The sequence below is a fragment of the Streptomyces sp. SDr-06 genome, from assembly GCF_003324565.1.
Classification (GTDB): Bacteria; Actinomycetota; Actinomycetes; order Streptomycetales; family Streptomycetaceae; genus Streptomyces.
In genome coordinates this window covers 1-57,671 of sequence record NZ_QOLA01000003.1, presented here as the reverse complement: position 1 = coordinate 57,671, position 57,671 = coordinate 1, and the positions used below count along the sequence as shown (strand labels likewise).

52 protein-coding genes, 3 tRNA genes and 1 pseudogene (1 of these 56 running past the window's edge) are annotated in these 57,671 nt (G+C 67.4%); 18 read left to right on the top strand and 38 right to left on the bottom strand.

Annotation, left to right across the window (positions count from 1 at the left end; all coding sequences use genetic code 11):
* From DT019_RS08620 to DT019_RS08530, 19 genes are all read right to left on the bottom strand, one after another.
* Positions 1–21, bottom strand: partial view of a hypothetical protein gene (locus DT019_RS08620; RefSeq protein ID WP_147267288.1) — the 5' end (the start) only. It extends 1,272 nt beyond the left edge of the window; only the first 21 of its 1,293 coding nucleotides appear in the window; the start codon lies at positions 19–21; its stop codon lies off the left edge, out of view.
* A gap of 127 nt (positions 22–148) precedes the next feature.
* Positions 149–589 (bottom strand): hypothetical protein, encoded by a 441-nt coding sequence (locus tag DT019_RS08615; protein ID WP_147267287.1) that lies wholly within the window; start codon positions 587–589, stop codon positions 149–151.
* 418 nt (positions 590–1,007) lie between these two features.
* Positions 1,008–1,238: a holin gene (locus DT019_RS08610; RefSeq protein ID WP_114036116.1), complete on the bottom strand. Its 231-nt coding sequence runs from the start codon at positions 1,236–1,238 to the stop codon at positions 1,008–1,010.
* A gap of 13 nt (positions 1,239–1,251) precedes the next feature.
* A complete protein-coding gene (locus DT019_RS08605) occupies positions 1,252–2,082 on the bottom strand; it encodes a CHAP domain-containing protein (protein WP_114036115.1) in 831 nt (276 codons plus the stop codon).
* A 264-nt stretch (positions 2,083–2,346) separates the two neighbouring features.
* Complete coding sequence (locus DT019_RS39110) at positions 2,347–2,874, bottom strand: hypothetical protein (protein WP_147267286.1); 528 nt, start codon at positions 2,872–2,874, stop codon at positions 2,347–2,349.
* An 8-nt stretch (positions 2,875–2,882) separates the two neighbouring features.
* Entirely contained in the window at positions 2,883–5,735 is a 2,853-nt protein-coding gene (locus tag DT019_RS39105; RefSeq protein WP_147267285.1) for a hypothetical protein, read from the bottom strand.
* Positions 5,736–5,788: 53 nt separating this feature from the next.
* Entirely contained in the window at positions 5,789–8,362 is a 2,574-nt protein-coding gene (locus DT019_RS08595; RefSeq protein ID WP_411292693.1) for a phage tail tape measure protein, read from the bottom strand.
* Between the two features lie 726 nt (positions 8,363–9,088).
* Complete coding sequence (locus tag DT019_RS08585) at positions 9,089–9,379, bottom strand: hypothetical protein (protein WP_114036111.1); 291 nt, start codon at positions 9,377–9,379, stop codon at positions 9,089–9,091.
* 147 nt (positions 9,380–9,526) lie between these two features.
* The gene (locus DT019_RS08580; protein ID WP_114036110.1) at positions 9,527–10,492 is read right to left on the bottom strand and encodes a phage tail tube protein; all 966 of its coding nucleotides are present in this window, start codon (positions 10,490–10,492) and stop codon (positions 9,527–9,529) included.
* Positions 10,493–10,760: 268 nt separating this feature from the next.
* The gene (locus DT019_RS08575; protein WP_223279358.1) at positions 10,761–11,198 is read right to left on the bottom strand and encodes a hypothetical protein; all 438 of its coding nucleotides are present in this window, start codon (positions 11,196–11,198) and stop codon (positions 10,761–10,763) included.
* Between the two features lie 29 nt (positions 11,199–11,227).
* Positions 11,228–11,938: a hypothetical protein gene (locus DT019_RS08570; RefSeq protein WP_223279357.1), complete on the bottom strand. Its 711-nt coding sequence runs from the start codon at positions 11,936–11,938 to the stop codon at positions 11,228–11,230.
* Between the two features lie 584 nt (positions 11,939–12,522).
* The gene (locus DT019_RS08565) at positions 12,523–13,878 is read right to left on the bottom strand and encodes a phage major capsid protein (RefSeq protein ID WP_114036107.1); all 1,356 of its coding nucleotides are present in this window, start codon (positions 13,876–13,878) and stop codon (positions 12,523–12,525) included.
* An 8-nt stretch (positions 13,879–13,886) separates the two neighbouring features.
* Positions 13,887–14,567, bottom strand: coding sequence for an HK97 family phage prohead protease (locus tag DT019_RS08560; protein WP_189389304.1), 681 nt, complete (start codon positions 14,565–14,567; stop codon positions 13,887–13,889).
* A gap of 35 nt (positions 14,568–14,602) precedes the next feature.
* On the bottom strand, positions 14,603–15,826 hold the full coding sequence (locus DT019_RS08555) for a phage portal protein (protein ID WP_114036105.1): 1,224 nt from the start codon (positions 15,824–15,826) through the stop codon (positions 14,603–14,605).
* Between the two features lie 212 nt (positions 15,827–16,038).
* On the bottom strand, positions 16,039–17,508 hold the full coding sequence (locus tag DT019_RS08545; protein WP_114036103.1) for a terminase large subunit domain-containing protein: 1,470 nt from the start codon (positions 17,506–17,508) through the stop codon (positions 16,039–16,041).
* A gap of 38 nt (positions 17,509–17,546) precedes the next feature.
* Positions 17,547–17,771 (bottom strand): hypothetical protein, encoded by a 225-nt coding sequence (locus DT019_RS39100; protein ID WP_147267284.1) that lies wholly within the window; start codon positions 17,769–17,771, stop codon positions 17,547–17,549.
* Positions 17,772–17,773: 2 nt separating this feature from the next.
* Complete coding sequence (locus tag DT019_RS08540; protein ID WP_189389301.1) at positions 17,774–18,121, bottom strand: phage terminase small subunit P27 family; 348 nt, start codon at positions 18,119–18,121, stop codon at positions 17,774–17,776.
* A 340-nt stretch (positions 18,122–18,461) separates the two neighbouring features.
* Positions 18,462–18,644: an HNH endonuclease gene (locus DT019_RS40705; protein ID WP_262985317.1), complete on the bottom strand. Its 183-nt coding sequence runs from the start codon at positions 18,642–18,644 to the stop codon at positions 18,462–18,464.
* A gap of 204 nt (positions 18,645–18,848) precedes the next feature.
* Positions 18,849–19,328 (bottom strand): hypothetical protein, encoded by a 480-nt coding sequence (locus tag DT019_RS08530; protein ID WP_223279356.1) that lies wholly within the window; start codon positions 19,326–19,328, stop codon positions 18,849–18,851.
* 89 nt (positions 19,329–19,417) lie between these two features.
* Here DT019_RS08530 and DT019_RS08525 point away from each other — a divergent pair, with 89 nt between their 5' ends.
* On the top strand, positions 19,418–19,798 hold the full coding sequence (locus tag DT019_RS08525) for a hypothetical protein (RefSeq protein WP_114036100.1): 381 nt from the start codon (positions 19,418–19,420) through the stop codon (positions 19,796–19,798).
* 82 nt (positions 19,799–19,880) lie between these two features.
* Here DT019_RS08525 and DT019_RS08520 read toward each other — a convergent pair.
* The 9 genes and pseudogenes from DT019_RS08520 to DT019_RS08480 form a co-directional block, all read right to left on the bottom strand.
* Positions 19,881–19,958, bottom strand: a tRNA-Leu gene (locus tag DT019_RS08520).
* 137 nt (positions 19,959–20,095) lie between these two features.
* Positions 20,096–20,167, bottom strand: a tRNA-Arg gene (locus DT019_RS08515).
* 90 nt (positions 20,168–20,257) lie between these two features.
* Positions 20,258–20,331, bottom strand: a tRNA-Asp gene (locus DT019_RS08510).
* A gap of 373 nt (positions 20,332–20,704) precedes the next feature.
* Positions 20,705–22,249, bottom strand: a complete 1,545-nt coding sequence (locus DT019_RS08505) for a recombinase family protein (RefSeq protein ID WP_114036099.1) — start codon at positions 22,247–22,249, stop codon at positions 20,705–20,707.
* A gap of 62 nt (positions 22,250–22,311) precedes the next feature.
* Positions 22,312–23,016, bottom strand: a pseudogene (locus tag DT019_RS08500) (AMP-binding protein); the annotation flags it as partial.
* 183 nt (positions 23,017–23,199) lie between these two features.
* On the bottom strand, positions 23,200–24,483 hold the full coding sequence (locus DT019_RS08495) for an MFS transporter (protein WP_114036097.1): 1,284 nt from the start codon (positions 24,481–24,483) through the stop codon (positions 23,200–23,202).
* A gap of 103 nt (positions 24,484–24,586) precedes the next feature.
* Positions 24,587–25,357 (bottom strand): glucose 1-dehydrogenase, encoded by a 771-nt coding sequence (locus DT019_RS08490; RefSeq protein WP_317617748.1) that lies wholly within the window; start codon positions 25,355–25,357, stop codon positions 24,587–24,589.
* A 297-nt stretch (positions 25,358–25,654) separates the two neighbouring features.
* Positions 25,655–26,560 (bottom strand): NAD(P)H-binding protein, encoded by a 906-nt coding sequence (locus DT019_RS08485; protein ID WP_317617747.1) that lies wholly within the window; start codon positions 26,558–26,560, stop codon positions 25,655–25,657.
* Positions 26,557–27,180, bottom strand: a complete 624-nt coding sequence (locus DT019_RS08480) for a ScbR family autoregulator-binding transcription factor (RefSeq protein ID WP_114036094.1) — start codon at positions 27,178–27,180, stop codon at positions 26,557–26,559. Before DT019_RS08480 ends, DT019_RS08485 begins: the two co-directional genes overlap by 4 nt.
* A 350-nt stretch (positions 27,181–27,530) precedes the next feature.
* Here DT019_RS08480 and DT019_RS08475 point away from each other — a divergent pair, with 350 nt between their 5' ends.
* On the top strand, positions 27,531–28,472 hold the full coding sequence (locus DT019_RS08475) for a ScbA/BarX family gamma-butyrolactone biosynthesis protein (RefSeq protein WP_114036093.1): 942 nt from the start codon (positions 27,531–27,533) through the stop codon (positions 28,470–28,472).
* A 110-nt stretch (positions 28,473–28,582) separates the two neighbouring features.
* On the opposite strand, the gene DT019_RS08470 is transcribed toward DT019_RS08475, so the two are convergent.
* Both DT019_RS08470 and DT019_RS08465 read right to left on the bottom strand, forming a co-directional pair.
* On the bottom strand, positions 28,583–30,124 hold the full coding sequence (locus DT019_RS08470) for an AMP-binding protein (protein ID WP_114036092.1): 1,542 nt from the start codon (positions 30,122–30,124) through the stop codon (positions 28,583–28,585).
* Between the two features lie 125 nt (positions 30,125–30,249).
* Positions 30,250–31,065, bottom strand: coding sequence for a helix-turn-helix domain-containing protein (locus DT019_RS08465; protein ID WP_189389299.1), 816 nt, complete (start codon positions 31,063–31,065; stop codon positions 30,250–30,252).
* 63 nt (positions 31,066–31,128) lie between these two features.
* On the opposite strand from DT019_RS08465, the gene DT019_RS08460 reads away from it, so the two are divergent.
* Positions 31,129–32,352 (top strand): MFS transporter, encoded by a 1,224-nt coding sequence (locus tag DT019_RS08460; RefSeq protein ID WP_114036090.1) that lies wholly within the window; start codon positions 31,129–31,131, stop codon positions 32,350–32,352.
* Positions 32,353–32,368: 16 nt separating this feature from the next.
* Here DT019_RS08460 and dmpI read toward each other — a convergent pair whose 3' ends face one another.
* Together dmpI and DT019_RS08450 are read right to left on the bottom strand one after the other, a co-directional pair.
* Complete coding sequence (dmpI, locus tag DT019_RS08455) at positions 32,369–32,551, bottom strand: 4-oxalocrotonate tautomerase DmpI (RefSeq protein WP_114036089.1); 183 nt, start codon at positions 32,549–32,551, stop codon at positions 32,369–32,371.
* 148 nt (positions 32,552–32,699) lie between these two features.
* Positions 32,700–33,584, bottom strand: a complete 885-nt coding sequence (locus DT019_RS08450) for a LysR family transcriptional regulator (protein ID WP_114036088.1) — start codon at positions 33,582–33,584, stop codon at positions 32,700–32,702.
* Between the two features lie 270 nt (positions 33,585–33,854).
* Here DT019_RS08450 and DT019_RS08445 point away from each other — a divergent pair, with 270 nt between their 5' ends.
* Positions 33,855–34,514: a LysE family translocator gene (locus DT019_RS08445; RefSeq protein ID WP_114036508.1), complete on the top strand. Its 660-nt coding sequence runs from the start codon at positions 33,855–33,857 to the stop codon at positions 34,512–34,514.
* A 245-nt stretch (positions 34,515–34,759) separates the two neighbouring features.
* Positions 34,760–35,110 (top strand): SAV_915 family protein, encoded by a 351-nt coding sequence (locus DT019_RS08440; RefSeq protein ID WP_114036087.1) that lies wholly within the window; start codon positions 34,760–34,762, stop codon positions 35,108–35,110.
* Between the two features lie 52 nt (positions 35,111–35,162).
* On the opposite strand, the gene DT019_RS08435 is transcribed toward DT019_RS08440, so the two are convergent.
* The gene (locus tag DT019_RS08435) at positions 35,163–36,296 is read right to left on the bottom strand and encodes a winged helix DNA-binding domain-containing protein (RefSeq protein WP_114036086.1); all 1,134 of its coding nucleotides are present in this window, start codon (positions 36,294–36,296) and stop codon (positions 35,163–35,165) included.
* A 200-nt stretch (positions 36,297–36,496) separates the two neighbouring features.
* Between DT019_RS08435 and DT019_RS08430 the strand changes: the two genes are divergently transcribed.
* The 12 genes from DT019_RS08430 (at position 36,497) to DT019_RS08375 (ending at position 50,412) form a co-directional block, all read left to right on the top strand.
* Positions 36,497–37,378, top strand: coding sequence for a uracil-DNA glycosylase (locus DT019_RS08430; protein WP_114036085.1), 882 nt, complete (start codon positions 36,497–36,499; stop codon positions 37,376–37,378).
* 282 nt (positions 37,379–37,660) lie between these two features.
* Positions 37,661–38,806 carry a hypothetical protein gene (locus tag DT019_RS08425; protein WP_114036084.1) on the top strand — a complete coding sequence of 382 codons (1,146 nt, stop codon included), beginning with the start codon at positions 37,661–37,663 and terminating at the stop codon, positions 38,804–38,806.
* An 84-nt stretch (positions 38,807–38,890) separates the two neighbouring features.
* Positions 38,891–41,563: an aconitate hydratase AcnA gene (gene acnA, locus DT019_RS08420; protein ID WP_114036083.1), complete on the top strand. Its 2,673-nt coding sequence runs from the start codon at positions 38,891–38,893 to the stop codon at positions 41,561–41,563.
* Positions 41,560–42,135 carry an NADPH-dependent FMN reductase gene (locus tag DT019_RS08415; protein WP_114036082.1) on the top strand — a complete coding sequence of 192 codons (576 nt, stop codon included), beginning with the start codon at positions 41,560–41,562 and terminating at the stop codon, positions 42,133–42,135. The genes acnA and DT019_RS08415 overlap by 4 nt, the downstream gene beginning before the upstream one ends.
* A gap of 9 nt (positions 42,136–42,144) precedes the next feature.
* The gene (locus tag DT019_RS08410) at positions 42,145–42,978 is read left to right on the top strand and encodes an isocitrate lyase/phosphoenolpyruvate mutase family protein (protein ID WP_114036081.1); all 834 of its coding nucleotides are present in this window, start codon (positions 42,145–42,147) and stop codon (positions 42,976–42,978) included.
* A gap of 32 nt (positions 42,979–43,010) precedes the next feature.
* Positions 43,011–44,393, top strand: coding sequence for an LLM class flavin-dependent oxidoreductase (locus tag DT019_RS08405; protein WP_114036080.1), 1,383 nt, complete (start codon positions 43,011–43,013; stop codon positions 44,391–44,393).
* Between the two features lie 6 nt (positions 44,394–44,399).
* A complete protein-coding gene (locus DT019_RS08400; protein ID WP_114036079.1) occupies positions 44,400–45,191 on the top strand; it encodes a class I SAM-dependent methyltransferase in 792 nt (263 codons plus the stop codon).
* Positions 45,184–45,672, top strand: coding sequence for a GNAT family N-acetyltransferase (locus tag DT019_RS08395; RefSeq protein WP_189389296.1), 489 nt, complete (start codon positions 45,184–45,186; stop codon positions 45,670–45,672). Before DT019_RS08400 ends, DT019_RS08395 begins: the two co-directional genes overlap by 8 nt.
* Positions 45,660–46,826, top strand: coding sequence for an acetyl-CoA carboxylase biotin carboxylase subunit family protein (locus tag DT019_RS08390; RefSeq protein ID WP_114036077.1), 1,167 nt, complete (start codon positions 45,660–45,662; stop codon positions 46,824–46,826). The genes DT019_RS08395 and DT019_RS08390 overlap by 13 nt, the downstream gene beginning before the upstream one ends.
* A complete protein-coding gene (locus DT019_RS08385) occupies positions 46,819–47,979 on the top strand; it encodes an acetyl-CoA carboxylase biotin carboxylase subunit family protein (RefSeq protein ID WP_114036076.1) in 1,161 nt (386 codons plus the stop codon). The genes DT019_RS08390 and DT019_RS08385 overlap by 8 nt, the downstream gene beginning before the upstream one ends.
* Positions 47,980–48,032: 53 nt before the next feature.
* Complete coding sequence (locus DT019_RS08380) at positions 48,033–49,319, top strand: MFS transporter (RefSeq protein ID WP_114036075.1); 1,287 nt, start codon at positions 48,033–48,035, stop codon at positions 49,317–49,319.
* Positions 49,320–49,356: 37 nt separating this feature from the next.
* Positions 49,357–50,412 carry a hypothetical protein gene (locus DT019_RS08375; RefSeq protein ID WP_114036074.1) on the top strand — a complete coding sequence of 352 codons (1,056 nt, stop codon included), beginning with the start codon at positions 49,357–49,359 and terminating at the stop codon, positions 50,410–50,412.
* Positions 50,413–50,512: 100 nt separating this feature from the next.
* Here DT019_RS08375 and DT019_RS40155 read toward each other — a convergent pair whose 3' ends face one another.
* On the bottom strand, positions 50,513–51,091 hold the full coding sequence (locus DT019_RS40155) for a helix-turn-helix transcriptional regulator (RefSeq protein WP_223279355.1): 579 nt from the start codon (positions 51,089–51,091) through the stop codon (positions 50,513–50,515).
* A gap of 274 nt (positions 51,092–51,365) precedes the next feature.
* Between DT019_RS40155 and DT019_RS08365 the strand changes: the two genes are divergently transcribed.
* A complete protein-coding gene (locus DT019_RS08365; protein ID WP_114036073.1) occupies positions 51,366–54,575 on the top strand; it encodes an ATP-binding protein in 3,210 nt (1,069 codons plus the stop codon).
* A gap of 32 nt (positions 54,576–54,607) precedes the next feature.
* Here the strand turns inward: DT019_RS08365 and DT019_RS39445 are convergent, their stop codons facing one another.
* From DT019_RS39445 to DT019_RS08350, 4 genes are all read right to left on the bottom strand, one after another.
* Positions 54,608–55,162 carry an NUDIX hydrolase gene (locus DT019_RS39445; protein WP_189389293.1) on the bottom strand — a complete coding sequence of 185 codons (555 nt, stop codon included), beginning with the start codon at positions 55,160–55,162 and terminating at the stop codon, positions 54,608–54,610.
* Positions 55,162–56,439, bottom strand: coding sequence for a hypothetical protein (locus tag DT019_RS39440; RefSeq protein WP_189389290.1), 1,278 nt, complete (start codon positions 56,437–56,439; stop codon positions 55,162–55,164). Before DT019_RS39440 ends, DT019_RS39445 begins: the two co-directional genes overlap by 1 nt.
* Before the next feature lie 331 nt (positions 56,440–56,770).
* A complete protein-coding gene (locus DT019_RS08355) occupies positions 56,771–57,454 on the bottom strand; it encodes a response regulator (RefSeq protein WP_114036072.1) in 684 nt (227 codons plus the stop codon).
* Positions 57,455–57,546: 92 nt separating this feature from the next.
* Positions 57,547–57,671 (bottom strand): potassium-transporting ATPase subunit C (locus DT019_RS08350; RefSeq protein WP_114036071.1); only part of this gene is annotated, 125 nt, incomplete at its 5' end.

Genomic DNA, 57,671 nt, shown 5'->3' with positions numbered 1-57,671 from the left:
GTTGTAGCTGACCACGTTCACTGATTCCGCCCCTTCGTTGCTGCGCTGACGCGTTACACACTACTGGAGCGCCAGAGGTGCTGTCCACATACAGTTTCCTGTAGGTGCCGAGAGTCCATTCTCGGCACCTACAGGACGACTGAGGATACTAGCTGTTGCGCTTGGCCATGAATTCTTCAACCGCCTTGCGTCCCCGCTCCTTGGCGGTTTCGCTGTTCATTTCGCTCCACCACCAGTGGGTGATCCGCTTCATGTCACGATCGGTCAGACCGTGTGTTTCACGGACCCAGTTCAGCAGCGGACGCAGCTTGCGAAACTTTTCTTGGTTTTCGCGCTGTCGGTCAAGGCGCATCACAACGGCGTACTCAAGGGCAATCTTCTGTACGTCATCACGCGGAAGCTCAACTTCATGTCCGCCCTCAATGGGCACCCACATCATTTCCACATCCTCATGGAAGGCCACCCAGCACTTAGCGGCAGCTAGCGCCATGTCCTCCATGTAGAAGGCAGGGGTTCGATGCGCAACGCGGTCGCCAGCGCTTACTGTGGCGTAGTACTTGCCGTCAATTTCCGTGGTCTTCGTGTTCATCGTCCCCACCCCTTCGCTGACGTGCTGACGTGCTGACGTGCTCCAAGCTAGCGCAGGATCATGGTCTCTGTCCACATGCAGTTTCCTGTATGTGCCCAGAAACGACGAAAGCCCCCGGCACTCCGCTCAGGGAGTAACCGGAGGCTAAGCTCAGATACCTGCGCTAACCAGCGCGTCTAGCGCGTCAGGAAGGGCACAGCAACTCCTACCAGGGCTCCCAGGGTTGCGGCCACGCCAGATGCCCGCCATATGCGCTGCTCTACGGCGCTCAGGCGGACGTCAAGGCGCTCTAGCTCTGCTTGCGTGTCATCGTGCGCTAGGCGCTCTTCTAGGCGTACTACAGCGTCAGACAGGCGCCGCAGCTCTGCATAGATCTCAGTCGCTGAGACCCACGCCCCGCCCTCTTCCGGCGGAGCCATTAACCAGCGACCACCTTCGGAGCCTCCGGCGCAGCACTGGCGCTAGAACCGGTGAAGCTCGCAAGAGCCGTCAGCGCGGAAAGCACCGCAGCCGAACCAGCAACCGCCAGCGCCTGAGGCCAGCCCTGGTGAATGACGTTGGCGCCATCTAGGCCCAGCGCACCGACCAGGGTCTGAACGAACGTACGGGTAACCCGGACGCCAGCGTCACGAACGAAAGACTTGTTCATGGAGTTCCTCTCCTTAGGCCTTGACGGAAAAGCCGTGCGAAGCGCCCAGCTTGCTCAGCGAAGTCATGCCGGGAATACCGTCTGCGTCGCTGCCGCTGTACCCGAGCTTCCGCTGCCACTCGGCGTAGGCCGTAATGGTGGAAGAGCCGTAAGAGCCGTCAGAAGCGTAGGTGGCCGACAGAAGGCCTTCGGCGTGTAGCGCAGCCTCTACCAGGCGAACATCCGCCGCATGCGTCTGGTGCCCCTGAGAGGCGCCCGGATCGGTCTCAGCCGCAGCCACCACGTTCGACAGAGACACAACCGGCTTAGGCGCTGGCGTAGGTGTAGATCCGCCCGAAGACTTGCCACCATAAGCAGGGTCGGCGGAAACGATGCCCTCAGCGAAGCGCGGGTAACCGTAGCCGTACACGTAGTCATCGCGCCGCCTACGCGTCTGCCGATAAACTCCGTCGCCCTGAGCCGATCCGTTGTCGTTGGTGTTGCCTTCGACCGTGTAAATGTGCGTGTCGTCGAATCGGACCACGAGACCAGTATGCGAACCTCCGCCGGGCCCATAGAAAGCCTGAGCACCTACCGCAGGATATTCGCTGAATCGACCGATGGAGCGGAACCAGTCGACGCCCTCCGCGCAAGACGCGGTACGCGGATACAGCGCCGCATTGCCGGACACCATGGCTAGCCAAGACATGAACGTCGCGCACCAGGCTTCGCCATCCGACCAGGCTAGGCCGGGAACCTGCTCGGAATACTTCTGAATGTTGTTCCAGTTACCGTCAGAGTCACGGCCTTCGTGGTAGCCGACTTCGGCTTCAGCGGAATTGATGATTGCGGATGCACCCGACATATGGATTTCCTTTCGTTAGAGTTGCTTGACGCTGAGATTTACGATGACGCCAACCTGAAACGGCGTGCAGTCGCACTTGGGAAGCTCCGCCAGATTTGGAGCCGTACACGTGGCCTGGTGCCTCAGCGCCGCAAGGTCCATGGAGATCTCATGGGACGTGCAGGCGTAGACAGGTACCGTGCTGGATGCGTCGGCTGGATCAACCCGGGTCCATTGCAGATAGGCGACTTCGGGGCAGATTGCGCACTTAGGCACAGCGGTTCCTTACGGGTGAATGAACTTCACTGAAAGACTGCACCAGGGTCCACCATTGGCCGTTGAGGCAGCGGAGCTACACAGCACGTAGGTTTCTACGTAGTCCCCTACATTGAGCTGGACCATGGCAGGGGGCGACGAAATACCGTTGAAATGAGTCGACATGGGAGGCGTTTCTACCTCGCTACCTGGAATGATCGTGCCGTTTTTACCCACGTACACGGCCAACAGGGTGCCGCTGGTCGATTGCAGTGAGCCCGCGCCAATGACCTCGTACACGCCAGCCACCTGAGCCACATATCGGCTAGTGTTGGTGACTGTAGAATGTCCGCCGTAGCTGTCGAACACTTCGGTATCAAGGCCAATCGCTGTGAAGACACCAGCGGCTAGGGATACGGTGCTAGTTGAATACCCGAAGAAAATCGGCGGGTTTAGCACGAAGTTGATCGCATCCCGCACCTGTGCATTCCACAGCGCAGATGTCAGAAAATTGCCGGGCGCCGCAGTGCTCATTACAGGGATGGGCAGGTTGGTCAAAATGTCTCCTAGTACGAGAACGCCACGCTGTCGAATTTCGCAAGGCTGTCGAAGGCCGTTGGGCTGGAAGTCCCCGCCGGAAGAACCTCGTTGATGAGGTCACCCGCTGTGTGAGACTTCGTGGTTGCAGCGCTGAGGGTGATAACGGCGCTTGTCCAGCCCGGCGACGTCGCCCCGACCGATAGCACAGTGACCGTTTCGGTGTTCACGCTGCCCTGCCCTAGCGTCAGGGACGTACCCGCAGGAAGCTGCATAGCAAGGGGGTTGGTAGTGTCTTGCGAAGCGTTGACCGTGATCGAAGTGACGCCGGATGCGACCGTTGTTTTCAGCGTGGTGTGCCAGGCTGCGAATTCGCCGTACGGCTGAGGATCAATGGGCGAGCATTGCAGGGTGACGAAAGCTTCACCCTTGTCGTCTACACTCCATTCGATCTTTTCCACGAAGGCATCTATCTGAATGGTGGCTGCGCCAAGGGGTCGCCGCATAATGCGCACACGGGTGCCTAGTTCGAGGCTGAGGCACATGGGCCAGAGTGTCGGATTCGCCGAAGGATGGAGCCTCAGCGCTGACACACGAGCTAGCGGATTTCTGTACCGGCTTACGAGGTAGTTCGCCGCATCCTGGCATTCCAGCGCACTGGTGCTGTTCACATCACGCTGCATGGTGCGCGGAAAATAGTTGGTCTGCGATGTCGCGTCAGCACCAGTAAATATCTGATTTGTTGACGACTGCGTTACCTGCACGAGGTTAGCAAGGTGCGTCGGGTCAAAATCTAGCTCAACTTCTTCGTACGGGAACTCCCCCGCTGCCTCATTCTCGCCGAACGTATACACAGCACTAGTCGCGTTATAGCGCGCAGCACGAGACCGGAAAGTGAGTATGCCCTGTCGGTCTACGAAATGCTCGCCGTTCTCTGTGATGACGATATCGGCGAGAGCACTTAGCGCATCCTGCCCGCCAGTCACCATGGGGCCCATTCTGCGGGTGACACCAGTCTGAATACTGGAAGGCCCGCCATACCCCGCGTACGTCAGAATGCGCGCGTACCGCTGATCGGTCGAGTCGCCAGAGAAGGAGCTTTTCCATGCGTTGTAGATGGACCCGAAATCAGTAGGCCCCAGCGCAGTAGGAAACTCGATTGCGTAGGAAATATCGCCCTGGAAATTCCACACGGACCCGTTACCAGTCGTGTCGTCAATCCAGTTGCCCAGCGCGTCACTCTGACACCCAGTGGGATTGCTGGCGCTTGCACTTCCCCAGTGGGTTTGCACGTTGTCAATGGTGACCCATACGTCGCCAGTGGTTGCATTCATCGAAATACCGGCAAGGTGCCAGTTTCCGTCATTCACGCTTACCGACACACCTGCGACGCTCGGATAGAAGGCGGCGGTATTGTTACTGGGGCCACCCATCGCTATGTAGAACTTTCCCGCATTGTCGATGGCGAACCAAATTTGAGACCCTGAGGGCAGACCTCCAGACCGCTGCTTATCCATTGTGGACCAAATGACAGCACGGTCAGTAGGAGTCGGCCCCGCATAGCGGAACGCAACCATACGCGTCCATGTGGCCGTCCCACCCTTTGGCCCCTTGATGCCGACCTTCGACAGCGAGATATACGAAGCGGGGCCCGGAATCGGCGTTCCAGGGTTCGTGTTGGCGATCGTCACGACCGATGAAGCTGCGCCCGTGTAGGCACCCGAAGGGCTGGCCGATGTGATCTGATTTCCGGAGGTAAGCGTGCCCGGCCCATACTTGCTGGAAGAAATCGGCGCTGCCGAATAATTTCCTGTGGCGTCAGCGAAAGACTCGACCTGTGAAGGGTCCCCAAGCGTGTAAAGGAAAGTCGGGTTGCGCCGATAGATTTCCTCGGTCAGCGGGTCGCGAAGTAGTCGCTGAGATAGCAGCGCGAAAGTATCAACTCCGGTCGCCTCAACCAGCCCGAAGGTGTTATCCAGCGCCCATTTCTGGGGCCAACGCTCGACATACCCGGAGTACATTGGGTACCACGTGCCCGGCGACACAAAGGCGCTAGGTGTGGCCGACTTCTCTAGCTGCCAGGCATCTACCTGCACGTTGCACGTGGAACCTGGCGACGTTGCCACAGCAAGCCCAACATCCATGCCGTACGGATTGGCGGGCGCCGTTGCCGTGAGCGTAAGCGTGGCCCATCCGGTTGCCGTCGAAGACCCAGTGAGCGTGACCGGTGATCCATAGACGTTGGTGGTCGGAGCAACCGAGGGTGGCGGTCCGTACCAGGAAATGAACGGTTTCACATCGAGAGTCGTGGAGTCCGTGACGTTCCGCACGTGGATGGTAAGGCTGTAAGTGACGCCCGGAGTGACAGCGGGCTGAGGCGTGTGGCAAATCCGGTTACCGACAGGCTGAGACGCCGGTACGGCAAACTGAAAGACATTCGCCCCGCTGAAAGCGCTGGCGCTGGCAACAATACTGCCGCCCGTACTATCGGTTACCGAGTAGACATCCTGCCCAACGGCTCCGCCGCTAATAGTGCCAAGCGCCGAACCGTCGCCACCGTTGGCGATCCATGGATCAAGGATGTTTGCCGTAGGTGGCCACTGAGCGCGCACACGCAGCGGCTGGTACGGCCAGATATTGCCAGCCCATGGACCCGATTGATTGTTGGGATCTAGGGAACCGTCCTTGTTCGTCAGCGAGGCACGCAGCGTGCCCGACTGCACTAGGTCTAGCTCATACTGACGACCACGCTGAGTGCCCACCGTTCCGTACGTACGGCCGGTAATATCAACGTACCGATCAATCGGCGATGCGCCAGCGTTGCAGTTCCAGAGCGCGCCCCATCCGTACTCCATCTGCGGAAAGTTCGGATTGATCGTCATGCCACCCCTTCGCAAGGGTGACCACATACAGTTTCCTGTATGTGGTCACCCTCTTAGATGCGGAACTTCTGCCACGTCTGACTGTTGCGAGAGCCTAGGCGGAGCATCTCCCGCTGTAGCGTGTCGCGTAGATCCTGCTCGGCCATCACGGAGCCCTCGACGTGAACGTTTACGATGGTTGTAGAACCAAAGCCACCCGACGTGCCCATGCCGAGACTCACAGACCCTCCACTGATGGCAACTCCCCCAAGGGAGGAACCAGTTGCAGCGCTCACAGCCTGACTCACCACGTGAGCCGACCCCTTGATGCCCTCAGCGATGCCGTGTGGAATCCAGTGGCCCACTTCCTGGGCGAAAACGCGCGACGGAGAGTTGATACCTAGGAAGCTCTTGGCCTCGCTCAGAGCGTTACTCGCCAGGTTCTTCAGTGAGCTGAAAAGCCATCCTGCGCCGTTCTCGACTCCGTGAACGATTCCCTCAACGATCGAAGAGCCGATACTGGCGAACCAACTGCCTACACCCTTCACGGATTCCCAAGCTGAATGCAGACCGCCGGAAATTGTGTCGCGTATGGACCCTATGACGCGAGAAATCGCGTGCCAGGCATTTTCCAGGGGCTGAACCATGTAATCTCGTATGAGCCCCCAGATAAATTGCGCGGCCGCAGAAATCCCGCTCCAGGCAGAGGAAAGCCAGCCAGAGAGTACGCGCCACCCGGACCTAATAATCGCCCAGGAATCCTCAGCAGGTTGAACGATGGCGACCTTGATAGCCAACCACGCGGCAGCGCCGATATCCCGGATTACCCCCCAGGTCGCCGACAAGAACGTCTTTATGTAGCCCCAGACGGTCTGGGCGGACTTTACAATTGTGTCGTGCGAGGAATTCCATATGTGAACCAAAAGCGCGACGAATGGCATGAAAATGACGAGCAGAAGCGGCCACCATTTGCGAAAAAACCCGCTTATGGAATTCCACACAGCGGATGTGATATGCGCCAGAAACTGCCATCCGGCGGCTATGGGGTCGGCTACTGCGTGCCAGGCTGAGGAAAAGAACGATGCAATTGCGCGCCATCCGGACGTTGCTGCGCCAGAAATGGCCCGCCAGGCATCCTCGGTTACGCCAACCAGCCAATGCCAGGCAGCACCGAGCCCGTCCACTACGGTGTGCCAGGCACCGCCTAGCCAGTCCGCTACCGACTTCCAGTGAATGACCAACTCGACCAGGGCCACTACCAGGGCGACAATACCCACTACGATCCACGTAATTGGGTCGGCTAGCAGAGAATCGGTGAATGACCATGAGCTAACAGCCGCTGCCGCCATTCCTATAGCTACAGCGCCGAGCGCTCCCGCGAAAATCATCAGGGTAGTGTGATGCTTTGCGGCTAGTGCGGCAACAGTGGCAAAAGCGCCCATCAGCTTCGTTGCGGCGGGTAGCAGCGTCAGGCCGATTTCGATTCCCAAGGCTTGCATGGAACCCTTGGCCTCAGCCATTTTCTGGTTGAAGGTTTTCTGAACGTCGGCCCAGCCTTCGACTTCCTTACCGCCCTTTTTGACGTGCTCGGCGATTCCCTTGACGTTGTTCTGGAACGTCTGCATGTGGGTGCCAGTAAGCTCTAGCGCACCCATCATGGATTTGGTGCCGCCTACCATCGTCGCCAAAGCGCCAATATATGTTTTCTGTGAGCCCGTGAGCTTGTTGAGCTGCCCGTTGAAATCCTTCGAGTTCGAAGCGGCCTTTTGCAGCGTCTGAATCAGCACCGTGCCGCTTGGCCCCATGTGCTGGGAAATCGCCGTAGTCAGCTCATTCAGCGTGTAGGCAAGACCATGAGTCCCAAGATCCTTAGCTACCTGAGTGGCATCAAGACCTAGCCCGCGCATAGTCGCTGCGGCCTTCGCCGTGGGATTGGAAAGCTGGCCGATCGTCTGCCGAAGATATGTGGCAGCGACGTCAGCACTTGTGCCCTGGGCGGTCATGGTCGCCATTGCGCCCAGAACCTCATTCAGACCTACGTGTGCAGCCGCAGCAACAGGCAGAATGGACGCCATGCTGCCCGCTAGGGCTTCCATGTTGGTCTTGCCCTCGGCCTCAGTGGCTACCAGGGCGTTCATGACCGGAACGGAATCCGCAGCGCTCAGCTTGTAGGCGTTCAGCGCGGTAGTAACTGCGTCGGTCACAGTGCCAAGTTCGGCCGCACCCACCTTCGCACCCATGGCGGAAGTCTTGAGCACCGCCAGCGCATCGGCCCCGTGATATCCGGCTGACTCAACGGTATAGAGTCCGGTCGTTAGCTGCTGAGTGGACTGGCCGACTTCGCCAGCCATAGCCAGCACACCGTCAGAAACGAGCTTCATGTTGGCCGCTGATTCACCCGCGCCAGTGCGCACGCGGGTCATGGCAGTTTGAAAGTCACCTGCCATATGAATGGTTTTGACAGCCGCAACTCCTGCGGCTACACCGATACCTAGAAGCGCTCCCTTTGCGACCGCACCAAGACGGCCCATACTTACGGCGCCTTCGGTTTCGACTGCGGCTAGCTCAGTCTTGACGACCGCGACGCTTCGGGTAAATCCCGTGGTACTACCTAGAAACTCAATGAAAACGGGGGGTAGTGTGCCCACAGGTCCACCCTCTTATTCAGTCGCCCCTCTAACGGGCGCGTTCAGCATTGCCTGAGTGGCCAAAGCCCATTCCTTCTCCCAAATGGCGGGCATTTTCGGCTCGGCCTTTTTCACTCCGGGAGCGACGTACGGAAACTTTCCCTCAATCGTTTTTCGGTACCGATTCGTGTAGCTCTTCAGGCCACCAGTGCCGACACCACCCCGAAAAAGGTCACCAACCTTTTTGGGACGCTTCACAACACCGACTGACGCCCGTAGGTGCCCGGACAGACTTCCTGGACCCCCAGACTTGTGCACGACATGCGGGGTGAGATTCAGGTTTATGCCCGCCGACTGATACGGGCGTCTACCTCTGCGATCCCACCTGGGGCGGCCACGCATGCCGGATCTGATAGACGACTTTGCTACCGTCTGTGTCCGCTTCAGCGCCCGCAGCGATGCGAGGTCAACCCGCCGCAGCATGCTGCCTAGGGCGCCTTCAATTTCAGGCATGCCCTTAATCCGGACAACCATTGGCTCATCAGCCATTAGCATCCCTTTCCTCGGCATTTCGCCGGGCACGCGCTACGGCGTCATCTACGGCTAGTAGCCAGTCGAGTTCAACCGCCGATTCCTCATCCAGCTCGGACGGACGACAGCGCATGAGGGTGCACAGTCGCCACGTCCGATATTCCTCAAGAGGCAGCGCGTCGGGCGGGAATTCGAATGCCCCCTCTAGTGCCTGGCTTAGGCGCCAGAGGGAGCGATAGGGGAATCGGACTCCGCCGAAACATCAAAGTCAGGGAGGAGCTTTGCGAGATAAGGTGAACATTCCTTGCGGAGCGCATCGAGATCCTCCCCGGGAACGTCCTGCACGCTGTCTAGGGTCACCGCGAAGCCGTACGACCACCCGGCAACCAGGGCGACCACAAGAGCGTCATTCAGCTCCTCAAGCAGGTCGAAAGCGTCGCCCATACCGGCTGCAACACGCAGCTCAGCCTCAGGGCTCAGCTCGGCACCATCAGCCTTCGCAGCCACCTGAGCTTCCTTGACTGCGGCTGCGAATGCGGGACGTGCGGCTAGCTGTGCCCGAATGCGCTTGATGGGGCGGCGCTGCCGTTCAGTGACGTCAGGCACAGCGCGAAGATCGGCAGAAGCGCCCGAAGGCAAATTAACGTGAATCATTTAGGCGTACGTCCCCGATGCAATAGCGTTCTGAATGGTGGCCTTGATGGGCGAGTAACCGCCGGAAGTTCCAATGTCAGTACTGTTGGCACGCGCAGTGAAAGACACGGACAGTTCCACATAGTCTTTGCCACGCCCAATGTCAGCGGCGCTGTAGGTCACGTTCGTCATGTGCAGCTTGACCTGAATGGCGTTCGCCCCAGCACCAGCAGCAAAGTTGATGTCCAAAGCTGGCTGCACAACAGTCAGGTAGTTCGTTAGCTGCGTGTCGTCTTCCATTACTAGCGTCATCTTGCCGTCGACCGACACAGGGCCCGACCAAATGTTGCCCGGATTTTGAGAGCCAGCAACGGGCTGGACGACAGTTACGGGGCGCTTGATGGAAACTTCACCATCAAGAACAGTCGTAACGGGTGTGCCGCCGATAGAAACAGCGCCAGCCCACGCAGCAAGGGGCGGAAGACTGGTGAATGATGGGGTTGGTGCAGTGGTTGTCACGGACGGAAACGCAGTTGCCTTAGCACTATAGGTGAGCATGCTGTCGCCGTTGAACTTGAAAGACAGCTCGCTGAACTTGGCGCCCGGGTACTGTCGCGTACCGGTTGCGTAGTAGTCAGTGAGCGTGTAGCTCTTCGGCTGACCATCGGAACTGTTCAGTACAGCCATGGCGTGCGTGAACGGGGCGCTTGCGCCAGTGGTCGACACATCACCCAGCACGCCAGCGAGAAGCCAGCCGATAGTGTCAGGGAAGACGTCGCCACCGAAATCAAAGGTCGAGTGCTTCGGCCCCGCGATTTCGTTGTAAACCGACACCATCGAACCGCGCAGTCCCTTGTCCTGAAGCAGGGTTAGCGATTCTTTAGGGGTGGGCTTATCGACAGGTATAAACGCGGCAGCGGCTACCGGCATACCGATGGATACTTCCTTGGAAATACCTAGGAAGCTGAGATTAGAAGAGTGCGGCATGGGCAGCCCTTAGAGATTCGTCGGTTCAGGGTCATTGGCGGGCGCCTCTGGTACAGGCTCGGGATTCTCCAGAGGTAGCGGCGCAGCACCCTGGGGCGTGGCGACCGAAGCCCAGCGACCATCGGCGGGAGCTTCCGCGAGAGCTAGCACAACGCCCGGGGCGGCCATAATGCCCAGCGTCGGGTAATAGCGTTCATCAGTGCCGGTATAGGCAAACAGAGGCATAGGGGTCCCTCGGGGTTGGGCACATACAGTTTCCTGTATGTGCTTAGATGCGCGTGTAACACTCGACTTCGATAGCCACCGTGCCGTGCCGTCCCATGTGCTTGTCGTCCCACGTGACCTCATGGGCCGCTGTCTGCGGGCGGGACGTCAGCACTAGGCCACCTAGCGACGGATCGGATCGGACAACCGCTATGGTCGCGTCAGCCAGATCGGATGCACGCTGGTACACGTACTGGGGATCGTCGTTGCCGCGAAATACGTCAATCTCGATTTCCACCGTGTAACGCTCTTCGAGCCATCCGGCGCCACCCCCGCCAACCATGGAATTCACACTGACCGTGCGGTGCACCTTGCCAACCGAGACAATGTCGTCCGGCTGATCGGGTCCCGGTTCGTCGTAACACACCAAAAGGCGGGCAGTCATTACGTTCGGGTCCGGTGCGAGATTCGCAGTTAGCTGATCAAAGAGGTACTTCCGCACAGCGGGTGATGTTGAACCAGGTATAGGCATTAGGCGATTCCCGGGGGTCGGCGCTTCGGACCCCAAAGCTCAATCACGCGGTCCGGCAGCGCAAAGCCCATGGGTACACCTAGGCTTTCGCCATCCATTCCGGCGCTACCGAATTTGGGTCTGCCGCCATTCTGGGTTTGCTGCCAAAGATGCCGAATCAGTTCAAGGGCGCCGAGGCGGATAGTGAACGGAATCTGACCGCCCGTTCCAGCGGTATACACGAGCTTGATGTTCTTGTTGCCAGCGGCAAAAAGTGCAGCTTCCCCGCCGAAGGTGCGCCGCGTAATCTGGCCTGAGGCGTAATCCACGGTGTACGCGAAAGCGTTGCTCTGCCCGCCTAGGGGCTGTTCGGTCAGCGTGAAGCCCGAAAGCCCGTAGTACTCGGTCACGGACTGCACTGAAGCAAGCGGCAGCCAATCCGGCTGAATAGTGGACCGTCCGCCGCTGAAATATTGGGTGTGCTGCTCCGGCAGGAAGGGGCCGCAGACATCTCGCGCCTGATCAGCAGCGGTGAGGATGAAACCCTGTAGTTCCTCATCCTGCCGAACGTCGTTCAGCGGAATATTGAGGTGCTTTTTCACCGAGATCAGGTCGACCAGTTGCTCAACACCCTGAGGGCGGACCGTGAATTGATCCTCATAGGCCCAGCCAACGCCCGTGCCGGTTGCAGTCCAGCGCACCAGCCACGTACCGGCCGAGACAGACGGCACAACCGCGCTGTACGCCCCGCTACCGGCCGAACTAGCCGTAGGGGTGGTAACGGTGCCTAGCGGGCTGGTGACGCTCACAGAGACGCTCAGAGTGCCCGTAGCGGGGTTGCCGCTGTCGTCCAGCGGAGTAGCCGTAAGGCCCACGTCTTGGCCTACGTAGTAAATCGTCTGCGTAGTCAAGGACTCCCCTAGCGGTAACGGCGTGTCTGGCGGAGCTGTGAACCCTGCCGAGGATTGTGGGTTGCCTTACGCGGGTGCCGCTGATGGACTACACGGTGAATCGTCTTGCGCTGCACCCGATGCAACTGACGGTGCACCTGTTGGCGACTAGTCGCGTGATGTACCGCCTGACGGTGGTTACTGACTCGTCGCCGAAGCTTTCGCGAGAGCCGAGCACTCTTGCTCGTATGCCGGGCCGCACTGCGGTGCTTAAGTACCGTTCGGCTGAGCCGCTTTCCACGTCGGTGCGAATGCACGAACCGCGACATGTGCAACCGGCGGGGGTGGCCACGGCGATCCATAGACCGGCGAACTGCACGCCTCAAGCGGTCATAATGAGTCGCCATGGCCACCACCCAAAGGGTTTAGAAGGTCGGAGCGCCCAGGTTCTTACCGGTGATAACCGAGATAGAAGCCGGGTAACGGCCCGCCTGGAACGAGACGTAGTTGTACAGGCGAATGAACACAGACATGTTGTTAGCGTAGGTCTGCTCAAAAGCCTCAGCGCGAACGTGGGACTCCCACAGCATGAGGTCAGCCATGCGAGCGACAATGACCGCATCCTCATTGGTGCCAGCACCCGCAGTCAGGTTGGTCGGGATAAGCGCATCCACGTAGACCGGAAGGCCCAGCATGGTGCCCACGTAGCCCTGAGAAGCAACCTGGCCCGCGTTACCCAGCGCGTTCATGGCATTGCCAGCGGCAGGAACCACAAGCGGACGACCCTGCCCATCAACCTGCGTGAGCAGATAGGCCCAGCGCACCGGGTGCATGATGATGGTGTCCGGCGGCAGGTAACGGCTGGTGTGAATCTGCTGAATGGCGCCAGCCAGCTTGCTGTAGAAAGTGCTCGCCCAAGTGGCGGGGGCCGTAATCGTGGCGGAGAAATCGACAGCGTGAACGCCGGAAAGGGTCATGATGCCCGTGGGCTGACCAGAGGTACCCGAGCCGTTCAGTACCAGGGTGTTGAGCTGGCGCGCATAGTCGGCAGCAAGATCCTGTAGAACAACGTCGTCAATGTTCAGCGGCGACTGCTCAATGAGCTGAAGGGAAACCGTCTGGCCACCCGCAACAGTCGTCACGCCGGACGAAATCGAAGTAGTCGTAAGGTCGGTGTTCTGCACAGCGGTGTTCTGCGTGCCCTGAACCGCGACAGCAGTACCCGTGTTGACCTTCGGAACGTTGATCGAGTCAGTACCGGCCGGAAGCGGGAAAGTCGGCGTCAGGTTCGCGGTAATGCGACCAGCACGCGCAATCTTGACGAACTCGCTCTCAAGCCACAGCGGAGGAACGAACTCGCCACCAGCGCCATTTGATGTGCTCAGCGCACGCTCTTCGGTACGACCCTTGTTATTGCGGTGCAGTCGGTCGGTAGCGTCCCTGTCACCCTTATTGCGGGAAAGGTGTAGGTCACGGAAGTACGAGCGACCACCATTACCGGACCGATAAATCTCAGGCTCGGACTGGACACCATCGCCAGCCTTCGGCGCATAGCGCTTAGCCATTTCGGCCGCAGCGTCGTCTGCCCTTACCTGAGCGTCCAGCTCCTTGACTCGCTCATCAAAGGCTCGAATCTCAGCCTCGCCAGCGTCGAAGCGGGCAGTTTCGTCATCGGAAAGGCCACGCTTCTCCGTGGTAGCAGTGCCGACCAGACCATCAAGCTCGGACTTGACAGCGGAGCGCTTCGCGAGTAGGTCAGCGATCATTTCGCGCTTGGACAATTTATCTCCTAGAAATTCAGCGCGCGTAGTCGCGTCGCGAAATGGGAAAGGTCGGCGCTGTCTGCGCCCTCAGTGACCTCAGGAATGGCGCCAGCTAGTGCCGTACGAAGAAGCTGGGCAGTCTCCGGGGGCATCTGCCCATCTCGGAGCGCCAGGAAAGCCGCCGCAACATCATGTGAACGCAGTACCGCACCCGCCGTAGCAGGATTAGCGCCAAAATTGACAGCGGAAACGTCACCCTTATGTAGATCAACATCGGTAATATCGCGCTGCGACCAGTCGGGCGACCACTCCTGAGCATTCACGCGGAAAGCGAAGCTCATTTCATCGAGATCGCCGCGTTCCATTGCACTGCGAAGCGCCTGAACATCGGGATTACGCGGGTCTAGATCTGCCTCCACATGCAGGCCCCGAGAATCCTCAGCAAGCCGCATGGTGCCGCTCCTGGTCCTAGCGAGCGTGAGCCCACCGTGATTGACCTTGAACGGAACATCAGCCCCCGCAGCCAGCGAAGCGGCGAACGCTCCCCCACGGATAACCTCTGTGTAGGGCCCTAGGAAATCTTCCATTTCATAGGGTGTGTTCGTCACCGACGCATAGCCGGTGAATCGTAGATTTTCGCCGCCAGTGCCGTTGTCAAGTGCGCGAAGGTCCATGCCCTCAAAGGGCCGCTGACGATTCTCGGTCACATGCTGACGCTGAGAGCGAATAGAGAAATCTGTCATTACAGCACCGCTCCCAAAGCGTCGGCTGAAGCGGCGGACTTCCCCGCCTGCATGTCCTTAGTGGGCTTGACGTTGCTATTCAGCGGGGCGTCAATGTCGTCTCCGCCTTCGATCGGCGGGAAGTTTTCCAGCGCACGAATCTCGTTGGAGGTGAGAATTGCGGCAGACCGAGCCACCGCATAAACGGCGTAACGTCCGGCCGCATCTGTGCGGAGCAGACCATCAACGTTGAATCGGGCCGTCTGGGGCTTTGGCAGCATTGCTGACCAGGCATCCTCAAAGCGGCCGAGCCACGGATTCAGGGTGTAGGCAAGGAACCCGAGTGCCTGTTGCTCAATGCCGGTACCCCAGCTCGTGGTTTTGTCGACCTGCCCGAGCATGTGCGGCGGCACTCCGAAGAGCATCGCCATATCGAGGTTTTGCGCAGCACGCGTACCAAGGAACTGGGCATCTTCGGGGCTGACACTAATCGGCTTCCACTGGGCTCCGCCCGACATAACACCGACGGTAAAAGTGTTCTTCAACCCAGCGTGAGACGCCGTGAAACCTTCCTTGAGGCCCCGTGCGCGTTCCTTGTCGAGATCCCCGGGCACTTCGATGATGCCGGACATGTGAGCGCCAGACCCAAAGAAGCGGGCGCCAAATTCTTCAGCAGCAAGGCCCAACCCGATTGACTGACGCGCATAGGACAGGACACTAATTCCGGTCGCTGCCTCAGGGTACGAGAGCCCCAGAATGTGAATGATGTCTTCGGAGTCAACCGGCATCCGGTCGATTTCGTATACGCGGGCGCCCGTCTCGTTGAACTGACAGCGCACACGATCGGGATGCAGTACCCGCAGCCGAGTGGGGCGGCCCATACGGTCCCGAGAGAGCACCAGGCAATAGGCGTTGCCACGCAGGAGCAGCGAAACCATGAGTTGCGATAGCCCTAGGCGACGCGTCGGATATCGACTGTCGTTCGTCCCGCCGAAGGGGTCAGCGACGATGCCCGGCGGAGGTTCGATGGTGCTCCGCACTGTCCCGGCCGCCTTGACAGCATCAAAGGGAAGACCAGCGACAGTATCGGAGAGAATCCGCACGCACGCCGACACAGAAAGTAGCTGCATCGCCGTTTCGTCGGTGACCTGAACGCCAGCCGCAGTAATCGCCTGCAAACTACCGTTGGAAGGAATCGCCCAGGGATCACCAGCGCCGGACGGGGCATAGAAGCGCTTTTGCATCGCCCGCTTAATCACTGGTCACCCACCCCGCAAGCAACAGCGCGAGACCAAGCGTCACAAGGCCAGCGATAGGCGCCCACCAAAAAGCGGCCCCGACCAAACAACCGAGACCGCTGATATCAAAAACATCTGAAGTTGCACTGCGAGGTATTCGGGCCCGTAGGCCGCTTAGCCGCCCCCGCCATGTGGGCTTGTCCTTATCCATGGCCCTCCTATAGGTCAGCCCACGAAAAGAACTGCGGAGTGGGTGCTAGTTCCGGTTCCTGGCATGCACGGTCGAGCGCCATCACAGCGGATACAGCCAAGTCAATTTTTCGGGGCGAGTTTTTTGCGTCTTTGGTGATCCGTGAGCCCCGATTGTCCGTGCGAATGACACAGTTCCCAAGGTGCCGCGCAAGTCGCTGGTCACCAGAATGCGTAATCGTCTTGTTCATGACCGCTTCATAGAACCGCTGTGTAGCCGGGACCATGCGCGCGGGACTCTGCGGGTATTCCACAACGGGAAGGCCCTCATCTTCGAGCACCTGATAGGTACGGGCCCAGCGGTAGGGGTCACAGACGATTTCGCGCACTTGCCAGCGCCGACAAGCGGCCTTGATCTCTGCCTCAACGTCCAGAATCGGCACGGCCCAGTCATTACCGGTGCCCTGCGGCTTCTCCCACGCTGCGACTACGTCAATATGTGGGGCTTCCTCGCCCTGAGGGCACGTAACAACCACCAGCGCCGTGCTGTCGTTGTTGAAAGACCCGTCAAACCCCAAGACAACTTCTGCGCCATCAGGAATGGCGGTCTCGGAGCTTTCGCACGCCTCCCACGATCCGCCGGGCAGCCAGGCTTGCGCCGTGCTCACCCATTGATTAAGGCGCTTCGTACGAAACTCACTCTCGGGCGTCCGCAGTACCGCAGACTCGAAATCCTCGCGCGAGACGATGTCATCAAAGCCAGGATTCGAGGAATGCCAGACAGCGGGATCAGTGTGAACAGCGCCTTCGGGGGCGCCCCACCATGCCATGAAGAACCCGGGGTCATCGACTTCGCCGGAAGCGACGCGCATACCGTGCTGATAGAGCTGGTAACACGTGCTGTCAGCGCCGGAGGAATCGGTCTTGACACCCGCAGTGGTAATGCCGACCATCATGGGCTCACGCCGGGCACCGCTGGCTAGAGCCATGACGTCCCATAGTTCGCGGTTGGGCTGAACATGAACCTCATCGAAGATGACAAGGTGGGGATTCAAGCCCTCTTTGGTGTACGCCTCAGCGGAAAGCACTCGGTAAACGCTGCCCGTTGCCGGTAGCTCGATCGCGTCGCGATACGTCTTGAACATGCCCGAGAATTGCGGCTCCATCTCGACCATCTGCTTAGTAGTCGAGAAAACAATTCTGGCTTGCTCCTTGTCACCTGCGGCCGAAAAAACCTCGCCACCACGGGGCCCGAAAGCCAAGCCGAATAGCGCAATACCAGCGGCTAGGGCGCTCTTACCGTTCTTACGAGGCATGCCGATTAGCGCGGTACGGTGCCTCAGCCGCCCATCAGCGCGACGGGCGTACAGCCGATTCATGAGATCTATCTGCCAGTCCCGCATAACCAGGGGCTCACCGGCATTACCGCCGATGGAATCCTTAGTGATCCTCAAGAACTGCGTGAATGTTGCAAAGTCGGGGCCGTCGCCGCTGGCCATTTCCTCAGGGGAAACCGGGGTGCGGTACAGGGGCTCTATCACTCATCCACCCTGCGCAGAACCAGGGCTTCGCCATCCTGTCCTACAACCACGTAATCAACGCCGAGGACTTCGATGGTCAAGCCAACCCATCCAACCCGCAGGTACCTAGGGTCCGCAGTTACAAGAAGTTCAGGCGTAATGGACGTGTAGGCTGGAAAGTGGTCTGCCGTTACCGTGCCGTCAGCATGCGCGGTAAACGATATGGTTTCAACGCGCAGCATGATTACTCCCTATTGGACCGCCTAGCTAGCATTTCCTCAAAAGCGTTCCGGGCCTTTACCTCGGCCACACCCATTCGGGTTCGGTCAGTCGGCGTAAGCCCTAGGGCGCTGAAAAGTCGGGCTATCTCTGTCTCGATGGTCGAGAGCATGCCGACCAGAGGATTTGGATAGGCGTAGCCCTTGTCCGTGTACAGCACTGGCTCACTGCGCGACAGATCAGCGAGGAAACCAGCGCGACGGTCGTATTTCTCGCACAGCAGGATCAGTGTGGGAGTGTCCGAGTCAGCCAGCCAGTGGGCACCGCCAGTGACGCGCTCCCAGAGCTTGCGCCCGGCGTCTTCCAGGTGCATCGGGGGGCGATTCTCGACAGGTGCCACGGAGCCAACGTCGGCAAGATCCGGCATAGCGCGCTGACCAGGATTTCCGAGTTTGCGTTTGCGCTCATTTGGCACGGGGGGACGTCCGGCGACCATTACCCACCCCCAAAGGTGTAAAATAGGGCATTCTGGCCAACACCCCCCGGGTCAAAATTTCGCAGCCATGTCTCCCCTTAATGGGGCCGGGTCCATCAGAGAGTAACCGTCAGACTTTTGTATGCCCCCATACTGCACATAATGTCCGTATTGGTGCTCACGATGTGTAATAATTGCTGCTCACAGCCACAGGGGGTCACAGCGCAACCAATGGTGCCTACTTGTTGTGTTTGCTGCTGTTACAGGCTCTGCATAGCACTCTGAGATTGTCTGGCTGATCACTGCCGCCCTTAGATCTAGGCACGATGTGGTCCACAGTGAGATCAGTAGCAGCATGCGGAGCTACCCCATAGCCAGGGCAGTAGTAGCCTTGCGAGGCAATGTGTTTCTCAAGGACCACGCGCGCAACCACGCGCCAGGCAGACCCATAGCCACGGGCCGTGGAAGACCCTCTACGGCGCTCTAGGCGGGCAGACCACACGGCGGCATGCTCGGGGCAGCGAGAAGGGTTAGTGGTTAGCCGACCACAGTCCAAGCAGGGTCTACGCGGCAAAACAACCACTTCCAAAAACCATTGTTTCCAAAACAACCACGCGCAAAATGATTAGCGCGCGTTTATCAAGCGGGCCAAATCACCGGGCGTCACATTGCCTGGCGCACGATCAGGGAATAGCTCAACGCCAGCGCTGGCATACGCGTCAGCAACCAGCTGAGAACAGATCATGTGGCCACTATCGCTGACGTAGCGGCGAAGCCCCTTGAAGGGCAGCCCCAGACGCTGGGCACCAATGGCCACATAGTCGAGCCACGAATACGGCGTACCGACCAGCGCACGACCAGCGGCCACAATCGCAGCACGCTGACTATCGGTAAGCGGCAGCTTGCTGTAGACGGCACCAGGCCAATCCGACTCGCTATAGATCTTCGCTCCGCCAGGCTCACCCTGAATGATCTGCCCATTGTCGAGAACAAGGAAGGCGTGCGAGAAGCGCGAAGGGCAGCCGATCAGGCGCTGACCCAGCGAAATGAGCCTTCCACCCATGCCGCCGATCCGGACCACGCCGAAGTCTCCGGGTGTCGCCACTGGGTCACCTCCAGTTTCCTGTATGTGGTGGGGTTGCGCCGAGACTGCGCGGTCTGATCTACTGGCCTCAGCGACGACGAAGGAGCGCGATGCTCAGCAAGGGAAGCAGGGTCCGAAACACCCGCTGGAACTACGAGGGGACTGTAGAAAGCCACTTGGGCGGCACCACGTACCTGATTCACGCCGACAAGCCGGGCGGCATCTACACGCCAGTGGAAGCTCAGGAAGAGGACTTGACGCCACTGGTCGCCGAAGAGAGCCCGGAGACGCGGGCAGTAATGCGGTACCTGAGTACCGCAGTGCGCATGCACCACACAATCGCAGACAAACTCAGGCTGGACTCCATGGAGCAGTTCCGCGCAGACGCCACGCGTGCACTCGGGGATGCCACAGACGTAACCGGAGCCGAACTCAAGGCGGCCGATTGGCAGACCGTGTACAACGAAATCAAGGAAGATCGCGGCGAATGAACAGCAGTGAGCCCTAGCCATCGTGGACTGACTCAGCCACAGTGAAGCCCCCAGCCGATGCGGCTGGGGGCTTTTGCGTAGCTGGTACCCACGGGGAGATTCGAACTCCCAGACTTCGCGTCCTAAGCGCGACGGCTTTGCCAGATTTGCCTACGCGGGTATGCGGGGATGCCGGAATTGAACCGACCCGCCGCCGTTTCGCTGCACTGACTAGGTGCTAGCTACTCGGGCAGGGCTCTCCATGAGCTTTCCCCTGAGGGCTACGCAGACCGGTCAAGGCCATGCGTTAGCCCTTTGCTGGCGTGGCTGGATTCGAACCAGCGCACACGGCTTCGTAGGCCGCTGCTCTATCCACTGAGCTACACACCATGGTGGCGTGGGGAACGTATTCCCACTCGCCAGGTACTTTCCCGGATGCGTGCGCACACAGTGCCGGTATCCTCCCTGGCTCAACGCCCGCGCCCCCTACCGGATTTGAACCGGTGACCTTCCGGACGACAACCGGATGCTCTCGACCGCTGAGCTAAGGAAGCTGGGCCCTGGTGCTCAGAACCGTGCCGCAGGCACAGGAGCACGCTCAGGGCGGTTCGAGAGAGTGTCCGCAGTCCGCCGGATCGTAGAGTCTTGATGCGCGGGAACATCCTCTCTCAATATATATCTAGCGAGTCGAATGCCAGTGCCGCTGAGGGTGCCCATGTAGAAGTGTAGGTTTGAAGGTCGGTTCGGTATTCCCTATAGAAACTCTTATGGATTACCGAAGTAGGGTCTCTTTCTACACTTCTACATTGTTGCTGGTTAGATGGTGTGTTCTGATGGTGTGTCAGCAAGCTTGCTACACACTCCGTGCGCTGACACGCCGAAGGGCGCCCGCTAGCCGTAGCCAGGGACGCCCTTGTGTGACTCAGGTCACCCAGCCCACTTGATCGTGACGCGCGTGTCCCCGTTGAACTTGCGCTGATCATTACCGCTGCCTGCACGGGTAATGATCACACGGTCGATAGCCAGCCGTAGTAGATCACGCCTCAGGCTTGTGTCTGCGTCCTCCCACGCTTCGCGCGCTGACTCTTCGTCCAGCAAAAACGAGATGTCTACGCCGCTTCCGCCATGCTTCCTGACTGCAAGACTTGCTGCGTTGTAGTCGGCCATGACCTCTTCGTAGGCTGGCTCAAAAAACCTTGCGGCTGGTCCCTCGTACAGTCCCGCTCTTCGGTCTCGTAGAAGTCGCTCGATTATGGCCTCAGCCGACTTGAGTACTGCTATGGCTTCCGCCAACTCTGCTGTCTCGTTGGGCTTAGTTAGGGCTGCCCAACGAGACGCGACAGCCGCCAACAGAGGATCTTCAGCGTCAGCGTTAGTGAGACGTGCCAGCCAGCACTCAACTACGTACTTTTCCAGCGGGGGCCGGAAGACGCTGGCGGGGTTTTCGCAGGTTGCCCCACTGTCCAACGCTGTAGTACACGTGTAACTGGTGGATGACATAGGCGCTGATCTGCCACAGGTGCACTGCGTAAGCCCAGTAAGCAGATGAGCCGCCTTTCCGGCGTACGGTGCCTTCGGCTTACTGTGACCCTTGAGTGCCCGTACTGCCCTCTTACGCCTGTCATCGGACACCAGGGGCTCACCTACCCGGACGCGCTTGCCCTTGGCCGTTACGTAGATGACGCCTCGCTGTTTGCCAACGCAGTGCACTTGCCAGCCTGAGTACGCGGGGTTGGTGATGATGCGATACACGGTGTTAGCTGCCCATGCTGGCTTACCCGTAGGTGACGGAATGCCATACCGGTGCAGCGCACGGGTAATTGCGCGAAGGCTCAGGCCCAGTGCAGCCAGCACGAAGATGGATTGGGCCACTCGCGCCCGTGTGGGCCCCTCAGGCGCCCCAGGAATGGCCGGACGGGTGTCAGGTACCAAGTGCCTAGCTTCGTCCGCCACAAGTCCATATGGGGTCTTGCCGGTTACCCATTCACCGTGGTCCCGCTGCCATGCTTTGGTGTCCGTCACACGCTGGCTGATCCTCAGGGATTCGTCCCGCGCGTCTTCCGCCTTCCACATGATCATGCGTCGGTGGTTGGGGTCGGAACTGTCCAATCCGTCCTCACCGAAGATGATCCGTGCGCCGGTTTCACCAAGGTGCTCAAGGACGTTCAGGACAGCTAGCGCACCCTTGCGGCTGAAGCGGTCAAGCTTGTAGCACCACAGGGTTTTGATCTCGCCGTTAGCCAGCGCCAACAACGCTTTTTCATAGTCTGGGCGCTTTACGTCTTTTGATGCACTCAGCGTGTCTTGCCAGACATGTCTGACACGCAACTTGTTCCAGGATGCCCAGTCCCGACCCCGCTGGATTTGGGCATTAGGGGACAACTCGCCACGTCGGCCAGCGAGTTTCACCGATTTCCGGGCGTAGATGTCTACAAGATCATCAGGGGTGGTTTCCTCCACTGCCTCACTCATGAACGTCAGTATGTGCCGGTTACGCTGCTCAGCGCTAGTTCCATAGGTGTTCACGTATCCAAGCAGTGATAGAAGGGGACCGGGACGCAGATCCGGTCGGCCTGCGTGTAGGAGAGCAACTCCCCCACGAAATAACCGTTGTTGAGGACGTTGTGGTGCGAGAGCGTGGCTCCCTTGGGGAAGCCCGTCGTGCCCGAGGTGTACTGGATGTTGACCGGGTCGTCGCAGGACAGCTCCGCCTCGCGCGCCGCCAGGTCGGCGCGGGTGCGCCCGGCACCCTCGGCCAGCAGCCGGTCCCATCCCGGGTCGCCGATGAAGACCGTCCGCCGCAGCGCCGGACAGGCGCCCCGCACCTGCTCGACCATCGCCCGGTAGTCACTCGTCCGGTGGGACAGCGAGGCGAACAGGACCGAGACCCCGGCCTGGCGCAGCACGTACTCCAACTCGTGCACACGGTAAGCCGGGTTGATGTTCACCATCACCGCGCCGATCCGCGCGGTCGCGTACTGGACCAGGACCCACTCGGGGCAGTTCACCGCCCAGATCCCGACCCGGTCCCCCTTGGCGACGCCGCCCGCGAGCAGCGCGCGGGCCAACTCCTCGACGGCGGCGCCGAATTGGGTGTAGGTCCAGCGCCTTCCGGAGGCGGCGTCGACCAGCGCCTCGCGCTCCCCGTACGCCTGGACCGCGCGCTCCAGGTTGCCGCCGATCGTGTCGCCGAGCAGGGCGGTACCGCTCACCCCGTGGGCGTACGACAGAGTCACCATCGCAGCTCGCCTCACTTTCTGAACCGTGGCCCCAGCATGCCCCCACCGGCCCTGACCTGCCTAGGCTTGCGCGCGGGAAGATCGACTCGATGGCCCACCCACCGGGCTGCCTGGTGGGTGGACCGGAGACGGCGAACGCCGGACGTCGCGGCGGGAGACCGCGGCGTCCGGCGTCGTCGGCGCTCAGGCGGCGCCGCCGCGGGTGGCCGGGAACCCGTGCGCGCGGGCCGCCAGGACCACGACGAGCACCGGCGCGAGGAGGGCCAGGACGCTCCACGGGAAGGAGCTCGAACCCAGCGCGTTCAGGAGGACGCCGCCGACGACGCCGCCCCCGGCCATCGCCACGTTCCACAGTGTCACCAGCATGGCCTGCGCGGCGTCCGCGTGCTCGCCGCCCGCGTCCCCGACCGCGGTCTGGAGCAGGGTGGGGGCGCCGCCCCAGCCGAGCCCCCACAGGGTGACGGCGACGTACACCATGGCGGTGCTGTCGGAGAGCAGGGCGAGGGCGGCGGCGGCGACGGCCACCAACAGGGCGCTCACGGTCGCCAGTTGACGCAACCGCCGGTTGATCCGCGCGCCGACCGCCCAAATGCTCACGAGCGAGGCCGCCCCGAACACCAGCAGCACCCGATCGGTGGAGCCGCCCATGCCGAGCCCGCCCAGGAAGGTCGCGATGAAGGTGTAGAGGATGGTGTGAGCCAGGACGAAGACCAGGGTGACGAACAGGACCGGCACGACGCCGGGCACCTTCAAGGCGACGGCCATCGGTGTCCTGCCGCTCCGCCGCCCGCCCGGGAAGTCCGGCACCGCCGCGCCGATCCACCCGAGCAGGGCCACGGTCAGTACGGTCATCACCAGGAACGCCACCTGCCAGGTGACGGCCCTGCCCAGGAACGTGCCCGCCGGTACGCCCAGCGACAGGGCGACCGGGATACCGGCCATCGCGATCGCGATGGCCTTGCCCTGCGCATGAGCCGGGGCCAGGCGGCGCGCGTACCCGGCGAGCAGCGCCCAGGCCAGGCCCGCGGCCACCCCGGCGCCGAACCGGGCCACCATCGTCAGGGCGTAGTCGGCCGAGAGCGCGGTCACCGTGTTGGCCGCCGCGAACCCGGCCATCGACACGAGGAGCAGCCGCTTGCGCCGCCAGGCCGCGGTCGCCGCGGTGAGCGGGATCGCGGTGAGCGCGGTACCGACGGCATAGATCGTGACCGTCTGACCCGTCGCGGACTCGCTCACCCGAAGGTCCGAACTCATCGCGGGCAGCAGCCCCGCGGGCAGCGTCTCGGTGAGGCTGGTGATGAAGACCGCCGTGGCCAGCGCGAGCAGCGCGAGCCAGGGCAGCTTCTGATGGTCGTTCTGGTTGGTCTGGTTGGTCTGTTCGTTCTGGTTGATCTGCTTGATCTGGTTGATCTGGTCGTTGTCGGTGACGCGGGGACCAACTGTGTTCCGCTTTTCGCTGATGGGCATGGTGTGAATGCTCGAACCCTCACATCTATGTGAGGGTCAACGCGGAAGGCTGTGGGCTGCGTCACACGCTCGGGCCGCCGTGCGTGGGGGGCCGCCTGCGCCTCTACGCGGCGGTCCACCCTCCGTCCACCGGCATGGCGGCGCCGGTGACGAACGTGGCGCGGTCGCTGCACAGCCAGGCCGCGGCCTGGGCGACCTCCACCGGAGCCGCCATCCTGCGCTGGACCGAGCGGGCCACGAAGCTCTCCTCCAGCTGCGGCGTCCCGGCCAGCACCTCCTCCATCATTTCGGTACGCGTACTACCCACCACGAGCGCGTTGACCCGGATGCCCCGGCGCCCGTAGTCGGCCGCGGCCGCCCGGGTGAGCCCCAACACGGCATGTTTGGCGGCCACATAGGCAGCCGACGCCCCGGTCGCCTGGAGGCCCGCGACGCTGGAGGTGTTGACGATGGAGCCGCCTCCCGCCTGCAACATGGCGGGGATCTGGTGGCGCAGACAGTTCCAGGTCCCGCGCACGTTCACATCCATGGTCCGGTCGAAGACCGCCGTGTCCATCTCGTGCAGCGGTGTTCCCGCCGTGGCCCAGCCCGCGTTGTTGAACGCCCCGTCCAGGCGGCCGAACCGGCCCACCGCGATCTTGACCGCGTTGGCCACGTCCTCTTCGCTCACCACGTCACCGGCCGCGGTCTCGGCCCTGCCTCCGGCCTCGACGATGTCGTGCGCGAGCGCGTCCAGACGTTCCGCGCGCCGTGCCATCACGACCACCGCGGCCCCTTCCGCCGCGAAGAGGCGGGCCGCCGCCTCCCCGATGCCGCTGGACGCCCCCGTGATCAGAACGGTCCTTCCTTCGAGCATGCCCTGCGCTTCAGCCATGGTTCCTCTTCCTTCCGATGCCGCTGTCGCCGGTGTCGCTGTCGTCGCCCCGGCCGGCGTGTAGGTACGCGTGTGACGCGGGCGGGCGCCCGGCACGCCCACCCTGCCACGCCCCATCCGGCAGCTCTGGGTGGGGAATTGCTCGCTGTGGTTCAAAGAGGTGTGGTCTTGCGACGTGGGGACACCCGGTGTGGGGAGTTGCCACATGTGGCTGAGCCTGGGGTGGCCTCGCCACATGTGGCAACCCGGGGTGGCGAGTTGCCCCATGTGGGGCGTCACCCCCAGCACAGGCCCGCGTCAGCGGAACGCCGACGCGTGTCGAGCGGACCAGTCCCTGAACGTGCCCGGTTCCCGGCCGGTGGCCTCCCGGACTCCGTCGGCGAGCTCTTCCTTCGCGCCGGTGGCCTGCCGCTCGGCGCTGGCGAGCAGGGCCTGGGCGAGCAACTCCCCGAACCGGTCACGCCAGGCACTGAATGCCTGGTCCACGGTCAACTCCTCGTACACCAATGGACGTTGAAGCGCTTCGGACAGCTGGTCCGCCTGGTCGCGTACGCTGAGCGCCTCCGGGCCGGTCAGGGTGTGGATACGGCCCGCGTGGCCGTCGACGAGAGCCCGGGCCGCGGCGAGCGCCACGTCCCCGGGGTCGACGCACGAGTTGCGGGAGTCCCCGTACAGCGCGCGGATCACCCCGTCCTTGCGCACCCCGGCCGCCCAGCCCAGGGCATTGGACATGAAGGACCGCGGCCGCAGCAGCGTCCACTCCAGGCCCGACGCCCTGACCTGCTCCTCCATCGCACGCTGCCAGCAGGTGATCCGGTCCTGGGCCAGCGGGTCGGACACCGCCGCCGCGGACAGCTTCACCACATGCCGGACTCCGGCCGCCCTGGCCGCGGCCAGCGCGTTGGCGTCGTGTGCGGGCCGCAGCGGGTCGAAGGTGACGAGCAGCAGGGCATCCGCCCCGTGCAGCGCGTGGCGCAGCCCGGCGGGGTCGCCGAGGTCGGCGCCCACGATCTCCCCCGCGACCCCGTCCCGGGAGGCACGCTCCGGGTCCCTGGTCAACGACCGCACGTCGTGATGCGGCGCGAGCAGACTCGCCACCTTTCCGCCCACGGTGCCGCCGGCTCCGCTGACCACGATGCGCATCCGCCGCTCCCCGCTCAGGTTTTCACCGACGCGATCCGGCCATACGGTCCGCTCGCTCATGACACCTGACCCCGCTCCGCCTCCAGGCTGATCGCCCGCGCGGCGTCGGGCACGGCGAGTCCCGGCAGGAGCAGCTCCCACATCCGGATCGTGCGCTCGACCAGGTCCTCGCGTCCGTTGACGAGGTTCGAGTACAGCTGGATTCCGGTACACGCTCCGACGACGAACTCGGCGATGTGCTCGGGCACCACACCCGGCATGAGTTCCCCGTCCTGGTCCGCGTCGGCCAGGCACGTGATCATGATCTCGCGCCACTCCAGGAACGTGGAGGGGTCGTGCATGCCGAAACTGCCCTGCTCAACAGCGAGACGCACCCCGGCGCGCAGCAGCGGATCGACGCGCAGCCGGTGCGCCCAGACCAGCGTGATGTCGACGAGACGCTGCAACCCCCGTGAGCTGAGGCGCGGTTCGATGGTCTGCTTCTGTGCGTTCATCACCGCGACGGCGAGATCCTCCTTCGACTTGAAGTGGAAGTACATCGCCCCGGCGGTCAGCCCGGCCCGCGCCAGGATCTGGTTGATCAGCGCCGCCGCGTACCCCTTCTCGTCGAACTCCTCCGCCGCGGCCCGCAGGAGCACCTCGCGGGTCCTCACCGCCCGCTCCTGTCTGATTTCAGCCATCGTTCCGCTCCCGAATGGGTTCGACAAAAATAGAGAACGCCTTTTATATTATCGGCCGTTGACGCAGCGGTCCCTCACTCACGGTGACGCACCGACCGTTTCGACTTGTGCCCGGGGGCCGCATGATGTCGGAGATCCAGCGCGCGCTCATCGCCGCGCTCCAGCGAGGCGCCATCCACCCGCAGCACCCCGCCGGCTCGCTCCGGCGTCGCGGAAGCTGTCTCTGCGTCTCGCTCAACTCTCTTCCCTAGCAAGCCATTTGCTTCATTCCGGCACACCCACTCACTACACGCACCCCACCCGTGAGCCCGTCGGCCCCCACGCCGACCGGCCGTCTGTGAGGAGTACCCATGCCGCCCCTGCCCCTGTGCCCCGCGCCACCCGCGCCCCCGGTGCCAGGTGAGCTGGTCCACAAGACCAACCCCGCCGAGGTGCTGCTGACCGGTTGGCGCCGCACCGCTCCCGACGCCTTCGCGGTGACCGCCCGCTGGCCGGACGACCACCCCTTCTACGAGGTGCGGCACGGGCGGCACGACCCGCTGATCCTGAGCGAGACGATCCGGCAGATCTTCCCGCTGCTCTCCCACGCGGCCTACGACGTCCCGTTCGGACACCACCTGTTATGGGAGCACTACCGCTTCACCCTGCAAGCCGACGCCTTGGACGTGGTACTGCTCCCGGCCGCCGTCGACCTGCACGTGACCTGCCTGGAGGCGGTGCGCCGCAACGGGCGTACCACCGCGCTGACGCTGCTGATCCGCGCTTTTCGCGGTGACACCCAACTGGCCACGGCCCACACCCGCTTCGCCATCCAGCCGCCGCCCGTGTATCGCAGGCTGCGATCCCGATTCGCCGATGCCCACATGTGGCCCGCACCCAGGCTCGGCCTCCCTGTGCCCCCCGCACGTGTGGCCCGCACCCACAGCAACGACGTGGTGCTGTCGCCCGCCCACACACCCCACCGCCATCAGCTCCGTATCGACCCCGAGCACCCCATCCTGTTCGACCACCCGGTCGACCACGCGCCCGGCATGCTCCTCCTTGAGGCGGCCCGTCAGGCCGCCCACCATCTGTACCACCCCGAGCCCACCCTCCTCGTGGCGATGGACTGCCAGTTCCACCGCTATGTCGAACTCCACGCACCCTGCTGGATCGACACCCGCGAGCTGCCCCCCGACGCGTACGGCCGCCCCCGAGCCACCGTCACCTTCCACCAGAACCACACCCCGCACTTCACCGCCACCCTCACCCACCAGAGAGTCGGCTCCCCCGGGGCCAGGTGGCACGTCTGACCGCCCCCGGGCCCAGGTCGTGCGGAACCTCCAACTGGATCCTTACGCATGCGAGTTGACGGGCTCAGGCGGTGGTCGGGAGCGTACGCCACCGCCAGAAAGGGGGGAGATCAGTTGATCTCCCGCTCCAGGCCGGACCAGTACGGCTCGCGGAGCTTGAACTTCTGGATCTTGCCGGTGGCCGTCCTCGGGATCGCGTCGCGGAACTCGACGGAGGTCGGGGCCTTGTAGCGGGCCACGCGTTCCTTGCAGTACGCGATGATCTCGGCCTCCGTCGCGGACGCGCCCGGGGCCAGGACCACGAGCGCCTTGATCGTCTCGCCCCACTTCTCGTGGGGCACGCCGATCACGGCGACCTCCGCGACCGCCGGGTGACTGAAGATCGTGTCCTCCACCTCGATCGAGGACACGTTCTCACCGCCCGTGATGATGACGTCCTTCTTCCGGTCCGAGATCGTCAGAGAGCCGTCGCTGTCGTCGATCGTGCCGCCGTCCCCGGTGTGGAACCAGCCGCCCTCCAGAGCCGCCGCGGTCTCCTCGGGCTTCTCCCAGTAACCGTCGAGCACCACGTTGGAGCGGGCCAGGACCTCGCCGGAGCCGGACACCTTCAGCTTGACGCCGAGCGCGGGCACGCCTGCCCGGGACAGGTTGCGCGCCCGCTCCTCGGCGGGCAGCCCCGCGTCGGCCGGCCGGGTGCGGTTCATGGTGAGCAGCGGGGACGTCTCGGTGAGCCCGTAGATCTGGGTGAACTCCCAGCCCAGCTCCTCGTCCATCCGCTGGATCATCCGGGTGGGCGGCGGCGCCCCCGCGCAGACGACCCGCACGCGGTCGCGCCCGGGGATCTCGCCCTGCCACGAGGCCGCCGCGTCGAGGACGAGGTTCCACACCGCGGGCGCCCCGCACATCAGCGTGACGCCGTGCTCGGCCACCCGGCGCAGGATCTCGGCGCCGTCGACCTTGCGCAACACCACCTGCTTCACGCCGAGCCCGGCCATCACGTACGGCATGCCCCAGCCGTTGCAGTGGAACATCGGCAGGGTGTGCATGTAGACGTCACCCTCCCAGGCCCGGGTGTGCAGTCCGAACGTCAGGCCGTTGACCCAGATGTTGCGGTGGGTGAGCTGAACTCCCTTGGGGCGGGCGGTTGTTCCGGAGGTGTAGTTGATCGTCGCCGTCGCGTCCTCGTCGGGCCGCGACCAGGGACGCGGCTCGACGCCGAACCGCATGAGATCGCTCTCAGTGCGCTCGCCGAGCACGAACCGGTGGCGCGCCTTGACGCCGGAGAGCTCTCCATCCACCTCCGGATCGACGAGCAGGACCGAGGCCCCGCTCTGCCGCACCACGTAATCGATCTCCTCGGGCTTGAGGCGGAAGTTCACCGGCACACAGATCCGGCCACTCATCGGCACCGCGAACAGCAGCTCCAGCATGCGGGCGGAGTTGTGGCTGACCACCGCCACCCGCTCGCCCTCGCCGACGCCGAGCGCGTCGAACCCGGCCTGCCAGGCACGGACCCGCTCGGCGAACCGGCCATAGGTGAGGCCGGGGACCGGCGGGGCCGGCTGGTCCGGCTCGTCGACGACGCCGGTACTGGAGGAGAACCCCAGCTCTGCCCGGTCGAGGAAGTCCGAGACCGTCATCGGAATCCGCATCGTTCTTCTCTCCTGTATCAACGTCATCAGCAACAGCTGTCAGGTGGGAAGTCTGGTACCTACCGGCGCGGCCAGTGGCCGAAACCCCGAATCGACCTGCTGGGACCGCCGAACGGGCCGTCCGCTCAGCTCAGTCGGCGCACGGCCGCCTCGGACTCCGGCCCGTCGGGCAGGTAGGCCAGGAAGTGGTGGCCCGGTTCGTCCACGGCGGCGAGCTTGACGGAGCGCAGCCGCAGTTCGCCCGCCACGGGGTGCCGGAAGCGCTTCACGGCCGGGCGGAAGGCGGCGGTCTCCCGCTCGTCGAGCCAGCGCGCCGCACAGGGGTCCGCCCGGATCTCCTCGATGATCTCGGCGTACCGGGGATCGTGCGGGTGGTGCGCGGCCCGGGCCCTGAACTGGCCCAGCAGCGCGCGGGCTTCGGGTTCCCAGTCGGCGAGCAGCGTCCGGCACGGCGGCCAGCGGAACACCAGCCAGAGCATGTTGCGCCGCTTGGGCGGCAGCCGGGCGAGGTCGGTCAGGAGCGCGGCGTACGCGGTGTTCCAGGCGAGCAGGTCCCAGTGCGGGTCGACGACCATCGCGGGATGCGGGAGCAGCGCGTCGACGAGCGAGCGCAGATGGGGCGAGACCCAGCTGGCCGGGGTGGCGTGCGGTGCGGGGGCGTCCTCCGCGAAGGAGAGCACGTGCGCGGTCTCGGCCGGATCGAGCCGCAGCGCCCGCGCGACGGCCCGCAGCACCTGCTCCGAGGTCCGCACCCGGCCCTGTTCCAGCCACGCGTACCAGGAGGAGCTGATTCCGGCGGACTCGGCGACCTCCGCGCGGCGCAGGCCGGGGGTGCGGCGGCGGGGCGCCACGGGCAGGCCGAGCATGTCCGGGGCCAGGCGCTCACGGCGCGAGCGGAGGAACGCGCCGAGTTCCGCTCGGGGGTCCGGTGGGTTCGTCACAGTGTGAGTGATGCTAATCGGCTGAGCCCCCACGGCCGTTGGCACCCCTGCTGAGCTGGGGGCATGACCACTTCACCGCCCCGGGGGCTGCTCGGCGCCGCCGGTTTCGTCAGCAACTTCGACCGCTTCTCCATCGCTCCGATGTTGATGCCGATCGGCTCGTCCTTCGGTGTGCCGCTCGGCACGGCCGCGCTCGCGGCGAGCGCGTACACGCTGGGGTACGGTCTCGCGCAGCCGTTCTGGGGCATGGCGAGCGACCGGTTCGGCAGAGTGCGGGTGATGCGCCTCGCGCTCGCTGCCTCGGCCGTCGGCGCACTCGCCTCGGCGGCGGCGCCGGGCGCGGCGGCCCTCGTCGCGGCGCGCGGGTTCACGGGGGCCTGTTTCGCCGCCGCCATCGCGGGTTCGCTGACGTACGTGGGTGATGTGGTCGCCCCCGCCGGACGGCAGCGGGCGCTCGGCTCGTTGATGACCGCTTTCGCGCTCGGCACGTCGCTGGCCACGGTCGTCGCCGGGACGCTGGCCCACTGGGTGAGCTGGCGGCTGGTGTTCGCGCTGCCCGGCCTGATCGCCGGACATCTGGCCCTGGCCCTGCGCCGCCTGCCCGAACCGGCCCTCGCCCCGCGCGAGGGCGGCGCGCTGCGCACGGTCCTGCGCTCCCGCTGGCAGTGGTACGTGATGGGGGTGGCCCTCCTCGAAGGAGGCGTGCTGCTCGGCTGCTTCACCTATCTGCCGACCGCTCTGGAGTCGCTCGGCGCGGCTCCGGCGACGGCGGGCGCGGTGGCGGCGCTGTACGGGGTGGCGGCCATGGCCGGCGCCCAGGTGGTGCGGCGGCTCGCGGGCCGGCTCGGCCCGGTCGCGCTGATCGTGGCGGGCGGCGCCCAGCTGACCCTCGCGTACGCGGCCCCGGCCCTGCGCCCGTCTCCGCTGACGCTGGGCCTGAGCGCGCTCTTGCTCGGCGGTGGCTGGGCGTTCCTGCACTCGACGGTGCAGGCGTGGGCGACGCTGCTGGTCCCGACCGCCCGCGCGACGGGCGTCGCCTTCTTCGGTGTCGCCCTGTACCTGGGCAGCGCACTGGGCACGGGGCTTGCCGCCGCTCCGGCGCAACTGGGCGATTTTCAGGGCCTGTTCGGGGCGGCGGCGGCTCTGTCCGTGCCGCTGACCGCGCTCGCCGCGTACGGTCGGCGTCGCTACGGGGACGGTGGGCCGCCGCGCCGAGAGCGCTCTCGGCACGCGGCGGACCCGCGGCCGTCCGACCCCCGTACGGACGGCCAGGCCCGTGGGCGGTGAGCCCGCCGGGGCGCGGCTACTTGTCGGCGGTCAGCGTGCCCGCCGCGCCCCAGCTGTCGGTGGGGACCTCGTGGATCCACACCTGGACGGTCTCGGCCGGGATCTTGTAAGCGTCGACGAAGGCGTCCGTCACGCGCTTGACCAGCTCGCGCTTGAGCTCGACGTCGCGGGGACCCTGCTGAACGGTGACGATGGGCATGGCCAACTCCTGTGTCGGCGGCGGCTTCCCGGCCTTTCCGGGTCGCTCACCGGCGTGACCTCAGTCCACCGGATCCGGTCCGCCCGGCCAAGAAGCAGACCGCGACCGCAGCGATCAGCTTTCGTGATCGCTCCAGGTCAGGCTGCTTCTATGCGTTTCCACCCGGGCTGCTCACGGAGGCTGAACACGCTCTCAGGAGCAGCTCGACACTGGCGGGCGTCCGACCGGCGCCCACCGCGAGTCCGGTGGGCAGCACCAGCCCGGGATCGCGCACCGGCCGGAAGGCGACACGGGGGCTGTGCAGCACGCGGGAGTGGGCGGCGTACACCACCGTCCACAGCGAGCCGAGTCCGATGGTGGCCAGGACGTCCTGGAGCGAGCCGCCGACCGGGCCCGGCACGGGTTCGAAGCCCGCGGCGTGGCAGGCGCCGACGACGAGGTCGACGAGGGCGGGATTGTTGCGGCGTGCGGTGATGCACAGCGGAAGCGCGGCCAGCTCTGAGAGCGCTATCTCGTCCTGGCGGGCGAGCGGATGGGTCGCGGGGAGGGCCACGACCAGTGGGTCCTCCCACAGCGGCAGGACCCGCAGGCCCGGCGCGGGCTGCGGGGAGCGCACGAACGCGGCGTCGAGCCGCCCGTCGGCGACCTGGGCGAGCCGGTCACGGGTGGGTGCGGAGACCAGCTCGACGGCGATGTCCGGGGCGATCTCGGCGAACGCGCCGAGCACGCGATCGAGGTGCTCGCCGAGTCCGGTGCTCGTGCCGAGCCGCAGGGTGGTGCGCTCGCGGACGGCGGCCCGGGCCCGCTCGGCCGCGGCGAGCACCTCGCGCGCCTCGGGCAGCAGCCGCTCCCCCGCGCCGGTGAGCCGTACATGCCGGGGCGACCGGTCGAAGAGGTCGCATCCCAACTCCCTTTCCAGACGGCGCACTTGCTGGCTCACCGCCGACTGGACGATGTGCAGCCGCTCGGCGGCCCGCCCGAAGTGCAGTTCCTCGGCGACGGTGACGAAGTAGCTGAGCTGCCGCAATTCCATGCGGGCGACTGTATCCACGGGGCGGGAGGCGGCCCTGACCGCCTGCGGGCCGCCTTGGTCGCATGGGGGCTGCCCTGACCCGCGCCGGGCTGACCTCGCCTCGCCGCACACCGCGCGGACGAGAAGGTGTGCGGCGGCGACAGGCGGCCGGGCCCGGCAGGCGCGTCACGGCACGGCACGGACAACTCGGGCCGCTGGTATGGGTGCGGCCCACCCATGTGATGTCCGTGCCCTGGTCGCCTCGCACATGGGTGAGGTTGAATGACGGACATGGTGTCGACCGACCGCTTCCTCGCCTTCGCCGCGATGTCCCTGCTGGTGATCGTGATCCCCGGACCGAGCGTGCTGTTCGTGATCGGGCGCGCCCTCGCACACGGCCGCCGCACCGCCCTCGCGACGGTCCTGGGCAACGTGCTCGGCTCGTACGTGCTGGTGGTGGCGGTGGCGCTCGGCATCGGCGCACTGGTGGAGCGTTCGGCGTCGGTGTTCATGGCGGTGAAGCTGGCGGGCGCCGCGTACCTCGTCCTGCTCGGGGTGCAGGCGTACCGGCACCGCAAGGACATGCGGCTGGGAGTGGCGGCCGTCGGTGAGGTCGCGGCCACGGTCCGGCCGGCCCACGGCGACCTGCGGACCGTCGTGGACGGCGTTCTGGTGGGCGTCACCAACCCCAAGGGGATCGTCTTCTTCGCCGCGGTGCTGCCGCAGTTCGTGGACCACGCGGCGGGCCACCTGCCCTCCCAGATGCTGCTGCTCGGCCTGGTCCCCATCACGATCGGCCTGATCACGGACACCTTGTGGGGCCTGGGCGCGGCGGCGGCCCGCGGCTGGTTCGCCCGCTCCGAACGCCGCCTCTCGCTGATCGGCGGGGCGGGCGGCTTCGCGATGATCGGCCTCGGTGTGACGGTCGCTGCGACGGGCCGGGCCGACTGAGCCCTCAGCACCCGGTCGGGTGCTCCCGCGGCCACCACCCGGTGGGATGAAATCGTTCCCGGGGGCCGCCTCCACCCGGTCGGCCGACGCTCCCGTGCCCACCTGCGCCAGGAGCGCGTAAAAATCCGGGGCGCCCGGGTCAATGCCGCGTCATGGCGCGAGAGGGCGCCGGTGCCGGGGGCATACCTTCGGGCGTACGGGCGCATGACGCGTACGGCATCCGCACTTCCGCACCGGAGGACACCATGGACAGCCTCGCCATCGAGGACGCCGATCCCGAAGAACGCCGCCCGGCAGGGCCGCTGTACGTGCCGGTTCGGCTCGGCTCTGCCGGAGGACACCAACTGCGCTTTCTGCGCGACGAGTTCGGCGCACGCACCGCCGTCGGATTCACCAGCCCGGACCGGTTGAACGCGGTCCTGGGTCGCGACCAGAACTGGATCCGCCTCGCCGAGCCCGCCCTGAGAGCGCTCTCGGCACCGCTCGGAGTGACCGTGGTGACGGTCGACCCGCTGCTCGCCCCGCCCGCCCCGCGCCGACGCCACAACCAGACCCCATCGGCGTGCACCCGCCGGGACCACGCGCTGAGCCGATAGAGCGGCTGTGGGGGCCCTTCGGCCGGGGGCCATCGCCTCTGGCTTTGAGGTATCACCCCTTGTCGACGAATTCCCCGAAGCGTACGTCGTAGGAGGTGGCCGAGGTCAGGTCGGCGAGGAGCCGTGCCCCTTCCTCGGCCACCGCGGCGCGGCTCTCCCTGCCGAGTGCCCCGAAGGGCTGCACGGTGAGCAGAGCAGTGCCGTCCTTGTGTTCCTCGATGCGCCAGATACCGGCGAGGAAGCCGTCGACAAGGAGGGTGCAGTGGGCCTGGTTACCGGTCCAGCTGCGCCCCTTGTACTCGGCCGGCACGACCCGGCCGCGGTCGGCGTGCGAGAGCAGCAGGTTGTCGAATTCGGGCAGAAAGCGCGGCGGGGCGGGGGTGTCCTCGGCGGGCCGGGCGGCGTTCGGCAGGTCGAAGAGTTCGATGCCGTTCTCGTCCTGGAAGACTGCGAGTTGGGGCCGCAGCCGCTCGAACACGGCACTGAGCCGGGTGAGCCCGGACCAGACCTGCATGTCCTTGACGGAGGCGGGGCCGAAGGCGGCGAGATAGCGCAGGACGGTCTCGTCGGGGGCGGGCGCGGGCCGGGGCGCGCGGCCGAGCCAGTGCTCGACCGTGGTGAGCGCGACCTGCCCGCTGCGGCCCCACATCCCGCGCGGGGTGACCTGCACCAGCGGCAGTACGCAGCGTGCGGCGACGGAGAGCGCGGTCGGGTCCGCGTCGGGCCACTCCTTCGCGAGCTCTTCGCGCAGCTCCTTCATCGTGTACGGGCGCTCATCGACGAGCGCGCGGACGATGGCGCCGAGCCGGTCCGTGTCGACCCCGACGAGCCCCTTGCGGAAGGTGTTCAGCTCCCGGTTCCGCGATGCCTGCACCAACGGGCGCAGGGTGAGCGCGTCGTCCGCGGTGTGCGTGTGGATGGTGGAGCGCAGGGTGACGATCCGCACCACTTCGCGCGCCTCCATCAGCGCTGAGAGCGCTTCCGGCCGGAACCCGGCGAGGCGCGACCAGAGCGCGAAGTAGGGCGGTTTCACGTTCTGTGCCTGAAGCCCGACGAGGTGGGCGACAGCGTCCTTGGGCGAGAGCGCTTCGCTGCGCCGCAGCAGGAGCTGACGGTCGAGGGTGGCGCGGTTGAGGGCGCGGCGGGAGAGGACGGGAGGGTTGCCGGTGCCGTTCTTGGAGGCCATACGGAGCACGGTACCGAGCTTTGAGGACAGGTTCTGTCCGCTTTTGGTCCCGGGGTGAGTGCGGGCCGAAGCGGGCGGGCGCCGGCGATCCGACCGACTCCGCGTATAGGAATGGGCCGTGAAAATGCGTACCCGAGCTGGGCCTTGGGGCCGTCGCCCCGTCGAGGTCGCCATCGTGAACACCCAGGTAGCGTGGCCCCATGGACGAGGCCGGCACTCCCGACACGCGACCCGCCGCCGAGGATCGCGGCTTCCCCGTCTTCCACGCGGCGCGTTGTAGCGGGCTCGGTGAGCTGGACGGCCGGCTCACCGGGTGCCGGGCCTGTCCCCGGCTGGTCGCCTGGCGCGAGGAGGTCGCCGCGACGAAGCGGGCCGCCTTCCGGGACTGGGAGTACTGGGGCAGGCCGGTCCCGGGCTTCGGTCCGCACGACGCGCCGCTGGTGGTGGTCGGGCTCGCTCCGGCCGCTCACGGCGGCAACCGGACGGGCCGTATGTTCACCGGTGACGCGTCGGGGGACTTTCTCTTCGCGGCCCTGCACGCCGTCGGCCTCGCGTCCCAGCCCACGGCCACCACGGCCGACGACGGCCTCGAACTGTACGGGGTCCGGGTGACCTCCCCCGTCCACTGCGCTCCTCCCGCGAACAAGCCCACGCCTGACGAGCGGGACACGTGCCGACCCTGGCTGGCAGCCGAGATCACTCTGCTGAGCCCTCGGGCGATCGTCGCCCTGGGGGCCTTCGGCTGGGGGACCCTCCTGCCCGTCCTCGCCGAGGCGGGCTGGCAACTGCCCCGCCCCCGACCCCGGTTCGGGCACGGGACCGTGGTGACACTGCGGCGCGCCGAGCCGGAGGCGGGAGGCCGCGGCGAGCGCCATGGTCGGGCCGCGGCCGGTGAACTCCATCTGGTCGGGTGCTATCACCCCAGCCAGCGCAACACCTTCACCGGGCGACTGACCTCTCCCATGCTCGTGGACCTGCTCCAACAGGCCGCCGGTCTCGCGGGCTTGGAAACACACCCTCCCCGCGTGCCGGGCTCAGCTCCGACCGGCCATGACTCCGGCTCACCCCACACAACACACTGACTGCCGGGTTCGCTCGGATACGCGGGCCACGTGTCGTTGAAGGGCTACGCGTCATTGAAGGAATGCGTTTATTTTCAACACCCATCCAGGTTGCGGTACCCCTCCCGTCGGCGGGTGCGCGACAACAGCCCCAATGCCGCCCCGGGTTGCACAACATAAACCCTTTCCCTCTGGCCCACCTGTCCCCGATTCGTGGGACGCGGGCGGGGATTGACCCTGTCGGCACCCGCTGTGGATCATCCTCTCATTCCCCGTTCCGCTGGAATGATTCAGGAGCCAACCATGGCCATTCGCGATGATCTGATTCTCGAGGACACCACTCTCCGGGATGGCGAGCAGACGCCGGGCGTAGCGTTTTCCAAGGAGACCAAGACCAAGATTCTTGACGCGCTCATCGCCGCCGGAGTGACCTCCGTCGAAATCGGTATTCCGGCCATGGGCGGTGAGGAACTGGACTTCATCAAATCCTGTGTGGACCGGCAGGACGAGGCCCGGCTCGTCGTGTGGCACCGGGGTGTCCGGGAGGACGTCGAGCGCTCGATCGACATGGGGTTCAAGGCCGTTCACATCGGTCTGCCGACCTCCGCGGGGCACCTCAAGGCCAGTGTCCGCAAGGACCGCACCTGGCTGCTCGCCACCGCCACCGACCTGATCAAGATGGCCAAGGACCGCGGCGCCTACGTGTCCATCAGCGCCGAGGACATCGCCCGCACCGAGATCTCGTTCCTCCAGGAGTACGCCGGGGTGGTGCACGAGGCGGGTGCCGACCGGCTGCGGCTCTCGGACACCGTCGGCCTGCTCGGCCCGGAGGCGTACGGCGAGCGGGTCGCGGCGGTGGGCGCGGCGGCGCCGATCGACACCCAGTGCCACGCCCACAACGACTTCGGCCTGGCGACCGCCAACACCATCGCGGGGCTCAAGGCCGGTGCCCGCTACTTCCACGTGACGGTCAACGCCATCGGCGAGCGCGCGGGCATGGCGGACCTCGCCCAGGTCGTGGTCGCGCTCAAGAAGCTGTACGACCGTGACCTCGGCATCGACATGACCAAGCTCAAGGACCTCAGCCGGCTCGTCTCGGAGGCGGCCAAGCACCCGGTGCTGCCGTGGCAGCCGGTCATCGGGGACAACGTGTTCGCCCACGAGTCGGGCATCCACGCCAACGGCATGCTGCGCGACACCTCCACCTTCGAGCCCTTCCCGCCGGAGCACGTCGGCGGTGAGCGGCGTTACGTGCTGGGCAAGCACTCGGGGCGCGCGCTGATCGCCTGGTCGCTCGAGCAGCAGGGCATCGAGCCGCGGGAGGACCTGCTGGGGCCCTGCCTGGACGAGGTCCGCCACATGTCCATCCGCACGGCCAGCGCCGTTCCGCCGGAGGACCTGGCCGACATCTACCGCCGGGCGCTGGCCCGCGCCACGGCAGCCGCCTGACCCTCCTCTCCCGCCCACCGGTCCGGCGCCCTCCCCCCTCGGGCGCCGGGCCAGTGACCCCCGACCCAGCGAGAAGGGCCAACCATGCACGACATGCTGCGCTCCCTGCCCCAGGCGCGGGGAGCAGGCCGGTACGTGAGCCTGGCCGCAGCCGAGGAGAACGGCCTCACCGGTCTTCATGCCGCGCCCCGCAGCGTGCGCATCCTGGTGGAGAACGTCCTGCGGGCCGCGGTGAAGAGCCGGGACGAGGCGGCTCTGGGGCGGGCGCTGGCCTCGTCCGCGGCGCTGATCTCCGCCTGCGCGGGCGCGGGCCCCGAAGAGGAGATCACCTTCAGCCCCACCCGGCTGATCCTCCAGGACCACACCGGCGTCCCCGTCCTGTCCGACCTGGCGTCACTGCGGTCGCTGATCGCCGAGCGGGGGCTCGACCCGCGCCGTGCGCGGCCCGCGCTGCCGGTGGACATCGTCGTGGACCACTCGGTGGAGGTGAACGCGTGGGCCCGGCCGGGCGCGGTCGCCCTGAACATGTCCCGCGAGTACGAACTCAACCGCGAGCGCTACCGGTTCCTGCGCTGGGCCCAGCGCGAGATGAGCGGGCTGCGGGTCGTGCCGCCCGGCCGGGGCATCGTGCACCAGATGAATCTGGAGCACCTGGCCCAGGTCGTGATGCCGGACCCCGACGGCCTGCTCGCCCCGGACTTCGTCCTCGGCACCGATTCGCACACCCCGATGGTCGGCGCCCTGGGCGTGCTCGGCTGGGGTGTCGGCGGCATCGAGGCGGAGACGGCGCTGCTCGGTCACTCGGTGTCCCTGCTGAGCCCTCCGGTGGTGGGCGTGCGGCTCACCGGTGAACTGCCCGTCGGCAGTACCGCCACCGATCTGGCCCTCACCATGACGCGGTTCCTGCGCGACACCGGTGTGGTGGGGCAGTTCGTGGAGTTCTTCGGCCCCGGGGTGCCCACGCTCTCCGTCCCGGACCGGGCGACGGTGTCCAACATGGCGCCGGAGTACGGCTGCACCGTGGCCTTCTTCCCGGTGGACGAGGCGACCCTCGACTATCTGCGGCTCACCGGCCGCCCCGAGCGGGACGTCGCCCTGGTGGAGGCGTACGCGAAGGAGCAGGGCCTGTTCGTGCCGCTGGGCAGTGCCGAGGAGCCCCGTTGCGCGCGGACCGTCGCGTTCGATCTGTCGTCGGTGGAGCCCAGCGTCTCGGGGCCGCGCAGGCCGCAGGAGCGGTTGCCGCTGCCCGCGGTGGCGGACAGCTTTCCCGAACAGCACCGGTCGAGTGGCCATCAGGGAGCGCTCTCTGATGGGGCGGTGGGCATCGCCGCCATCACCAGCTGCACCAACACGTCCAACCCCGAGTCCATGGTCATCGCCGGTCTCGTGGCGCGCAAGGCCGTCGAGCGCGGGTTGAGCGTGCCGCCCTGGGTCAAGACGACGCTGGCCCCGGGCTCCCGTGCGGTGCCGCGCTATCTGGAGGCCGCCGGGCTCCTGCCGTACCTGGAGAAGCTCGGGTTCGCGGTGGCGGGTTTCGGCTGCACCACATGCATCGGCAACTCCGGCGGACTCGCACCCGCCGCCGAGGAGGCCGTGCGGCGCGACGGCACCCGGCTCGCGGCGGTCCTCTCCGGAAACCGCAACTTCGAGGGCCGCATCCATCCCGACGTGGCGGCCGCCTACCTCGCCTCACCGGCGCTTGTGGTGGCGTACGCCCTCGCCGGAACCGTACGGACCGACCTGAGCGGCCAACCCCTCGGCACCGGCGCGGACGGGCACGGCGTGCGGCTCGCGGATCTGTGGCCCACTCCGGCGGAGATCGCCGAGGCGGTCGCGCATGTGGCCCGCGAGCACTTCGTACGGGAGAAGGACGCGCTCTTCGAGGGCGGCGCCGAGTGGCAGGAGCTCAGCTTCCCCGAAGGGCCGGTGTACGACTGGCCGCGGGAGTCCACCTATCTGGTGCGCTCGCCGTTCTTCGACCCGGACAAGCGGACCGGCACCGCCGACCTGCGGGGCGCCCGGGTCCTGGTGTTCGCCGGTGACTCGACCACCACCGACCACATCTCCCCCGCCGGAACCATCGCCGAGGACTCGCCGGCCGGCCGCCATCTGGCCGGGGCCGGGATCGCCCGCGCCGACTACAACTCGTACGGCTGCCGGCGCGCCAACCACGAGGTGCTGGTGCGCGGGGCCTTCGCCAACCCGGGCTTCCGCAACAAGCTCACCCCGGACCAGGGCGGCAGCCGCACGCTCCATCTGCCCACCGGTGAGGAGATGAGCGTGTACGACGCGGCATCCCGTTACGCCGCCGAGCGGACTCCGGTCGTCATCCTGGCGGGCCGCGACTACGGGTTCGGCAGTTCCCGCGACTGGGCGGCCAAGGGCCCGGCGCTGCTCGGCGTGCGGGCCGTGCTCGCCGAGAGCTTCGAGCGGATCCACCGCAGCAACCTGGTGGGCATGGGCATCGTCCCGCTCCAGTTCCCACCCGGACGGGGTCCGAAGGAGCTGGGCCTCACCGGCCGCGAGACCTTCGAGATCAGCGGGCTCGCGACGCTGCGGCCGCGCGGCGAGGTCACCGTGCGGGCACTCGGCCCCGGCGGCCAACTCGTCGGCGCCTGGCGGATGGTGGCCCGCGTGGACACCGCCCGCGAGCTCGACTACGTACGGCGCGGCGGGTTCCTGCGTGCCGTGGCGGCCCCGCTGCTGGACCCCGCCCGCCCGCCGGCGGCCGAGACCGTGCGGCAGGGCGCGTCATGAGGATCGTCGGGATCGGCGGATCGAACCGGCCAGGATCCACCGCCGAACGGGCGCTGCGGGCGGTCCTGGCCGAGGCCGAGCGGCACGGCGCCGAGGTCCAGCTGTTCGCGGGCGCCGACCTGGTCATGCCCTTGTACGACCCCGGCGGCGCCCCGCTTTCCCGGCCCGCCCTGCGTTTGATCGAGGCGACGGCCGCGGCCGACGGGGTGGTGCTGGCCAGCCCGGCCTACCACGGCGGCATCTCCGGGCTCGTCAAGAACGCCCTGGACCACCTGGAGGAGCTGCGCGACGACGCAAGGCCGTATCTGAGCGGCCGGGCCGTCGGCTGTCTGGCCGTCGGGCAGGGCCACCAGGGCGCGGTGGTCACCCTCGGCGCGCTGCGCGCCGTGACGCACACGCTGCGCGGCTGGCCCACCCCGCTGGGCGTGGCGCTCAACAGCACGCAGACCGGCTTCACCCCGGCCGGGCGGTGCGACGACCCGCGCGTCGAAGAACAACTCATGTGTGTCGCGGAGCAGGTGGTCGACTTCGCCCGCCGCTCCGCGAACCACCCTCTCGCACCCCATATCTGAGGAGTCATCATGAACAAGCGAGCCATGCTGCGTGAGGCGATCGCCCGGGACGGAGAGCTGGCCCTGGCCGCGGGCGTGCACGACGGGCTGGGCGCGCGGATCGCGCAGAACAGCGGTTTCCAGGTGCTGTGGGCGAGCGGTCTGGGGATCTCCGCCTCGCACGCGGTGCCCGACGAGAGCATCCTGACGATGACCGAGTTCCTCAACGCGGCCCGCATGATGAACGACGCCACCGATCTGCCGGTGCTCGCGGACTGCGACACGGGCTTCGGCGACGCGCGCAACGTGGCGCGCATGGTCGACCAGTACGAGCGGGTCGGCATCGCGGGCGTCTGCATCGAGGACAAGGTCTTCCCCAAGCGGAACTCGCTGGGCGACGGCACCCAGCACCAGGAGACCATCGAGAGCTTCAGCAACAAGATCCGGGTGGCCAAGAAGGCCCAGCACACCTCCGACTTCGTCGTCGTCGCGCGGATCGAGACGTTCATCGCCGGAGGCAGCAAGCAGGACGCGATCAGCCGGGCCGACGCCTACGTCGAGGCCGGGGCGGACGCGGTGCTCATCCACTCCAAGTCCCGCGACGGGCAGGAGATCCTGGACTTCGGCCGCAGCTGGCAGCGCACCGACGTCCCGCTGATCGCGGTGCCGACGACCTACCCGGACGTGGACGCCGGGCAGCTGCGCGCCGCCGGGTTCTCGCTCGCCGTCTACGCCAACCAGGGGCTGCGCGCCTCGATCACGGCGATGCGGCAGAGCTTCGCGCACATCTCCGAGCACGGCTCGACCCGGGGCCTGGAGGACGGGATCGCGGAGCTGCGCGAGGTCTTCCAGCTGCAGGGCTGAACCCCTCCCGTACAGAAAGGAGATCGGCCCTCATGAGCGAGTCAGAGGACCGCCGTCTTGTGCTGGGCGCCTACCTGTCCTACGGGACGGGCCACCACGCCGCGGCCTGGCGGCATCCCGACGCCGTGGCGGACGGCGCGCAGAACATCGACCACTACGTCGACCTCGCCCGGACCGCCGAACGCGGCCTGTTCGACTTCATGTTCCTGTCGGACACACCGTCCGTGTTCAACGACGACCGGGACGGCTACGGCAGCCGCGTGGTCGTCTTCGAGCCGATGACGCTGCTGTCCGCGCTCGCGATGAAGACCACCCATCTCGGGCTGGTCGCCACGGCCTCGACCACGTACAAGGAGCCGTACAACGTCGCCCGCGAGTTCGCCTCGCTCGATCTGCTCAGCGGCGGGCGCGCGGGCTGGAACATGGTGACCTCGTCCAAGAAGGACGCGGCCCACAACTTCGGTCTTGAGGAGCATCCGGAGCACGGGGACCGCTACCGCCGGGCCGCCGAGTTCTTCGACGTCGTCACCGGACTGTGGGACAGCTGGGACGACGACGCCTTCCCCCGCGACAAGGAGCGCGGCGTCTTCTACGACCCGGCCCGACGGCACGAACTCGGGCACGAGGGCGCGCACTTCGGGGTCCGGGGCGAGCTGAACGTGTCCCGCCCACCGCAGGGCCACCCGCTGGTGGTGCAGGCGGGCTCGTCCGAGGACGGCAAGGAGCTGGCGGCGCGCACCGCCGAGGCGGTGTTCACCGCGCAGCCGGACAGGGAGGCGGCTCGGGTCTTCCGCCAGGATCTGCGGCGGCGGCTCGCCCGCTACGACCGAGTGAATCAGGACATCCTGGTGATGCCGGGTCTCTGCCCGTTCATCGGCGCCACCGACGAGGAGGCCCAGGAGAAGTTCGAGCAGTTGCAGCGGCTCATCCATCCGCGGCTCGGCGTGGCCATGCTGTCCGACCTGGTGGGCGGATTCGACCTCTCCGGGTACGACGTCGACGGTCCGCTGCCGGTGCTGCCGCCCTCGAACGGCAACCGGAGCCGGCGCGGGCTCATCGAGAAGCTGGCCGCGGAGGGGCTCACCATCCGCGAACTGTACGAGCGCATGACGATCGCCCGCGGGCATCTGGTGCTCGTCGGCTCCTACCGCCGGGTGGCGGAGACGATGGCGCGGTGGCTGCGGTCGGGCGCCGCCGACGGGTTCAACATCATGCCGCCCCAACTGCCGGGCGGACTGGCCGAATTCGTCGATCACGTCGTGCCCGAGCTCCAGAAGCTTGGCGTATACAAGGATAGCTACCGGGAGGGCACCCTGCGCGAGAAGCTCGGCCTGCGCCGTCCGCCCTCCCGGTACGCGCCCGCGGCCGGCGACGCTCCGGGGCACGTCGGCTCATCGCACTACGGAAACAGGTGACCGCGCATGGAACCGCGCAAGCAGAAGTTCGACACCCTCGCCGACGACTACGACCGGCACCGGCCCCGCTACCCCGCGGCCCTGCTCAAGGAGCTCGCCGCGCCGCTCGCGGGGCGTCCCCGGCCGCATGTCGTCGACGCGGGGGCGGGCACGGGCATCGTCCTGGAGGGGCTCATCCCGGTCCTCGGCGAGGACGGCCGGTACGAGGCGGTCGATCTGTCGACCGACATGGTGGCCAGGGGCCGGGCCAAGTTCCCGTCGGTGAGCTGGTCGGTCGGACCGGCCGAACCGTTCCTGGAGCAGGCGCGGGACGTCGATCTGATCGTCGCCGCCCAGTCCTTCCAGTGGATGGACCGGCCGCGCTTCCTGCGCGCGGCCCTGGGCTGCCTGAACCCGGGCGGCCAGCTCGCGATCATCCAGAACAACCGCGATTTCGGGGCGAGTCCGTTCCTGGACGCCTATGAGTCGCTGCTGGAGGAGCTGAGCCCCGGCTACAGCCGGCACTACCGTGCCTTCGACTTCGCCGCCGAGCTGCGCGAGGCCTTCGCCCCCGGCGGCGGCACCGTCGAGGTCAGGACCGCCGACTGGACGACGACGATGGCGGCGGACGACTTCGTCGGCATGGCGAAGTCCTCCACCCAGGTGCAGCGCGGCATCGCGGCACACGGAGAGGCGCTGCTCGACCGGCTGCGGGACCTCATCGACCAGCATGCCGACAGTGACGGCGTGCTTCGGATGCCGTACCACAGCGAACTCTTCACGGCCCGCACCGCACCGGCCGCCGAGAGCGATGGATGACCCGGTCCCGGCGGCCGTGCGGGGCGTAGCGGTGGCCGGCGCCGTCGAGGCGGACGTGGCCGGGATCCTCGCGGTGCTGGCCGCCGCCTACGCCCCCTACGCGGGAGAGTTCCGGCCGACCGCTCTGGGCCGTACGGCCGGGTCCGTCCGCCGCGAACTCTCCCACTGGCTGGTCGCCCGCCTCGACGGGCGGCCCGTCGGCTGCGTGCTGCAGTACCCCGAGGACGGCTCCTACACCCTGTGCTTCCTCGCCACCGAACCCCGGCTGTGCGGCCGCGGCATCGGTTCGGCGCTGGTCGACGCGGTGGTGCGGCGGGCCGCGGCGGCGGGCTGCCGCGAGATCCGCATCGCGCTGCGCACGAGCCTGGCGGCGAACACCGCCTTCTTCACCCGGCGGGGCTTTCGGCGCGTGGCGCCGTTCCGCCCCGGCACGCACGACCTGTACGAGCTGAAGCTGGAGGCACCACCATGGGCACCATGATCGTCCTGGGTCACCGGAAGGGCATCGCCGACGCGGTCGCCCGCCGCGGCCTCGAAGTCTTCCAGGTGGAACGGAAGATGAAGGAGGCGCTCGCCGGGACCCGGTTCGCGCTGGTCGACGACCTGGAGGACGCCCAGGAGGTGCTCCGGACGGTCCTCGGCGCCCGCCTCACCGATGTCGTCGGTGTCGTCACCGGACACGAGCAGGGCGTGTTCACCGCGGCCCTGCTCCGCGACCACCTGGGGCTTGTGGGCGACCGTGACTGGGCGCGCACCCTGCGGTTCCGGGACAAGTACCTCCAGAAGGCGGCCCTGCCGCCGGACGTGCCGCGGGCCCGGTGCCGGTACATCGGTCCGCGCACCACCTACGCGGAGCTGGCCGACGGACTCGGCACCCCCTTCGTCGTCAAGCCCGCCAACGGGGCCGGGTCGGTCGGCGCGGCGCCCATCGCCTCGGAGCGGGAGTTCACCCGGCACCTGGGCGCGCGCGGCGGGGCCGGCGCGGCCTGGGTCGCGGAGTCCTTCGTGAGCGGCCGGGAGTTCAACATCGACGGCGTCTGGTCGCGGGGACGGCTGCGGTGGTGCGCGGTCTCCCGGTTCCACGAGCGCCCGATGCACACCAACTCCGGTGCCGTACTGGCCTCCCAGGTGCTCTCGCGGAAGGAGAACGCCCCCTTCCTCGACCGCGCGGCGGCCCTGGCGGAGCGCGCGCTCGGCGGCCTCGGCGCGCCCGACTGCGTCTTCCATCTGGAGGCCTTCGAGGACGGCGACGACCTCGTCTTCGGCGAGTGCGGCACCCGCACCCCCGGCGCCCACCACACCGAGATCGTGCAGCTGACCCACGGCGTCGACCTCTACGACCTCACGGTGGGCCTGGCCCTCGGGCAGGACGCGGACGAGCTGCTCGCACCGCGGGACCCCGAGGCGTACTTCGCCTACATCTACCTGCGGCGGTTCGAGGGGGTGGAGCTGACCCGGGCGGACTTCGAGAAGCACTTCACGTTCCACGAACTCAGCTACCCCGACCATCCTGGAGGCGCAGGCACCGGTTCGTACGGCCGGGCCGGGCACGCTCTCGTGTCCGCCCCCGACAACGCCCGGCTCGGCGAACTCGTCGCCAGGATCGTCGCGTTCAACGAGTCCGGCCGTGTCTGACGCCCGCGCCCTCGTCCTCAGCACCGGCAAGCCCCTCTTCGACGCGGCCCGCGCCCCCTTCGCCGCCGAGTTCGAGTACCTGGACCTCCATGCGGGCGGGGCCGTGGGCGGCGGGCTCACCGTGCCGTCCTTCGACCACGAGCGCGAGACGCTCGACACCGTCGACCGGCTCATGGCGCGGCGGCCCTTCCAGCACGTCCTCGCCACCTCCGAGAGCAACCTCGCCTTCGCCGCCTTTCTGCGCAGCCGGTACGGGCTGCCGGGCCTGGGCTTCGACGCGGCCCTGACGGTCACCAACAAGTGGCGGATGAAGCAGTGGATCAAACCGTCCCTGCCCACGGCCCGCTGCTGGCTCTCCGGCGACTTCGCCGCGGCCGCACCCGGGGACCCGTCGGCGGACGTGGTGGTGAAACCGCTCTCCGGCTCCTCCAGCAAGGGGGTGCGCCGGATACCGGCCGGGCAGGCGCAAGAACTCGCCGCCGCCGGTGATGAGCTCTTCCTCGTCGAGGAGGCCGTCGACGCGGACGCCGAGCTGCACGTGGACGGAGTGGTCCGCGACGGCGAACTGCGCGCCGCGTTCGCGTCGGCCTATGACCGGCCGGTGCTGAGCGCCGCCGGAACGACCCGGGCGAGCCTGCATCTGCCGCCCGAGGACCCCCGCCGCGGGCCCGCGCTCCAGGCCGCCGAACGCGCCGTGGCCGCCCTCGGCATCGCCGATCTCGTCTTCCATCTGGAACTGTTCCAGGTCGGCGACCGGCTCCTGTTCAACGAGATCGCCCTGCGCCCGGCCGGGGGCGGGGTCGCCGAGTCGCTGCGCACCTTCCACGGCGTCGACCTCTGGGACGAGTTCGTACGGATCCAGCTCGGCAAGCCGCCGGGTGCGGGGCTGTCGGACGGAAGCGGACGGAGTGGCTTCAGCGGCGTGATCGGGGTGGCGGCGCCCGCACCGGGCAGCGGCCGACGCGTCCCCGCGGACTCCGAGCTGCTGGCGGTGCCGGGCATCGTACGGGTCTCGCCCGGCAGTTCGCGGGCCGCATCGGAGGCGGGCCTGGGCAGTTCGTGCGCCTTCTCCCGGCTCGCGTTCTTCTCGTGCCCCGACGAGGCGGCCGTGCACGCCGCCCTCGCCGGCATCGGCCGGCTCTCCGGCGGCTGACCCGTCCGCGCCGCCGCCCACCTCACCGATGCCTCACGACAGGTCGTTCCCCCATGCCCTTCGCCAAGCCGCCGTCGCGCCGGCTCGCTCCGCCCCCGCCCGCCCCGGCACGGCGCTCGTCCCGCCTGTTCTTCACCCTGTTCTTCACCCTGTCGTCCTTCGCCGAGGGCGGGCAGGCGGTCGTCCTGCTCTGGCTCACCTACGCGTTGACGAGCAGTGCCCTGCTCATCGGTCTCATGGTGGTGCTCGGCTACCTCCCCGCGGCCCTGCTGGGACTGCTGTTCAAGAGGTTCGCCGACCGGGGGCGGGCCGGGCGGGTCGCGCGCCGCACCAACACCACGCTGTCCGTGGTGTCGCTGCTGCTGGCGATCCAGCACTTCTCCTCCGGCGGGCGTACGGCCCTGTCCATCACCGTCATCGCCCTGAGCCAAGTGGTGCTGTCCATCGCGAAGATGTTCAACAAGGCGGCGCTGAACCGGCTGATCCGGGGCGCGTTCGAGCGGGAGGAGGCGGGGCGGCTGCTCGCGGTGTCCCAGTCCGCCTCGCTGACCGGCCAGGTCTTCGGCGCGGGGCTGGCCGGTGTGGCGCTCGCCCAGGGCTGGATCACGGCGGGCCTGGTCTGCGCGGCCCTGGCGTACGCCGCGAGCGCGGGCTCCCTGGCCCTCGGCACCCGGGGGTACGCCGACCGGGCGGAGCCGAGCCCGGGTACCAAGGAGAGCCCGGCGGACGGCGGGGAGCGCACGAGAGGCGAGCGGGCGGCGGTCCGCATCCGCTGGAGCCCCGCCCTGATCGGGGTGCTCGTCTTCTCGGTGCCCAGCAGCGGCGCGCTGCAGTTCCTGAACACCGTCCTGGTGCCGCTGGCGAGTGCCGTCGCCCCTGAACAGCCCTCGTACTACGCGCTGTTGAACATCGTGACGATCGCGGGCGGCTTCCTCGCGGGTGTCCTGCTGTCGACGGGTGCCGTCTCGTCCCGGCGGGTGCTCGGCTGGGCGCTGCCGGTGACGGTCGTGCTGGCGCTGGCCCTGGCGCTGGTCGATGCCGCGTATCTGGTGGCGGTGGTCGCCTTCGGTCTGTCGCTGGCCGTCACCTGTCACGTGATCTGCATGCAGGTGCTGACGAACCAGGTGCCCGCGGACCACGAGGTGGGGCAGTTCGCGGTGGTCCGCAATGTGGTGGCGTCGCTGGCCAAGGCGGCGTTCTCGTTCGCCGCGGGAACGCTGGTCGGGGTCTACGGCGTCACCGCGGCCTTTGTCGTGCTGGCCTGCTCCACGGCGCTGTTCGCTGTCGGGTGGCTGGTGATGCGGCCGGAGTGGGACGCGCCGGGCGTCTCCCCTCGCTGAGTTGTGCCTCGACGCGGTCTCGGAAAGGAACGGTGACATGGTGTTCGACGCGAGAGAGAGCCGTGGGGCGTTCGTCGCGTGGCTGCGGTCGGCGCGCGACGCGCTCGTGGCCGACGAGGGGAAGGGGCGTGCGCTGCGAGCGCTCGGTCTCGACGACGCGGGCCTCGACGCGTTCACCGACGCGCGGCGCGTCGTGGTCAGCCTCCCGCACGCCAGCCCGAACGTCTTCTTCCCCCGGGTCGGCGTCTCCTGGTACGTGCGCCACCTTCAGCGCGCCGATCCCTCGGCCTTCCATCTGCGGGTCGCGCTGACCCATGTGAACTTCTCGGACCTGGGGTGGCGGCCGTACGCGTGGTGGTTCCTCGACCAGCGCGGCGCGCTGGCCCGCGAGACGCTGTTCACCCGGAACAAGAAGGCCAAGCACGTGGTCGTCGCCGGGCAGCCGCCGCTGTCCGAGGTGCCTTCGCGCGCGGTCGGCGCGGACCGCGAGGCGGCCCGCCTCGCGCTGCACGGAACCGATCGCGCGCTCTCGCACCTGCTGCTGATGTCGGCCGTGGAGCGTGCGGCCGGGCTCACCGTGCCCGGCCGCACGCTGTACCTGCCGCTGGACCTGCTCGTCGCGTTCTTCCGCGACGGTCTCGCGGGGGCGGATCCCGCCGCGACGCGAGCCGGGTCCGACGCGTCCGGCGGCCGGGCCGCCGCGCTGTTCGGGCTGCGGACCCGGGCCAGGAGGCTCGACGCCACGGGCCGCCTGGTGGACTGCGACTCCGCGGGCGAGGCCTTCGTCCTCGACAACTCCTCCAACATCGCGCTGCTTTCGCTGCTCGGCTGCGCGGGAGTGGTGGGCGGCGCCAAGATGGCGGGCTACTGGGGAGAGATCGAGGAACGCGTCGAGCGGGCGGGTCGGCTCAGCGGGGTGCCGGTGCCGCTGCCCGAGCTGCTGCGGCTGCCCGACGGCGTCGCGTACGAGGACGTCGTACGCCCCTCACCGGGCCTCGCGGCCGAGCTGGCCGCCGCGGGCATCGGTTACTCGCAGGGGATGGCGGTGGCCGAGCACGGCTCGTTCGCCGAGGAGGCGGACCCCTTCCGGTGACTCGGCGAACGGAGTCCGGGGCCGGACCGGTTGTCAGCTGACCGAGCCCGAACCGGGCGCCACTCGGGCGCGTCCCGGTCGGTGATCCGGTGGCCGAGGGTCAGTTCCAGCCATAGCACATCGCCGCCTTGACCAGCTCCGCCTTGTTGCCCAGGGTCAGTTTGGCCCGGATGCGTTTGACATAGGTGTCCACGGTGTGGCGGCTGATGCCGAGGCGGCGGGCCGCCTGATCGTGGGTCAGGCCGTCGGCGAGCAGGCGCAGCACCTGCCGCTCCCGCACCGAGAGGGACCCCGCCTCCTTCGCCGCCCCGGCCGCCCGGGGCGGCAGCCGCGCGTTCCGTGCCGCGAGGTGCACGGCGGTGGCCAGGGCCACCGGATCCGTGCGCTCGGGCAGACAGAGGGACACTCCGGGGCAGGGCTGCTCGGTGGCCGCGGCACACAGCAGCACCACGCAGGACGCCCTGCCCGCCGCCGCCTCGATCCCGGCCGGGTGGGGCCGCCCGGGCGGCCGGTCGAGGACGAGCACGTCCAGACGGTCGGGCAGCACCAGGGGGGCGCCCGGCAGCGCGACCGCCGCCGCGCTCAGCAGATGCACCCGTACGTCCGGGAATGCGGACAGCGCGTGCCCGACCGCCCAGGCGATCAGCGGGTGTTCATGGACCACACCGATGTCATACATCGCGACCCTCCCTGGTGTTCGAGTGGGCACATCCTGCAACGCCCCCCTTGCGGCGCCCTGTTCGGATCACACCGGCTCCTTGCCGTGCCCCTTACCGCTCCCTTGCCGCGAGGTTGCCGACCCCTTGCCGTCGGCTTGCCGTGGGGTGACGGAATCCCGCCGGACGACCTTGGAGCGGTCCGATCGGCATGCCAAGATCACGAACGGAGGGTCCAGGCATTCGTCGGTCCGCCGCCTCCGGCGCGACCGCAAGCGCGAGAACGGTGGGGATCACATGTACGCACCTCGGACGCCGGGCCCGCCGCCGCTGCCGGAACAGGACCCTGCGTCCGGGCTGCTGCTGCGGGTCATGGGGCCCATGTCGGTGCGGCACGCGGACGTGGACCTGCCCCTCGGCCCCCCGCTGCGCCGGGCGCTGCTGGCCCTGCTGCTCATACGCCTGGGCCGGGTCGTGCCCACCGAGCAGCTCGTCGAGGAGCTGTGGCGGCACGAGCCACCGCGGCGGCCCGTCGCCGCGTTGCAGAGCCACGTCTCCCATCTGCGGCGCGCCCTCGATCCGACGGGCGGCCCGGGCACCCGGTCGGCGGTGCGGCATCTCGCACCCGGCTACCTCCTCCAGCTCTCCCCCGAGCAGGTCGACGTCTGCCGCTTCGAGCAACTCGTGGCCTGCGGGCGGCAGTTACTGGACCGGCGTGACCACCTCTCGGCGCGGGCCCGGCTCAGCGAGGCGCTGGAGCTGTGGCAGGGCCCTCCGTACGGCGAGTTCGGCTCGCATCCGCGGCTCATCGATGAGGGCGCCCGCCTTGAGCAACTCCGGCTCACCGCACTGGAATCGTGCGCCGAGGCGGGCCTCGCCCTCGGGGCCGCCGACGAGGTGGCGGTCCTGCTCGGCCAGGAAGCGGGCCTGCACCCGGCGCGCGAACGTCTGGTCGGCCATCTGATGACCGCGCTCTCCCGCCTCGGCCGCCAGGCCGAGGCGCTGGAACTGTACGAGCGCACCCGCAGCCATCTGGCCGAGGAGTTCGGCGTGGACACCGCCCCGGGACTCCAGCGCGTCCGCGATGCCATCCTGCGCCAGGAGCTCGGGCACGGGCTGCTCCCGCACGAGCCGGAGACGGTCGAGCTCACGGCCGCGCCGACACCCGACTGCCCGGACCCGGAGGTTCCGTCCCCCTTCACCGGCCGGGACCAGGAGCTGCACCGCCTGGTGGGCGCGGCGGCCGGCGCGCTCACCGGCCACGGTCACGTGGCGTGTGTCCTCGGCCCGGCCGGCGTCGGCAAGACGCGGCTCCTGCTGGAGCTCGCCCCCCGCCTGGAGGCCGCCCCCGGCGACCTGGAGGTGGTGTGGAGCCACTGCTTCCAGGGCGAGGGCGTCCCGCCGTACTGGCTGTGGACCCAGGTGCTGCGCCGGCTCGCGGCCACCCGGCCGGAGGAGTTCCGCGCCGCGACCGAGCCCTTCGGCACGCTCCTCGCCCCGCTGATGCCGGAGCGGTCGCGGCGGACCTGCGAGGGACAGGGCTCCGAAGTCGACTGGGCCCAGGCCCGGTTCCTCGCCCACGACGCGGTCTGCGAGGTGCTGCTCACCCTGGCCGCGCGGCGCCCGCTGGTGCTGCTCCTGGAGGATCTGCACTGGGCCGACACCGCCTCCCTCGAACTGCTGCGGCTGCTCGCCATCCGCCGCCAGGGCAACCCGCTCAGCATCGTGCTGACCGCCCGGGACTTCGAGGTCGAGTCCGACGCCGCCATCCGCCGCACGCTCGCCGAGACCCTGCGGGGCCCGCGGACGGAGACGCTACGGCTCGGCGGTCTGTCCCGGAGCTCGGTCGCGGCCCTGGTCCGCGCGCAGGCCGGGCCCGGGGTGCCCGGCGAGGTCGTCGAGGCGCTGCACCGGCGCAGCCGCGGCAACCCGTACTTCGTCATGCAGCTCCTCTCCCTGCTCGGCGACGTCCGGCACCTGCACGACCGGGGCGCCGCGGACATGCTCCTGGCCCGCGTCCCGACGGGCGTACGGGAGGCGCTGGGCCAGCGTTTCGCCGCGCTGCCGGAGCCGGTCCTGCGGGTGCTGCGGCTGTGCGCCGTCATCGGCAGCGAGGTCGACACGGACCTGCTGCACCTCACCGCCGCCGGGAACGAACCGGTGGCCACCGCCCTGGAGTCGGCGATCCGCGCCGAGCTGCTCGACGAGGACCCGCACCGCCCGGGCCGGCTCCACTTCGCCCACGCCCTCGTCCAGGAGACCCTCCTCGACGAGCTGCCGCACGAGGAACGCTGCCGGCTGCACGCCCGCGTCGCGGCCGGGCTGTGCGCGCGGGGGCACCGGCGGCGGGAGGACGAGGAGATCGAGCGCGTCGCCCACCACAGCTGGCGTGCCGAGGACGCCCTGCCGGCCCGCGAGGTCCTCCCCCGGCTGCTGCGCGCCGCCGAACAGGCCGAACAGCGCCTCGCGTACGAGCAGGTGGAGAGCTGGCTGCGGCGCGCCGTCCGCCTGATCGGCCGGCTGCCGCCGGGCGACGACTCGGCTCCGGCCCTGGAGCAGCGGCTGCACATCCAGCTCGGCCAGGTCCTGGCCATCACCCGGGGCTACGGGGACGCCGAGGCCGAGGCGCTGCTCGGCCAGGGCCGCGCGCTCAGCGCCGTCACCAGGACCCCCGAGGACCCGTCGGTGCTGTGGGCGCTGTGCGCGGGCCTCCTGGTCACCGGCCGCTACGACGACTCCCGCCGGTTCTCCGCACTGCTGCGCACGCTCGCCGACCGCACCGGTCACCCCGTCGCCCGGCTGGGCGCCGCGTACGGCGAGGGCATCGTCCTGCACATCCGCGGCCTGCTCCCCGAAGCGCTCACCGAGCTGGAGGGCGCCGTCGAGACGGCGGACCGCTTCGCCCGCGAGGGCCACGCGCTGGCCCGTACGTTCCAGCACGATCCGCGCGTCTCCTGTCGTTCCTACGACGCCTTCACGCACTGGCTGCTCGGCGACCGGGCCGCCGCGACCGAACGCCGCCGCCAGCTGCTCCAGTTGACGGCGTACGAGAGCAGGCCGTCGGACCGCGCCTTCGCCCTGTACGTGGACGCGGTCCTGGCGGCCTGGGAGGACGACGTCGACACCGCGCTGCACTCGGGCGCGGAGGGTTCGCGCCTCGCGGGCGAACACGGGCTGCTCTACTGGAAGGCGATGCTGAACCTCCCCGAGGGCTGGGCGCTCGCGCACGCGCGCCGCGAGGCCGAGGGCATCACGCTGATGCAGTCCGCCCTGGCCGGGCTGCGCCCTTCCCGGACCCACCTCCGTCTGCCCCTCCACCTGGGGCTCCTGGGTCAGGCCCAGCACCACGCGGGCCGTCAGGAGGACGCGCTCGGCACCCTGCGCAAGATGCTCGCGGTCATCGAACACCGCCAGGAACACGTCTACCTCGACCCCGCCCTGCCCCCGACCCGCCTGCTGCACTCGCTGCTGGGGAAGGCCGCGGCGGAACGGGTCCTCAAGGCGTAACGCCGAAGCGCCTGACGGTTGTCCGGCCCCGGCTAACTCCGGAGCGCGTGCGACGCCCCGAGCGCGGCCAGCGTGAAGCCGTCCCGCAGCTCCCCCGCACGGACCGCCCGCGCGATCTCCGGGGGGCTCCACCACCGCGCGGCGGCGACCTCCCCGTCACCGGCCGGGCCCTTGCGCGGGGACGCGTCGCCCCGGACCGAGACCTCGACGACGGCGACCTCGCTCTCCAGCGACCCGGAGTCGATGTCCAGGTACGCCACCGTGGCCGCCGCGGAGCCCACAAGCCCTGCCTCTTCCACCAGTTCGCGCAGCGCGTCCGAGACGGGATCCATCTCCCCGAATCCACGCGGAAGCTCCCAGGCCCAGCGGCCGACCGTGGGGCGCCACTGGCGGACCAGCAGTACGTCGTCCCCGCGCCGGGCCAGCACGACGACCCCGGTGCGCCCGCCGCCGACGCGGATGCGGTGGCGGACGGTCTCGGTGCCGGAGGGCAGCCGGTAGGTGTCCAGGTAGACCTCGCACCACCGGCCGCCGTCGGCGTCCGTGTAGGCCTTGCGGGTGTGCGTGCGGGGTGCCTCGGTGTCCATCAGGAGCTCCTTCCCAGTACCCCGGGAAGCTCTATCACGTCGTACCGGCCCCGGAAGTCGCTCAGGCGGGTCACCCCGGCCGCCACGGCCGCGACGACCACCGGGGCGAGCGCCCCGCCCGCGCCGGCGGCGAACACTCCCGGCATCCCCTCGCCGAGCAGGCTGGTCGCCAGGCTCATCCCGCCGCCCGCGACCATCTGGGCGGTGGCTCCGCGTGCGCCCTGGGTGAACCGCTGGAGCCGGGTCACCGACGCCTCCTCCCCACCGCCGTCCGGTGGCTCCTTCGTACGCCCGGCGAGCAGGTCGCCCACCTCCTGCAGGGCGGCGAGGTCGCGCCGGTGCCACCAACCGGCCAGCGCGTCGGCGGCGTCGTCGGTGTAGCGCTGCCATTGCGCACCGGTCATCAGGCCCAGCCGCAGTTCGAACCGGGTCGGGTAGCGGACGACCGGTGTCCGCTCCACGTACGTCGCCGCCTCGCGGCGCCGGATGCCGCGTCGCGGCGAGGCCAGCCCCAGCATGCAGCCCTCGCTCACCGCGATGGCCCGGTAGTACGTCTCGTCGAAGGACTCGCGCAGGATCCGCGCGTCGGCCCGGTCCTCGGGGTCGTCCGAGCGCAGCAGGGGGTCGAGGCTCTCGTACAGGCGGCTCCGGCTGGGCAGACCGTTCACGTCGAGCCGTCCGTCGGTCCAGGCGGCGAGCACCGCCCGGCCCGGTTCACCGGCCACCTCGTCGGGGCGCGGCGGGGGCCGCAGCGCGTAGGCGGTCGCATAGTCGGCCGGTGCCAGCGGGCTGACTTCCAGCAGGCCGCGCTCGGCGGCCTCCAGCCAGTCCCGCCAGCGGGCCACCGTGCGCCGTCGCAGCGCAGCGTCGAGGACTCCTGTGGCCGTCAGCAACCGGTCCGCCACGGCGGCCGGTCCCTCCGCCGCGAGGGCTTCGGCAGCGGCGTCGGCGTCCGCGCGGGCGGCCAACTCCCGCTGGAGGAGCAGGCATTGCCCGTCGGGGACGGGGAGCGAGGAGAAGAGGAACCCGGTCGAGAGCATCGCCGTCAGCTGGCCCGCCAGGTCCGCGTTCCGGGAGTTCACCCGGATCGGCAGGACCGCGCCCCCGCCGATCGCGCGGATGGCCAGCTCGTCGAGGAGTTCGGCGGGCCGCAGCACCGCGAAGGCGGCTCCGTCGAGCAGTTGGGGATACGTCAGGAACAGGGAGCCGCCCTGGATGACCTCCCACCGCAGCCGCCCGAGCAGCTCCGCCCGCCCGAGCGCGGTCGGCCTCTCCACGGGAGCGTCGCCCCCGGGCGCCCGGGCACTCAGTCTGGCCCGCTGCCGCACGCTGTCCCACCCCGTACTGAGGACCGCCGTCATGTACCAGCCCTTCCTGTACCGCGCCCCGCCGCCCTGGAGGAGACTGCGGGCACACGGCCGGTACCGGCGTGCCCCGCGGGCCGAACGCGACCGGGCGCGTGACGCCGACGCGGAGGCGGACACACTGGCGGCGCTTTCGGACCCGACGTCCCCGAGCCGAACAGTGGCGTCCCCGCTGCCGGACGTCAAGGAAACGCCGGGAGTTGAGAGCCAGAGGCCGCGTACGACGCACGCGCCGCTTCGGGCCTCACACCTCGAAGCGGTACCCCATGCCCGGGGAGGTGATCAGATAGCGGGGGTGCGCGGGGTCCGTTTCGAGTTTGCGCCGCAGCTGGGCCATGTACACGCGGAGGTAGTTGCTCTGCGTGCGGTAGCTGGGGCCCCAGACCTCCTGCAACAGCTGGCGCTGGCTCACCAGTCGGCCGCGGTTGCGGATCAGGACTTCCAGGAGGTGCCACTCGGTCGGGGTGAGGCGCACGTCGCGTCCGGCGCGCCGCGCCTTCTTGGCGAGGAGGTCGAGCGTGAAGGCCTGAGTGGTGACGACTCCCCCGTCCGCGCTCCTCGTGGCCGGTTCCACCCTGCGGGTCGCGACCCGTAGGCGGGCCAGGAGTTCGTCCATGCTGAACGGCTTGGTGATGTAGTCGTCCGCGCCCGAGTCGAGGGCCTCGACCTTCTCGTCGGAGGTGTTGCGCGCGGAGACCACCAGGACCGGCACCCGGGAAAAGCGACGCAGCGCCTTCATCACGTCGAGGCCGTCCATGTCGGGCAGGCCGAGATCGAGCAGAACCGCGTCCGGAGGCCGCACGGCGGCGAGTTGGAGGGCGCCGGCGCCGTCCGTCGCCGAGTCCACCTCGTACGCCCGCGCCTTCAGGTTGATCTCAAGAGCCCGTACGAGCTGTGGTTCGTCCTCCACCACCAGCACCCGGGTCATCGGCGTGCCGCCTTTCTGTCGTGCGCGGGCCGCGGGAGCCGGGGCCCGGAGGTCGTCCGGGCCCGCGGCTCCCGCCCGCGGTCCTAACGGGCTCACTTCTGCGTGAGTTCCTTGAGTGCGATGTTGAGCTTGAGGACGTTGACCCCGGGCTCGCCCATGAAGCCGAGGATGCGGCCGCTGGTGTTGTCGGCGACGAGCTTCTCGACCTGCTTGACGT

Coding starts and splice junctions, on each gene's coding strand:
- DT019_RS08375 (WP_114036074.1), top strand. CDS start 49,357: ATGGTGTTCGACGCGAGAGAGAGCCGTGGGGCGTTCGTCGCGTGGCTG.
- DT019_RS08445 (WP_114036508.1), top strand. CDS start 33,855: ATGGTGTCGACCGACCGCTTCCTCGCCTTCGCCGCGATGTCCCTGCTG.
- DT019_RS08405 (WP_114036080.1), top strand. CDS start 43,011: ATGAGCGAGTCAGAGGACCGCCGTCTTGTGCTGGGCGCCTACCTGTCC.
- DT019_RS08485 (WP_317617747.1), bottom strand. CDS start 26,560: ATGAGCGAGCGGACCGTATGGCCGGATCGCGTCGGTGAAAACCTGAGC.
- DT019_RS08440 (WP_114036087.1), top strand. CDS start 34,760: ATGGACAGCCTCGCCATCGAGGACGCCGATCCCGAAGAACGCCGCCCG.
- DT019_RS08605 (WP_114036115.1), bottom strand. CDS start 2,082: ATGTCGGGTGCATCCGCAATCATCAATTCCGCTGAAGCCGAAGTCGGC.
- DT019_RS08425 (WP_114036084.1), top strand. CDS start 37,661: ATGGCCATTCGCGATGATCTGATTCTCGAGGACACCACTCTCCGGGAT.
- DT019_RS08610 (WP_114036116.1), bottom strand. CDS start 1,238: ATGAACAAGTCTTTCGTTCGTGACGCTGGCGTCCGGGTTACCCGTACG.
- DT019_RS08580 (WP_114036110.1), bottom strand. CDS start 10,492: ATGCCGCACTCTTCTAATCTCAGCTTCCTAGGTATTTCCAAGGAAGTA.
- DT019_RS08545 (WP_114036103.1), bottom strand. CDS start 17,508: ATGGCCAGCGGCGACGGCCCCGACTTTGCAACATTCACGCAGTTCTTG.
- DT019_RS08415 (WP_114036082.1), top strand. CDS start 41,560: ATGAGGATCGTCGGGATCGGCGGATCGAACCGGCCAGGATCCACCGCC.
- DT019_RS08355 (WP_114036072.1), bottom strand. CDS start 57,454: ATGACCCGGGTGCTGGTGGTGGAGGACGAACCACAGCTCGTACGGGCT.
- DT019_RS39445 (WP_189389293.1), bottom strand. CDS start 55,162: ATGGACACCGAGGCACCCCGCACGCACACCCGCAAGGCCTACACGGAC.
- DT019_RS08525 (WP_114036100.1), top strand. CDS start 19,418: ATGCTCAGCAAGGGAAGCAGGGTCCGAAACACCCGCTGGAACTACGAG.
- dmpI (WP_114036089.1), bottom strand. CDS start 32,551: ATGCCCATCGTCACCGTTCAGCAGGGTCCCCGCGACGTCGAGCTCAAG.
- DT019_RS08450 (WP_114036088.1), bottom strand. CDS start 33,584: ATGGAATTGCGGCAGCTCAGCTACTTCGTCACCGTCGCCGAGGAACTG.
- DT019_RS08380 (WP_114036075.1), top strand. CDS start 48,033: ATGCCCTTCGCCAAGCCGCCGTCGCGCCGGCTCGCTCCGCCCCCGCCC.
- DT019_RS39100 (WP_147267284.1), bottom strand. CDS start 17,771: ATGCTGCGCGTTGAAACCATATCGTTTACCGCGCATGCTGACGGCACG.
- DT019_RS08435 (WP_114036086.1), bottom strand. CDS start 36,296: ATGGCCTCCAAGAACGGCACCGGCAACCCTCCCGTCCTCTCCCGCCGC.
- DT019_RS08490 (WP_317617748.1), bottom strand. CDS start 25,357: ATGGCTGAAGCGCAGGGCATGCTCGAAGGAAGGACCGTTCTGATCACG.
- DT019_RS08395 (WP_189389296.1), top strand. CDS start 45,184: ATGGATGACCCGGTCCCGGCGGCCGTGCGGGGCGTAGCGGTGGCCGGC.
- acnA (WP_114036083.1), top strand. CDS start 38,891: ATGCACGACATGCTGCGCTCCCTGCCCCAGGCGCGGGGAGCAGGCCGG.
- DT019_RS08505 (WP_114036099.1), bottom strand. CDS start 22,249: ATGAGTGAGGCAGTGGAGGAAACCACCCCTGATGATCTTGTAGACATC.
- DT019_RS40155 (WP_223279355.1), bottom strand. CDS start 51,091: ATGTATGACATCGGTGTGGTCCATGAACACCCGCTGATCGCCTGGGCG.
- DT019_RS08430 (WP_114036085.1), top strand. CDS start 36,497: ATGGACGAGGCCGGCACTCCCGACACGCGACCCGCCGCCGAGGATCGC.
- DT019_RS08400 (WP_114036079.1), top strand. CDS start 44,400: ATGGAACCGCGCAAGCAGAAGTTCGACACCCTCGCCGACGACTACGAC.
- DT019_RS08390 (WP_114036077.1), top strand. CDS start 45,660: ATGGGCACCATGATCGTCCTGGGTCACCGGAAGGGCATCGCCGACGCG.
- DT019_RS08470 (WP_114036092.1), bottom strand. CDS start 30,124: ATGCGGATTCCGATGACGGTCTCGGACTTCCTCGACCGGGCAGAGCTG.
- DT019_RS08480 (WP_114036094.1), bottom strand. CDS start 27,180: ATGGCTGAAATCAGACAGGAGCGGGCGGTGAGGACCCGCGAGGTGCTC.
- DT019_RS39105 (WP_147267285.1), bottom strand. CDS start 5,735: ATGACGATCAATCCGAACTTTCCGCAGATGGAGTACGGATGGGGCGCG.
- DT019_RS08475 (WP_114036093.1), top strand. CDS start 27,531: ATGCCGCCCCTGCCCCTGTGCCCCGCGCCACCCGCGCCCCCGGTGCCA.
- DT019_RS08555 (WP_114036105.1), bottom strand. CDS start 15,826: ATGCAAAAGCGCTTCTATGCCCCGTCCGGCGCTGGTGATCCCTGGGCG.
- DT019_RS08615 (WP_147267287.1), bottom strand. CDS start 589: ATGAACACGAAGACCACGGAAATTGACGGCAAGTACTACGCCACAGTA.
- DT019_RS08410 (WP_114036081.1), top strand. CDS start 42,145: ATGAACAAGCGAGCCATGCTGCGTGAGGCGATCGCCCGGGACGGAGAG.
- DT019_RS08365 (WP_114036073.1), top strand. CDS start 51,366: ATGTACGCACCTCGGACGCCGGGCCCGCCGCCGCTGCCGGAACAGGAC.
- DT019_RS08460 (WP_114036090.1), top strand. CDS start 31,129: ATGACCACTTCACCGCCCCGGGGGCTGCTCGGCGCCGCCGGTTTCGTC.
- DT019_RS08495 (WP_114036097.1), bottom strand. CDS start 24,483: ATGCCCATCAGCGAAAAGCGGAACACAGTTGGTCCCCGCGTCACCGAC.
- DT019_RS08540 (WP_189389301.1), bottom strand. CDS start 18,121: ATGCACCTGGAAGACGCCGGGCGCAAGCTCTGGGAGCGCGTCACTGGC.